Genomic DNA, 57,671 nt, shown 5'->3' with positions numbered 1-57,671 from the left:
GCCCTGCAAAACCTCGAAATAATTTGTGGTTTTACATGACGTTTTTTTCACAAAGGAATGACCTGTCGCTGACACGGCACTACCTATCGTGGGTGCCATCAGCAGCTCAGGAGACCTTGGTGATGGCTGGCCCGATCAAGCTTGATTTTTCCGAAAAATACGACGATCAACACGCTCAACGATACCTGCGCAAACACCAGGATGGCTTTGGCCGCCGCCTGTCCCACTGGCGTGACGAGCAACTGGCACGCAAGGCGCTGGCACTGGTCGGTGAGCCGGGGCTGATCCTCGATTTGCCCTGCGGTGCGGGGCGCTTTTGGCCATTGCTGGCGGAAAAAACCAATCGTGCGATCATTGGGGCCGACAACTCCGAATCCATGCTGAAGATTGCCATGCAGGCGCAACCTGCCGAGGTGGTGAAACGGGTACGGCCCTTGCACACTTCTGCATTTGACATCGCCTTGCCTGATAACGCCGTCGACAGCATTTTCTGCATGCGTTTGCTCCATCACATCGGTGAAGCCGAGCATCGACTGGCTATTTTGCGTGAATTCGAGCGCGTCACCCGCGACAGCGTGATCCTTTCTTTGTGGGTGGACGGCAATTTCAAAGCCTGGAAACGCAAGCGCGCCGAGAAAACCCGTGGGCAGGAAGGTTACCAAAATCGATTTGTGTTACCGGCGGCTACGGTTGAAAAGGAATTCGAGCAGGTGGGTTTCCGTATTCAGGAACAACTGGACTTTTTACCGCTCTATGCCATGTGGCGGGTCTACGTATTACGCAAGAGGTAACAGAATGGCAGTGCAATGTGCAGCAGAAACGGACGTCGCTCCTCAGGACCGCTTCGACTATTTCTGGAATCAGCGCGGTGAGTGGGTAGAAGAACCCAACGTCCGTCGCGGTGGAGAAAGTGGCGTGCAGCGCGTCGTGAGCAGCAATGGACAGTTGCTTTACGTTAAACGTCAGACCGGTCATATCCATCGCAGCTTGCTGCACCCGTTCGGTCGGCCGACGGTGTTGCGCGAGCGCGATGCGCTCATCGGCCTGAACCTGCTCGACGTTCGCGTTCCGGAAATCGTTTTTTGCGGTGCACAGCGCGATCCGGTGCATAAATGGCGCGCATTGCTGATCACCAAGGCGCTGGACGGCTTCGAGGAAATCGAACACTGGTACGCTGGCGGTGGTCGCGAACGTCACGGTGAGGCTGTGCATGATCGAGTGTTGAAGGAACTGGCCGAGAACCTGGCCCGGATGCACAAGGGTCGCTGGCAGCACAGCTGCCTCTACGTCAAGCACGTATTCGTGCGCGTCACAGGTGAAGACGAGGCTGCCAAGGTTGAAGTGGCCTTGATCGATCTGGAGAAATGTCGGCAGCGTTTGACCGCCCGGCAAGCGGCTACGCATGACATGAAACAACTGCGTCGCCACTCGTCGTTCAGCACGACGGACTGGCAGAAACTCGTCTATTTTTATAAGACGGCGTTTGGCAGCGCTATCAAGGGTTTATAGCAATGAAACTCGAAATTGCACGAGGTATATTTTTAATAGGAGCCTTGGCAGTTGCTTCACTGGCGGTGGCGGCATGGGAGCAGCCCCGCCCGCAGGTCCTCAGTTCAGTGAGCGGCGACGCGCATTGTCCAATGCCACGAGTTGCGAAGGCATCCGTGGCATCCCAACCCGATCATGATTTATTGCTGTTCATGTTCGGACTTTCTCAAGGATTGAGGCCACAGAGTTGAACAGATTGAAGCCCAAATAAAAGGCCTCGCTAATGCGAGGCCTTTTTTATTCCCGACGCTGATCGTTAGCGTCAGGGTTTATCGGGTTTAGCCAGTAACGTGTAGACACACGGCAGCACAAACAACGTAAACAACGTTCCGATCGACATCCCCGTGGCGATCACCATGCCGATGTCGAACCGGCTGACGGCGCCCGCCCCCGTGGCGATGATCAACGGCACCATACCGAACACCATCGCAGCAGTGGTCATCAACACCGGACGCAGACGAATGGCCGCCGCTTCCTCCACGGCCTCGCGCGGCGTCAGGCCTTTGTCCTTGCGCAACTGGTTGGCAAATTCGACGATCAGGATTCCGTGTTTGCTGATCAGCCCGATCAACGTCACCAGGCCGACCTGGGTGTAGATGTTCATGCTCGACCAGCCCAGGAACAGCGGAATCAGGGCACCACAGATCGACAAAGGTACGGTCACCAGAATCACCAGCGGATCGCGGAAGCTTTCGAACTGGGCGGCCAGGACCAGGAAAATGATCGCCAGTGCCAGAGCGAAGGTGACCCACAGCGCACTGCCTTCCTGGACGTATTGCCGTGATGCGCCGGCATAATCGAAGGCATAACCCACCGGCGCCTCTTCCCGAGCGATCTGGCGCACGGTGTCGATGGCTTCACCCATGCTGACCAGCGGAACCCCGGACAGGATGCCCGAGTTGAGTTGCTGGAACTGGTTCAACTGCCGTGGACGCGCCCGGTCGGTCACGGTGATTAGGGTCGACAGGGCCAGCAGTTGGCCTTGGGTGTTCTTGACGTAATAATTGTTCAGCCAGTCGGGGTTATCCCGGAAGGGCCGTTCGACCTGCGCGATGACTTTGTAGCTGCGACCTTCAATGGTGAAACGGTTGATCTCCGCCTCACCCAGCAACGTCGCGAGTGTCCCGCCAAGATCCTGCATGGAAACACCCATCTGTGCGGCCTTGGCGCGATCGATATCCACCACCACTTCGGGCTTGTCGAACGCCAGGTCGAGGTCGACGAAGGCGAACTTGCCGGATTCCATTGCCCGTTTTTTCACCCGGTCGGCCACTTGCAGCAGTGACTCGTAATCGTTGGCGGAACTGATGACGAACTGAAACGGCAGCCCCTCGCCGGTGCCGGGCAGGGAAGGCAGGTTGAAGCCGAAGATTTGCAGGCCGGAAATGCTCTCCAGTTTGGCCTGTACCTCGGGCAGGATCTGCATTTGCGTGCGGCTGCGTTCGTTCCACGGCTTGAGCAGGAAGCCGCCGATTCCCGATTGCACGCCGTTGAAGCCATTGATCTGGAACGACGAGTAGTACTCGGGAAACGTCTTGAAGATCGTGACGAACTCGTCGGTGTAGGTGCTCAGATAGTCGAGGTTGGCCGGTTGCGGGGCGTTGGCAATCATGAAAATGATGCCCTGGTCTTCGTCCGGCGCCAGTTCCGACTTGGTAAACGTGAGCAGCACCGGAATCAGGCACAGCACGATCACCGCGAACACCAGCACCACCGGCCGGGTGTTGAGGGTACCGTGGAGCATGCTTTGGTAACGGCGCTTGAGGCCTTCGAAAATCAGGTCCAGGCGATGGGCCAGACCGCTGGGATTTTCGTCGTGACGCAGCAGGAAGGCACACATCATCGGCGACAGGGTCAGGGCGACGATGCCGGAGATCACCACCGCGCCGGCCAGGGTCAAGGCGAACTCCTTGAACAGCGCCCCTGTGAGCCCCGTCAGGAAGCCGATCGGCGCATAGACCGCCGCCAGGGTGATGGTCATCGAGACCACCGGCATGGCGATTTCCCGGGCGCCTTCGATGGCCGCATCCAGCGGCGTCTTGCCTTCTTCGATGTGCCGGTGGATGTTTTCCACCACCACAATGGCGTCGTCCACCACCAGGCCGATGGCCAATACCATCGCCAGCAACGTCAGTAGGTTGATCGAGTAGCCCATCATCTGCATGAAGAACATCACGCCGATCATCGACAGCGGGATGGTGACCACCGGGATCACCACTGAACGCAGCGCGCCGAGAAACAGGAACACCACCACAATGACGATCAGAACCGCTTCGAACAGGGTTTTCACCACTTCGTCGATCGAGGCCTGGATAAACAGCGTGGCGTCGTAAGCGATTTCACCTTTGAGGTTCGGCGGCAGCTGGGCTTCCAGGTCCGGCATGATCTTGCGCACTTCCTTGATCACGTCCAGCGGGTTGGCGCCGGGCGTGGCCTTGATTCCGATGTACACCGAAGGGGTGCCGCCGAAGGAGCTGATCGAGTCGTAGTTTTCCGCACCCATTTCAACCCGCGCCACATCGCTGAGCAGCACGCGACTGTCGCCCTCGACCTTGAGCGGAATCGCGGCAAAGGCTTCGGCGGATTTGAGTTCGGTGTTGGCATTGATGCTGGTGACGACGTACTCGCCTTTCACTTCGCCGGCGGCGGAGAGGAAGTTGTACTTGCGCACGGCATCGGTCACGTCGCTGGCACTCAGGCCGAAACCGGCCAGCTTGACCGGGTCCAGCCACAGACGCATGGCAAACACCTGGTTGCCGAGAATTTCGGCTTCAGCCATGCCCGGCAGGGTCGCCAGTTTCGGCTGGATGACCCGCGACAGGTAGTCGGTAATCTGCGGGTTGCTCAGCTCCTTGCTGAAGAAGCTGATGTACATCAGTGCCGAGGCGTCGGCGGCTTCCTTGCTCAGTACCGGGTCTTCGGCGTCCTGAGGCAGCTGGTTCTTCACCTCGTTGGCCTTGGCCAGCAGTTCGGTGAACAAGCGGTCGCTGTTGGCGCCAATGCGCGCGTAGATCGAGATCACCGAGAAGTTCTGGCGACTGACCGACGTCATGTAATCGATGCCTTCGGCACTGGCCAGACTTTGCTGCATCGGTTGGGTGATGTAGCCCTGAATGGTTTCGGCGTTGGCCCCGGGATAAGCGGTGGTCACCGTGATCAGGGCGTTTTCCATTTGTGGATATTGGCGCAGCGGCAACTTGCTCCAGGCCTGGAAGCCCAGCAGCACAATCAACAGGCTGACCACGGTGGCGAGCACCGGGCGGCGGATGAATGGGTCGGTAAAAGCCATGGGGATTCCTTGATTAGTCAACGCGAGGCTGACTGCTCTTCTCGGCTAGTGTCTTGTCGTCGCTGATCGCGATATGTGCGCCGTTGTCTAGTTTGATCTGGCCGGCCGTGACCACTTTTTCGCCGTTCTGCACACCTTTGGTGATCATCACTTGCCCATCGCGGCGCTCGCCGGTTTCGATGAAACGCCGTTCGGCGATCAGGATCGGTTGGCCCTTGTCGTCTTTTTCCAGGCTGCCGTCTTCGGCTTTTTTCTGCGCGACGACATAGAGCGAGTTGCCGTACAGCGTGTAAGTGATCGCGCTTTCCGGCACGACGATGCGCGGCTGCGGGTCGGGCAACAACACTTGCAGGCTGGCGAACATCCCCGGCAGCAGTTTGCCGTCGGGGTTGGCCAGGGTCGCGCGGACCTGGACGTTGCGCGTGCTATTTTCGACTTTCGGGTTGATCGCGCTGATGGTGCCGGGGAAAGTTTGTGTCGGGTAGGCCGCGACAACGATCTGTACCCGTTGGCCGGGGGCGATCTTCGGTACCGACTGCTCGGGCACGAAGAAGTCTACATAGAGGCTGCTGAGGTCTTGCAGGGTGGCAATCATGGTGCCGCTGGCGAGATAGTCACCGATGTCCACCTGACGAATGCCAATGGTCCCGCTGAAGGGCGCGACGATGCTCTTTTTGCCGAGTGCAGCCTTGAGTTGATTGACCGTGGCCTTGCTCTTTTTCTGCACCGCCGAAAGTCGGTCGAATTCGCCTTTGGAAATGGCTTGGCTGCCTACCAGTTGGCTACCGCGACCGTAATCGAGTTGGGCTAGCCCGAGGTCGGCCAGAGCCGTTTCCAGCAAGGCACTTTCCACGGCGCTGTCGAGCCGCAGGAGTGGTTGACCGGCCTTGACCTTCTGACCTGACTCGAACTGCAAATCAATGACGGTGCCGTCGGTCTCCAGGCTCAGGTCCACGCCTTGCAACGCCTTGAGCGTGCCAACGGTGGGCAGGCGGGCTTGCCACGGCCGCTCGGTAGCCGTGGCCACGGCGACACTGATCGCCGGTTTCGGCGCAGCAAAGCCCTGAATCATCGTATAGATGGAGAAGGCTTTGTAACCGGCCAGGACCAGCACGATCAGCAAAACAACACCCAACATGATCAGCATGCGGCGACGCAGCATATTTCCACTTCCTTGGAGAAAATCAGGTGAGACAGTCGGGCACATTACTCCGAGTGGGAGGTTGATTCCAACTGGCAGAACTTACAGGCAAGCGTATCCCCGACCTGTAGCAGCTGGCGAAGCCTGCGTTCGGCTGCGGAGCAGTCGCAAATCCAGACACCTCGGTTTGCATGAAACATCGCGGCGCCTGATATCACGACTGCTCCGCAGCCGAACGCAGGCTGCGCCAGCTGCTACAAAGGGCTGTGTTTAGATGAGGTGAAGGTGGTTGTCCCAGAGCCCTGCGGGTAGATCGAGGGGTTTTGCAACAAGGCTTGTCTGGCGGCAGTCGTAGAACCGGCAGCGCCCCTGACCCGAGGTCACGACAAAGCCATCGGCTACCGCGCCGACCCCGGCGCAATCGGGAAGCGGCGCGTCCAGGCGCACTTCACCGCTATCCAGGTCCCAGATGAAAAAGCGGTTGCCCCGTGGCGCGGTCAACGCCACCAGGCGCAGTTCGCTGTGCACCGCGACGCTGGCGGTGTAATGCCCCATGACCTGCAACTGATGCTCAGGCACCGGGAAAGCCACGAACGGCTGGCCGGGCCGCTTGATCGCCAGCAGCTCCGAAGACTCGTGAGACGGCCCCATGAACTGCTGACCGGCGACGATGGTGCCGTCACTGGCGATCCCCAAATGACGCACGCTGTTCATCTGCTGGGCGAGGGTTTCCTTGCTCAGCAGGGTGCCGTCGCGTTGCATCAGGACCAGGCTCGGTTCCATGGCGTTGAGGTTCATTTCGACGCGGCTTTCGGCCTCGGTGCGAATGCCGCCGTTGGCGACCACCAGAGTTTCACCATCGGGCATCCACGACACCTGGTGCGGGCCGACGCCGTGGGTGGGGATCTCGCCGCTGTGGATAAGTCGCTCGCCTTCGAACTTATACACACCCAGCAAGCCACGACCCGGATCGGAGGTGTCGTTCTCGGTGGCGTACAGCCAGTCGCCGCTCTTGTGAATCACCGCGTGACCGTAGAAGTGCCGGTTCGGCCGCGAGGTCACGGTTTGCAGCAACGTGCCGTCGCGCAGGTCGATCAGGTAACTCTCGGTGCCAGGACGACGGGCGACGAACAGCGCAATCGGCAGCGTCGGGTGGTTGATGATGTCGTGGCAACGCTGGCCGACCTGGGTGGCAAACACCCGGGTACCGTCCAGCCGGTAACCGACGGCGTAGTGTTTGCCGTCGGTATCGTCCCGCGCCGAGAGCAGCAGCGGGCTTTTGCCCTTCTGCTTGAACAGCGTCCAGCCGCCCAGTGTCACCGCACCCAGCAGCAAACTACCTAACGTCAGAGCCTGGCGTCGCAGCATGGAACTTGCCCTCATCAGTCACCGTCGTTGGCGTTGAAGCCCAGTTGGATGCCCAGCGCCTTGGCCAGTTCGCCTTCGTGCAGGCGGTGGACGACGTTCAGGCTGTCGTAGATATCGTTTAGCTGTTGGCGACCGGCGTCATCGCCGAGCATTTCAGTCAGCGAACGCTGGTTGCTGGCGAACAGTTTCAGGGACGCGGCGTAAGCGGCGTCGATCTTGTCGGCCAAGGGTTTCTGCTCGTTCGGCAACAGGCCGCGCAGGCCTTTGTTGTCGACGCCTTCCCATACCGTTTTGGCGGCGGCGAGGCTGGCTTCGAGGCCGGTCAGGGACGACTGGCTGCGCCATGCATCGGCCTGGAACGGTTGCGGCACCCCCTTCGTTTGACGGCCCATCGGCGTGCCGAGTTTTTTCTTCAGGCTGTCGAGGGCGGTGACTTGCACGCGCAATAGATCGGCGATGGCTTCGTGGGAATCGGCGTAGCGTTGGTTCGGGAATTTGCTCATCTGCGCGAGCATGCCGTCGGTGTTGTTCCAGCTTTTCAGAATTTCTTCGGCCAGTTGTTTCTGACGCTCGCCAATCGCGATCAGCAGCGGGCAGTACTTGGTTTTCTGTTCAGCGTTGGCCACATCAGGCTTGCTGTCGAACAGGATGTATTCGTAGGCGGAGAGGCCTTGAACCACAACGCTGGACTTGGCCAATGCAGCGGCATCGATCTGCGGCTGTGCGGTGACCAGTTGCTCGACTTGACGGCCGACGAGGTTTTTCTTGTCCGGCCAGAACTGCACCTGCCAGGCGCGATTGCCCTCGGCCAGCGGCCCGATCAGCAGTGGCTGCAACTCGGCCCAGGCTTTCTGCGCGTGCAGGAAGTCGGCGCGGGCGGTGTCGAGGTTTTCCTTGCCTTCGCAGTAGGCGAGGGCGCTGACGGCCAGTTGGCGGTCGGCTTCAACCCAGCGCGTGTAGGTCGGCAGGATTACCGACTTGGCGATCGCCGCCGACGTGACGGCCTGCGGATCCTGAGGCGAACAGGCGCCCAGGGCGAGTGCGGCAAGGCTGGTGAACAACAATTTGGGACGGAACATGTCGGGCTCCCGCTATGGAATACGTATTAAAGGGAATTCAAGAACGCCAGCAACGCAGCGCGCTGCTCGGCATTGAAAGACAAAACCTGTTGCTGCGCCGCTGTGGCTTCGCCGCCATGCCAGAGCACGGCTTCAAGCAGATTGCGGGCGCGGCCATCGTGCAAAAACTGGGTGTGCCCACTGACCGCCTGCGTCAGGCCGATGCCCCACAACGGCGGGGTGCGCCAGTCGCGGCCGCTGGCCTGGAATTCGGTACGGTTGTCGGCCAGACCGTCGCCCATGTCATGCAGCAGCAGATCGCTGTAAGGGCGAATCACTTGATTGGCCAATTCAGGTTCTGCGGCGTTGGCGGCGGTGGTGTATTTCGGGGTGTGGCAGGACTGGCATCCGGCCTGGAAAAACAGATTCTTGCCGGCCAGCACCTCGGGGGCGCTGACATCGCGGCGGGCCGGTACGGCGAGGTTACGGCTGTAGAACAGCACCAGACGCAGGATGTTATCGCTGACTTCCGGCTCGCCATCCGGGCCATTACCGTTGGGCGCTTGCTTGCAAGCGGTTTGCGCGGCGGTGCAGTCATCAACGGGTCTCAGACTGGTGGTCAGGCCCATGTCCCCGGAAAACGCATGAACATTTTGCTGATTGAGGTTTGGTTGGCCGGCCTTCCAGCCAAATCGCCCGAGAACGGATTTTTGCTGCGCGTCATCCCAGACCCGGTTCGGACGCCCGGCGATACCGTTTTTGTCTTTTTCCTGAGCCTCGGCATTGGCCAGGATCGCCTCGTCGGGAATCGCTTCGAGCAGGCCCAGGCCAATCATTGGCGGTGCAACCCTGGCTGAGAAGCGCGTGTCAGGGTGCATCGGGCCATAGCCGAGCTGGGTGATTTGCAACGTCGGCTTGCGCAACTCGACTTCGGTGCCGTCCTTGAAGCGGATCGGAACGGGTGTGTAATCGACGCGCACTTTGCCTTCCGGCACGACACCCGGTACGGACATGTCCTGGAACTGGCCGCCGTAGACCGGCTCCGGGACGACACCGAGCTGCTCGATGACCTTGGCGTACGCTGGCGTATCGGGAATCGACAGACGTACCAGCATCGACACGGCGTTCTGCGCATCAGGCGTGGGCGGATGACCGCGTCCGTCCTTGATGTGGCAGTTCTGGCACGCGTTGGTGTTGAACAGCGGGCCGAGGCCATCCCGGGCGGTGGTGGTCGACGGGGCGATCACCCAGGGATTACGGAAAAAGCTGTTGCCGACACTGAAGTCCACGCGCCGTGACGGCGGCAGGTTGGCGGACGGCAGGGAAAATGCGTTCTGATCGGTCTTGCGCACGGTTGCGCTGCCACCGGACCGGGCTTCACCGGGTTCGGCTTGGGTAAAGCGCGGGGCGTCATCGCAGGCACTCAGGCCCAGGGCCAGAAACAGTGCGGACAAGCGAAGAGGCAGCGAGGGCATCAGACATCCTGCAAGACGAGCAAAACAAGGGCGCAAAGTCTAACAGGGCAGGGGGGATTGAATAAGAGGAATTATCGTTTGGTTGATGTGGGGCAACTGATCGGCGACCGGCAGCAAAAAGGCGACCCGAAGGTCGCCTTTTTATTCAGACAGCGTTGATCAGAACTCGTGATCAGCGTTGTCCGGGTTCAGGTCGCTGATGCCCAGTTTGCCAGCGGCTGCTTCGATCGAACCGGTCTGCTTGACCAGGGAAGCGATAGCGTCGCGCACGATCTGGTTGCCAGCAGTGTTGCCGGCAGCGATCAGCTGGTCGTAGTGCTCACCCTTGTTGGCGTGATCGACGATAACCTGCATCTTCGCTTCGGTCGCAGCCAGGTCGGCTTTCAGCGCGGTGTCGGCAGCCGGGTCAGCCTTGGCCACCAGGGATGACAGGCTGGCGCCGGTCATTTTGGTGCCGTCGACGCGGGTGTATTCACCCAGGTACACGTTACGAACGCCTTTGGCATCGTAGAACTGCGAATTGTGGGTGTTGTCGCTGAAGCAGTCGTGTTCGTCTTCCGGCGAGTTGGCTTCCAGGGAAACCTTCATGCGCTCGCCCGCCAGTTCGCCCAGGGACAGGCTGCCCATGCCGAACAGCATTTTGCGCAGGCCGGATTCAGCTGGCTCGGCTTCGAGGGTGGCGCGGTAGTTGTCGGCCACGTTCGGCTTCCAGTTACCGACCATTTCTTCCAGGTCGCTGACCAGCAGTTGGGTCACGGACTTCAGGTAAGCGCGACGACGATCGTTATGACCGCCGGTTGCACCTTTGCCTTCCAGGTAGTCGGAAGCTGGGCGTTTGCCAGCGCCAGGGCCGGTGCCGTTCAGGTCCTGGCCCCAGAGCAGGAATTCGATGGCGTGGTAGCCGGTGGCAACGTTGGCCTCGGAACCACCCAGCTCGTTCAGGCTGGCGAGTTTTGCCGGGGTGATGTCTTTCACGTCGATCTTGTCTTCGCCGACCTGAACCTGGGTGTTGGCGATGATGTTGGCCGTGGCGCCCGGGTTACCCAGTGCGTGCTCGTAGGATTTGTCGACGTAGTCGATCAGGCCTTCGTCCAGTGGCCAGGCGTTCACCTGACCTTCCCAATCGTCGATGATGGTGTTGCCGAAGCGGAACACTTCGCTCTGCAGGTAAGGAACGCGGGCAGCGATCCAGGCAGCCTTGGCAGCTTTCAGGGTGTCGGCGTTCGGCTTGGCGAGGAAGGCGTCGACGGCGGTTTGCAGGGTCTTCGCGGTGGATTCGGCATCGCTGTAAACGGCGAAGACGATGTCGGCGTAATGCGCGACAACGGCTTTGGCGGCGGCTTCGTCGATTTTACCAACAGCGGCAGGCGCAGCAGCCGGGGCCGTGGTGCTGGCGGCCGGATTCGGTGCTTGCGCAGCGACAGCTTTGTCTTTGCCTTCGCCACAACCGGCGAGGGAAATAGCGATGGCCAACAGACTGGCGGTAGCCAGAGGCATACGAATCATGGCGAACATCCTGCTTCGAGAGGGGGTGGAATGGCGCAGCAAGCGCGCAAAACTGCGACATAATGCAAATCTTTCGCATTATGTGTAAAGGGTTGTGCTTGTAAATATTTCTTATTCACGGAGACACGTGAGGTAGATCAAAAGATCGCAGCCTCGTTTCACTCGACAGCTGCTACAGAGTGAAACGAGGCTGCGATCCTTTGATCTTCTACAAAATAGCCGCGTTACTGCGCTGAGCCTGTTTCAGATACGCGCTCAATTCCCGCGCCGGCAGCGGCTTGCTGTAGAGATAGCCCTGACCTTCGTGACAGCCTTCAGAGATGATGTAGGCCTCTTGCTCGGCGGTTTCCACGCCTTCGGCAATCACCTGCATGCCCAGGCTCTTGCCCAACTGGATGATGGCCCGAACGATGGTCGCATCGTCGTCGTCATCGAGCAGGTCCTGAACGAAGCTCTTGTCGATCTTGATCTTGTCCAGCGGCAGGCTTTTCAGATAGCTCAATGATGAGTATCCGGTGCCGAAGTCGTCGATCGCGATCAGCGCGCCGGAGCGACGTAGGCTCAGCAGGTGCTGGGCAGCCGTGCTGATGTCTTCCATCAGGCCGGTTTCGGTGACTTCCAGCTCCAGGCTGCGGGGCGGCAGGCGGTACATCTGCAGCAGGTTGTTGACCACCCGTGGCAACTCGGCGTGGTGCAGCTGCACCGTGGACAGATTCACCGCCATGCGCAGGTCGACGAAACCCTGGTCATGCCAGTCGCGCAATTGTTTGCACGCCTGATCCAGCACCCATTCGCCGATGGCGATGATGGTGCCGTTCTGCTCGGCCAGGGGGATGAACAAGTCTGGCGGAACCAGCCCGTGCTCGGGATGCTGCCAGCGAATCAGTGCCTCGACACCCACCACCCGGTGATCGCGATAGCTGATCTGCGGCTGGTAGACGAGGTAGAACTGGTTACGGGCCAAGGCGTCGCGCAGGTCTTTTTCCAGCTCGCGACGGCGGCGCATTTCGGTGTCGACACTGGCGATATAGAACTGATAACGGTTGCGCGAGCGAGTCTTGGCCAGGGTCATGGTCTGCTCGGCTTTTTGCAGCAGTTTCTCGGTGCTGTCACCGTCTTCGGGGAACAGGGTGATGCCGATGGTCGCGCGCAGACGAATCTCTTGATGATCGAGGGCAAATGCCGCTTCCAGGTCATCGAGAATGCTTTGGGCCAGTTCGGCCGCTTCGTAGGGTTGTTCGATGTCGGCCTGAACCAGGGCGAACTGGTCGCCGCCGAGGCGGGCGAGGGCACCAAGGCGTCCGCTGTGAGCGCGCAGGCGATCGGCCAGGGCCAGCAGCAGTTGGTCGCCGGTCTGGTAGCTGAATTGTTCGTTGATGCCCTTGAAGTCGTCCAGGCCGACGACCAATACCGCGACCCGACGTTGCAACCTGCCGGCGTCTACCAGGATTTTGTCCAGTTGCTGCTGCAATTGCTGGCGGTTCGGCAGGCCGGTGAGGAAGTCGTACTGGGCCATGCGTAGCAGGCTGTTTTCCGCTTCGTGGCGCAAATGGGTGTTGCGCTCGATGGACTCGAGCAACTGGTTGGCGGTGTTGATCCAGATTCCCAGTTCGTTCTTTTCATGCCCCTTGAGCAGCGGGATTTTGTGTTCGCTGGGGCGATCCGGATTGATTTCCGTGAGGTGTTCGATGATCCGCGACAGCGGCTTGGTCAGCAGCCAGTGATAGACCAGGTACAGCACCAGCCCCATGGCCATCGCACGCAACACGCCGGAGATGAAGATGATCACCGAACTGACGATGAAACCCTGGCCGTAGGTGGCGGTGTCGAGGGTGATGCTCAAGTCGCCGTAATACTCGCTGTAAGGGCCGCGACCCACCAGCTCGGTGGTGAAGGTGCGTTCCTTGCCGAGGATCAGGTCGGTCAGCCAGCGACTGTCGGAATGCTGCAGCTCGCGAGACTTTTGCGCGAGCATGGCTTCGTTGGGATGGCCAATGGAGGCCTTGCGCACAGCGTCGTCCTGAAACAGGCCTTCGATAACCTGCATACCCATTTCCCGGTCCAGGCTGTAGACGGCCTGGGTCGAGGGGTCGCGGAACATGTCGAGGATGCGTTGGGCATCGCTGGCCACGGCCTGGCGTGTTTTATAGGCATCGAAAACGATCTGCGCGCAGCTCAAGACCACGCCGACGATCAATGCCGACAGGAGCACTACCCGAAGCAACTTCACCGACAAGCTGTTCTTGAGTTCCAGCTTCAAAGAGTCATTCCTTGTTCCGTGCGGGTAGCGTCAAGTTGCCATGAGTATTGGCAATCCGGTGATGGCAGTCAAAGGGACAATCAATCACATTGGTTTTTGCCTGTAGCTTGGCCGAAATGCTGTCGTTGGAGTGTTTGTCCTATTCGTACTGTGTCGGTTGTTGGGTCCTTCAACTTGAGGGGGATTGGGACATATTTTCCGTTTGGTTGATGTTAGACGGCTGTGGCGTTGGGGCAAGGGGCTGAATGCTGGTTTCATCGTGGGAAATTGCTCTGGTTTCTGCTGATGTACACGTTTTGAATGTGTGTGCGAGCTTGCTCGCGATAGCGGCCGCACAGGCAACGGATGCGTCCGTTTAAACAGGGGTAAAAAAACCAGACCTTTCCCACGAGGTTTTCAGGTTGCCCGTAGGAAGCGGGTTCAATAACCTTTTGGGTGTCGCTGAAAACTCAGCGATCGGGTGTGAGAACCCGGCAAGTCATAGTCATCCATCGCCAGTATCCGCATAATTGCCGCCAGCTTATCTGCTGCATATGCGTTATGGCGGCTGTGTGCGGGCAGACTTCGGTCTGGCCGGGTGTCTATGACCGGTTTCTCACCTCGCACATAGCTGCCACCTCTTCGTCGCGTGAGAAACGGCGAGGGAATGTCACCCAACGTCATAGGCATTCCCTTGGATAAATTAATCCCCGATCCCCCCTTCAACAGCTCCAAACCCTACAACCCCAGCCCCATGTTCCTGATCTCCCCGGACATGAACATCGAATCCCTCCTGGCCCACGCCTGTGAGTCATTGGCCTCGGCAAGTGTCATGGCCAGCGATTTCGCCACCTACCTGAGCGGCTCCCAGCGCAGTACGGCGTTGGCCATTGCGCAGATCGTCATGCTGGCGGACCTTGCTGTGAACAGGGCTTTGGATATCGTCGACACACAGGACTAGGCATTCCGTCAGGTTGACCGTGTCATCGTTCTTCGCGAGCAAGCCCGCTCCCACAGGGGAACGCATTCCAAATGTGGGAGCGAGTCTGCTCGCGAAGACGTCCGAACAGACAACACATTTCCAGCGCCCATAAAAAAACCCGGCAAAAGCCGGGTTTTTTTGACTGGCATCGATCTTAAGCGGTGAAGGTTTTGCCTTCGAACTGCTCAGCCACGAATTTCCAGTTGACCAGGTTCCAGAACGCTTCGACGTATTTTGGACGAAGGTTGCGGTAGTCGATGTAGTAAGCGTGTTCCCAGACGTCGCAGGTCAGCAGCGGGGTGTCGCCGTTGGTCAGCGGGTTGCCGGCGCCGATGGTGCTGGCCAGGGCCAGGGAACCGTCAGCCTTTTTCACCAGCCAGCCCCAACCGGAACCGAAGGTGCCGATGGAAGTCTTGCTGAATTCTTCCTTGAACTTGTCGAACGAACCGAAGGCTGCGTTGATCGCGTCAGCCAGTGCGCCGGTTGGTTGACCGCCGGCGTTTGGCGCCAGGCAGTTCCAGTAGAAAGTGTGGTTCCAGACCTGAGCGGCGTTGTTGAAGATACCGCCAGAGGAAGATTTGACGATCTCTTCCAGAGTCTTGCCTTCGAACTCGGTGCCTGGCACCAGGTTGTTCAGGTTCACGACATAGGTGTTGTGGTGCTTGTCGTGGTGGTATTCCAGAGTTTCCTTGGAAATGTGCGGCTGCAGGGCATCGTGTGCGTAAGGCAGCGGCGGCAATTCGAAAGCCATGATGATTCTCCTAATCAGGTCAGTTGCGGTGAGCGCAAGGCCGATCACGGGCGGCCAGACAAGCGCCGGGGAGTTTGTACTCTTTGCGGCGCATCGGATCGGATCATAGCACCGGGGGTGCGGCATAACCACGCAACAACTGTGTGGAATAGAGGTTCCAGAGCCTTTTGGAATAATCAGCTGGCGACGATTAATTGAAACGCCACTGTGAACATCATGACCGCCACCAACAGATCAAGGATTCGCCAGGTGCTTGGCCGCGCCAACCATGGCGCCAACCACGCCGCGCCGAGCGCCAGGGTGAAAAACCAAAGCAACGACGCACTGGCCGCGCCCACGACATAAGCGCCGGGCTCGGTTTGTTGGGCACCGAGAGAGCCAATCAGCAACACGGTATCCAGATAAACGTGCGGGTTAAGCAGCGTTACGGCCAAAGCACTGAGCATCACCGCGCGCAGTGAACGCACGGTCTGGTTTTCGCCCTGTTGCAGGCTCTGTTTCGAGCAGGCTCGACGCAACGCCAGGCTGCCATACCAAATCAAAAACGCCGCGCCACCCCAACGGGCGACTGCCAGCAACGTCGGGTTTTGCGCCAGCACCGTCGCCAGGCCGAATACCCCGGCGGCCACCAGCAAGGCATCGCAGGTCACGCACAGTGCCGCCACGGGCAGGTGATGTTCGCGCCGAAGGCTCTGAGCCAACACGAACGCATTTTGAGTACCGATCGCCATGATCAGCCCCGCGGCCACCAACAGGCCGTTCACATAGCTCTGCCACATAAGATGTTTACTCCGCGTTGGCCGCCAGATCCCGCAGCACGTGCAGGGCGCGTTCGGCATCGGCCTGGCCGACGAATAAATGGTCGTGGTAATAGCCGGCGATCACGTTGCAGCTGATGCCCGCCTGGCCTAGTGCCGTGGCGAACGCGGCGGTCAGGCCGACGGCTTCGAGGGCCGAATGCACGTTCAAGGTGATCCAGGCCGCGACGTAATCGAAACCGAAGCCGGCCTTTTCGGCGTGGGAACGTTCCAGAATCACCGTCAGACCTTCCTGCTCGCGAAAGCTGCCGACGATCTCAAGGCCTGCCGGCAACTTGCCGTCGCGCAGGGTGCAGAACACGTATTCGCCGACGTTGAGTTGCGGGCTCATGCTGCGCAGCAAGGTTGCCAATGAAGTTTCGCCAGCCATGTCGATGATCCTTGTTCAAGAGTTCTTGCTGGCTATTCTCCGGTGCAAAGCTGTATAAGAAAAACCAATCATGCTGATCGCTCATTAGGAAAACTGATGTTCGACTATAAATTGCTTTCTGCCTTGGCCGCGGTGGTTGAGCAGGCGGGGTTCGAACGTGCGGCTCAGGTGCTCGGTTTGTCGCAATCGGCGATCTCCCAGCGCATCAAGTTGCTGGAGTCGCGGGTCGGCCAACCGGTGCTGGTGCGGGTGACACCGCCGGCCCCGACCGAAATCGGCCGACGATTGCTCAACCATGTGCAGCAGGTGCGTTTGCTTGAACGGGACTTGCAAACCCTGGTGCCGGCACTCGACGAAGAAGGCCAGCCGGAACGTCTGCGCATCGCTTTGAATGCCGACAGCCTCGCCACCTGGTGGGCCGTGGCGGTCGGGGATTTTTGTGCGCAGCAGCATTTGCTGCTCGATCTGGTGGTCGAAGACCAGACGGTCGGCCTCAAACGCATGCGCGCCGGTGAAGTCGCGGCGTGCGTCTGCGCCAGCGAGCGACCGGTGGCCGGCGCGCGCAGCGTTTTGCTGGGGGCCATGCGCTACCGTGCGTTGGCCAGCCCAGCATTTATTGCCCGACATTTTCCTGAAGGTGTACGCGCCGATCTGTTGTCGAAAACGCCCGCGCTGGTGTTTGGCCCGGACGATTTCCTACAGCATCGCTACCTCGCGTCCCTCGGCGTCGATGGCGGATTCGAACACCATCTATGCCCTTCGTCCGAAGGCTTCATCCGCCTCACGGAAGCGGGACTCGGTTGGGGGCTGGTGCCTGAACTGCAGGTGCGCGAGCAACTGGAGCGCGGTGTATTGGTAGAGCTTTTGCCCGATAAGCCGATCGATGTGCCGCTGTACTGGCATCATTGGCGCAATGGCGGTCAGTTGCTGGGGTTACTCACCGATCAGTTGGTGCGTTCGTCGAAGCAATGGCTGGTGCCGTTGGACTGACGGGCAGCGTCAAGACCTGACGCAATACGCAAAACGAAACATTCGGAGCAATTCATGAAGATTCTGGTTACCGGCGCAAGCGGCTTCATTGGCGGGCGCTTTGCGCGTTTTGCCCTGGAGCAGGGCCTGGACGTGCGGGTCAATGGTCGCCGGGCCGAAAGTGTGGAGCATCTGGTGCGCCGTGGCGCCGAGTTCATCCAGGGTGACTTGAGCGACCCGGAACTGGCACGCGATCTGTGCTCAGACGTCGAAGCCGTGGTGCATTGCGCCGGTGCGGTCGGTTTGTGGGGGCGGTATCAGGACTTCCATCAAGGCAATGTCCAGGTCACTGAAAACGTGGTCGAGGCCTGCCTGAAACAGCGGGTTCGGCGTCTGGTGCACTTGTCGTCGCCGTCGATCTACTTTGATGGCCGCGATCATCTGGGGCTGACCGAAGAACAGGTGCCCAAGCGTTTCAAACATCCCTACGCCGCCACCAAATACCTGGCGGAGCAAAAGGTTTTCGGCGCTCAGGAGTTCGGCCTCGAAACCCTGGCCCTGCGCCCGCGTTTCGTGACGGGGGCTGGTGACATGAGCATCTTCCCGAGATTGCTGAAAATGCAGCGCAAGGGACGGCTCGCGATCATCGGCAACGGCCTGAACAAGGTTGATTTCACCAGCGTGCAAAACCTCAATGAAGCGTTGCTAAGCAGTCTGCTGGCCAGTGGTTCGGCGTTGGGCAAGGCCTACAACATCAGCAACGGCACGCCGGTGCCGTTGTGGGACGTGGTCAATTACGTGATGCGCAAGATGGATGTCCCACAGGTCACGCGCTACCGTTCCTACGGCTTGGCCTACAGCGTAGCGGCGCTCAACGAGGGGGTGTGCAAATTGTGGCCGGGTCGTCCCGAACCGACCCTGTCGCGCCTGGGCATGCAGGTGATGAACAAAAATTTCACCCTGGACATCAGCCGCGCCCGGCATTATCTGGACTACGATCCCAAAGTCAGTCTCTGGACCGCCCTCGATGAATTCTGCGGCTGGTGGAAGGCCCAGGACATTCGTTGACGCACGGGTTAGCGCCGCAACACTGAACCGAGTTCGGGGTTGAGGGTCAATCGATGCGGCAGTGGGGGTTATACTGCGCCGCATCAAGCCATCACCGCGTTCCACAAAGGTTGACTCAATGTCCATGCGTAACGATGCCAACGACGACTTCGACGATGTACCGAGCCTGCGTGCCGACAGCCTCGACGACGATGTTTTTCCGACCACGGCTCGCAACTCCGTACATTCGCGGACCGCGCCAGTCGTCAAAGTCAAAAGCCCGAGCACCGGCCCGCTATGGGCGCTGGTTGGCGCCTTGTTCTTTGCTTTTGCAGGCCTTGCCTGGTGGAGCTTCCAGCAGCTCTCGCTGATGGAACAGCAATTGGTGGCGACCCAGGAAAGTTTCGCGCGTATCAGTGAAGATGCGGCGGGGCGCTTGCAGGACATTTCCGGCAAGGTTGTGGCCAGTCAGACCAACGTCAGCAGCGACAGCGAAGCCTTGAAGCTGCAAATCAAACAGCTGGAAAGCAAACTCCAGGATCAAAGCAAACAACAGCAAGGTGTTGTCGGCCAGACCACCGATCTGGACAAGCGCCTGGCACTGATGAGCGCACAAACCACTGATCTGGATAAGCGCCTGGCGCAGATGACCGCTCAGACCACTGAGCAACAGACCGCCACCATTCAATTGCAGGCTCAGGTCAAAGTCTTGAACAGCGATGTAGCCGTGCTGAAAAGCACCCCGGTGGACTCAGACAAATTCGACGCACAGCTAAAAAGCCTTGGCGCCGACATCGTTGCACTGAAGAAACAAGGCAACCCGAGCGCCGCCATCGAGCGTCTGGAGCAGGAAGTCATTGTGCTCAAAAGCGAACAGGACAATCGCCCGGCCGCGACGCCAGGCGGGACCAATACCGCCGAATTCGACGCCTTCCGTAGCCAGGTCACCCGCAACATCAACACCCTTCAGGCGCAGATCCAGAATCTGCAACAGCAGCTGCGCGCAAGGCCTTGAGCCATGAATCATTCCCGGATTCCCCGGGAATGATCTCCTTACACACTGCCATTCGCTGAATATCCATACATACCCCATTGCCGTCTACGGCGGTGCCTGACACACCGTAATCGCGAGCAGGCTCGCTCCCACAGTAGATCTCCAGTGATCACAGCATTTGTGTACGACGGAGATCCAATGTGGGAGCGAGCCTGCTCGCGAATGCAGGCGCTTCGGTCTATCTACCGAACCTTATCCTCGCGCCCACGCAACACCATGTTCGGCATGGCAATCGCCGCCGCCAGCCCCAGCAGCGACACCGCCGCGCTGACCATCAACAAATTCTGGAAGGTCAGCAGCAGTTCGGCACGCAAGGCGTTCTGCGCATCCCCCGGCGCGGCGTTCAAACCATCGAGTAAGACATTTCCGGAACTGCCCTCGGCAATCATCGAAGAGCCGGCCAGGTGGGCAAAACTTGAGTCCTGTAACAACGCCAGCAGCAGGGCTGACATCAAGGCCACACCCACCGCACCGCCCAGTGAGCGGAACAGGTTGGTAGTGCTGGTGGCGACACCAATGTCCCGTTGAGCCACCGCGTTCTGCGTTCCGACCAGGGAAGTCGGGAACTGCATGCCGCTAGCGATCCCGCTGAGCAACATAAACAGACTACTGAGCACAAAGGCCTGGGGAGGACTGAACGCCATACCGAGTATCGAAATCGGCATGAGCAGGGCGCCGGTCAGGATCATGGGTTTGTAGCGCCCGGTCACTGAAGTCCGGCGGCCGGCGAAATACGCGCCGACCGGCAAGCCCATCGCTAGCGGCAACAGGTGCAGCGCGGCGCTGTCGGCCCCGGCGCCGGTAACGCTCTGGAAGCGCAGCGGCATCAACACAATCAGCGAGATCGCCTGGAAACTGGTGAAGAAGATCGTGCACCAGCACAGGATCGCATTGCGATTGGCGAACAAATGCATTGGCAGCAGCGGCTCCCGCGTCCGGCGTTCATGCCAGACCAACAGCGCCAGTACCAACACCGCACAACCGAGCAGGCCCAGCACGTCGGCGCTACGCCACGAATGGCCCTGGCCGACCTGGGTGATGCCCAGCAGCAAGGCGGTCAAGCCGATGATCATCAGCAACGTGCCGAGGTAATCGATGATCGGTTTGCGTTGCGGCACTGGCAGACCCACCAACGTTCGATTGGCCACCAGCCAGGCACCGAGGCCCAACGGCAGGTTGATCAAAAATACCCAGCGCCATGACAGGTACTCGGTCATGTAACCGCCGAGTACGGGGCCGGCCACGCTGGCCACTGCGTACATGCTGCTGAAATAGCCTTGATAGCGGCCGCGCTCCCGGGGCGGCACGATGTCGCCGATGATCGCCTGGCTGACCGAAATCATTCCGCCGGCGCCGATGCCCTGAAGAATTCGCGCCAGCACCAGTTGCTCCATGCTCTGGGCCATGCCGCAGAAAAACGAAGCAACCGTGAACAACCCCATGCCAAACAGCATCAACTTGCGTCGACCGTAGAGATCGCCCAGTTTGCCGTAGATCGGCACGGCCACCGTCATCGCCACCATGTAGCCGGAAATCACCCAGGCCAGCAGGCTGACGTCCTTGAATTGTGCGGAAATGGCCGGCATCGACACGGCGACGATGGTCTGGTCCAGCGCGCCAAGAAAAATCGCCAGCATCAGGGCGATCAACACGCTGCGAATGGCCGGTTTTGGCGTTTCGGGCTGGTTGAGATTGGTCACGGGTTAGAACCTGCGGACAGTGATTGACCCGCAAGGAGCAAGGCGAGCGGGGATGCTCGCCAGTGTAAGTCGATAGCAGGCTATTCGATAGCCTCGTATGGAAGGCCGACGTAATTTTCTGCAATGGTTTTTCGACCGGCCTCGGAGTCGACGAAGTACCCCAGTTCCGACTCGGCAATCCGCTGACTGAAGGCGTCGTTATCGTCAAAGCGGTGCAGCATCGAGGTCATCCACCAGGAAAACCGTTCGGCTTTCCACACCCGACGCAGGCAGACCTCGGAGTATTTCTCCAGCAAATCCACACGGCCTTCTCGATAAACCTTCAGCAGAATGTTGAACAGCGTACTGACGTCGCTGGCCGCCAGGTTCAGGCCCTTGGCGCCAGTAGGCGGGACGATGTGCGCGGCGTCGCCGACCAAAAACATCCGTCCGTACTGCATCGGTTCGACGACAAAGCTGCGTAACGGCGCGATGCTTTTTTCGATGGAAGGCCCGGTGATCAACGACGCTGCCAACGCGCAAGGCAGACGGGATTTGAGTTCATCCCAGAAGCGCTGATCAGACCAGTTCTCGACGTGCTCGTCGGCCGGCACCTGGAGGTAATAGCGAGTGCGGGTGGCCGAACGCATGCTGCACAGGGCAAAACCGCGCTCATGCCGGGCGTAAACCAGCTCTTCGTGCACTGGCGGGGTATCGGCAAGAATTCCCAGCCAGCCAAACGGATAGACTCGCTCGAACACGTTCAGGCACTCGGCAGGAATCGACTGCCGGGCCACGCCATGGAAACCGTCGCACCCGGCGATGTAGTCGCAATCGAGTCGATACAGTTCGCCGTCCTTCTCAAAAGTCACGAACGGCTCTTCGGTTTTCATCCCGTGAGGAACGACGTTGCCTGCCTCGTAAATCGTCTGTGTACCGGCCTCCCGACGAGCGGCCATCAGGTCGCGGGTGACCTCGGTCTGGCCATAAATCATCACCGTTTTGCCACCGGTCAGGGCTTGCAGATCGATGTGTACGCGGCGTGCGTCGAGGGCCAGTTCGAAGCCTGTGTGGACCAGCCCTTCGGCGTCCATGCGCTGACTCACCCCGGCCTGGCGCAACAGCTCTACCATGCCTTGTTCGAGGACGCCGGCACGGATTCGTCCGAGCACATAGTCCGGCGTCTGGCGTTCGAGAATGAGGGTGTCGATGCCGGCATTGTGCAGCAACTGGCCGAGCAATAAACCGGACGGACCGGCGCCGATGATGGCGATTTGCGTTTTCAGCGTTTTCATTGTTTTTATGACTCGCAAGCTTCACGCGACCAAGGCCGGTGAATAATTTTTATGGATCGAGTGCTTGCATTTTTCTCTCGCGAGTCTGTCAATTGAAGGGGAAAACTGAGCCGATACCTGTACATTCTGCCAATCGGTGCGATTATCGCCCGCCTACCCCCGAGGCCTGGATTGAAGTGATGAACAAGCCTGACCTACCTTCGATTCCAGTGTTCAAGCTCTACGGTGAAAGCCTGGATTGGCCGACCCCGGACTTGCTGCACTGTGAAACCATTTCCAAACGCAGCCGCGAACACCAATGGGAAATCAAACCCCACCGCCACGCCGATTTGTGTCAGCTGCTCTTCGTATTCAAAGGTCAGGCAGAGCTTGAAATCGAAGGCAAGCGTACGCAATTGACCGAGCCGGCGATCCAGATCCTGCCACCGCTGTCCGTTCACGGTTTCCGGTTTTCCGAGGACGTCCAAGGGTTTGTGGTTACTCTTGCCGCGCCGCTGGTCGCCCATCTTCAGGCGCAACTGGGCAATTCGGTGAACGCCCTGGCCCAGGCCGAAAGTTATCCGGCGGGCAAGGAAGGCGACTACCTCAATAGCCTGTTTTCAGCGCTGCAAGACGAATACACCGGCCACCAGCCGGCTCGCGAAATGCTCATGCATTCGCTGGTCAGCGTGATCATGGTGTGGGTCAGCCGCCAGGTGATTTCCCGCCGCAACGCCAGCCAGCGTCCGCAGCGTGCCCGGGAATATCTGAACGGTTTTATCCAACTGGTGGAAGAGACCTATCGCCAACACGTCAAGGTCGAAGACCTGGCCCATCGGCTGGGGATTTCCGTGTCCCACCTCAACGGCACCTGCCGTGAGCTGGCGGGACAACCGGCGTTGCAGATCATGCACGAACGTCAATTGCTGGAGGCCAAGCGCTTGCTGACCTACACCAGCATGACCATTTATGAGATGTCCGACGTGTTGGGGTTCTCTGATCCGACCAACTTCACGCGCCTGTTCCGGCGTCGAGTGGGGATCTCGCCCAAGGCATTTCGTGACCGTTTGAAGGCCGATCAGGACAACGAGGCCTGATCCCCTTCGTTACTTGAGGGCGTTGAGGGTCGCATTGTGGGGAATGCAGCGCTCGAAGTTGCAGCTCGCGTATTCACGGGGCATTTGTCGCAATTGCTCGACGCGCCAGGCCGCGGTGCCATACAGCGCGAGCGTGGCCGCGCAGGTGATGAAAATCGCGAGGTATCTTCTTGTTTTGATGTTCATGGCGTTGACCTCTGAACGAATACCCTTCGGTACTAGTTTCAGCATAGGTCAGCGCCAGTGAGTTGCCAGCAACGCGGCTTACGCATGTACCCCGACATTCAGAACACTGATGAACCCCTGTGGGAGCGAGCCTGCTCGCGAATGCGGTGGGTCAGTCGAAATCATTGTTGGATGATCGACCGCTTTCGCGAGCAGGCTCGCTCCCACATTTTTTTGATTCGGTTACAGGCCGATATCCCACTCCGGCTCTTCCGGAAATCTGAGCACCAGAAAATCCAGCATGCTGCGCAACGCCGCCGGCATGTGTTTGCGTGAGGCATACACCGCGTAAATGTTCATTTGTCGGGGTTCAGCGTGGGGCAGCAGGCGGATCAGTTCGCCGCTGTGGATATGCACGCCGGCCTGATAACTGGGGAGCATCGCCACCCCGGCGCCGGCCATCGCCGCGCGCAATAACGTGCTGGCTTCGTTGGCGCTGATGTTGCCCTGCACCGGCACTGACACCTGCTCGCCGTCCTCCTCGAAATGCCAGAGGCTTTTGCCGAAGTAGGAGTGGGTCAGGCAATTGTGCTGGCTCAGATCCTCGACCCGCAGCGGCGTCGGGTGTTCGAGCAGATAAGCGGGGGAGGCGCAGATCACCGAGCGGCAGACCGTCAGCCGTCGCGCGATCAGGTTCGGGTCCAGGTCGTTGCTGGTGCGGATCGCCAGATCGATGCGTTCATCCACCAGGTTCACCGTGCGGTCGAGCATCTGCAGGTCGATGCTGACGCCGGGATAACGTTTGACGTAAGCAGCCATGGCATCCGCCAGTTGTGCCTGACCAAACGAGGTGCTGACGCTGATGCGCAACACGCCGCGCGGTGCCTCGTCCGGTTCGCTGACGGCGGCTTGCATGTCCGTGGACAAGTCGAGCATCTGCCGACAACGAGGCAGGATTTCACTGCCGGCGGCGGTCAGGCTCAGCTTGCGCGTGGTGCGGTGCATCAGGCGTGCGCCGACCCAATCCTCCAGCTCCGCCAGATAGCGCGAAACCACTGGCCGTGAAAGGTCCAGGTGATCGGCGGCGGCCGACTGGCTGCCGAGGTCAACCACCGTGACGAACACCCGCATTGCTTGTAGACGATCCATCATTTGCCCGCTTTCAGAAACAAACTATGTTCCAGCATCGCATTTTTTGTACTGAGTCATGCAACTAAGCTCTGTCCCATCGCCAAGCACGGCATTCGGACAACGGAGCAACAGATGATCGGCTTCACCTCGCTTAAACGTATTTTGCTGGCCACCGCCACCCTCGGTTTCGCCGCCCATGCCGCGGCAGCATCGAGCCTGACCCTGGATGTCTACAACCCGGGCGACAAGGCGATCTTCCCGGTGACCTCGGTGTTGGTCAGCGGCGAGAAAGACGCGATTTTGGTGGATGCACAATTTGGCAAATCCCAGGCCGAGCAAGTGGTCGAAAAGATCCGCGCCAGCGGCAAGCAATTGACCACCATCTACATCAGCCACGGTGATCCGGATTACTACTTCGGCCTCGACGCCCTGACCGCCGCATTCCCCAATGCCAAAGTGCTCGCCTCGCAGCCGACCGTGGATCACATCCAGAAAACCGTCGACGGCAAACTGGCGTTCTGGGGGCCGAAAATGGGCACCGACGTACCGGGCAAAACCATCGTGCCGGATGTCCTCAAGGTCGACAGCTTGATGCTCGAAGGGCAGAAATTGCAGGTGGTGGGGCTGGACGGCAAGCAACCGGATCGCACCTTTGTCTGGATTCCGTCGATCAAGGCTGTGGTCGGTGGCGTCGTCGTCGCAGAAAACATCCACGTGTGGATGGCCGACACCCAGACGCCGCAGTCCCACGCCGATTGGCTGACCACGCTGCACGCCATCGAAACCCTGAAACCGAAAACCATCGTGCCGGGTCATTACCTTGGTGAGAGCGCCCGTTCGCTGGCCGCCGTGCAGTTCACCGCCGATTACATCAAAGTCTTCGACGAAGAAACCGCCAAGGCAAAGGACGCTGCCGCACTGATCGCCGCGATGAAAGAACGCTACCCGAAGCTGGGTGAAGAAAGCTCCCTGGAACTGAGCGCCAAAGTCGCCAAGGGCGAGATGAAGTGGTAACCCGATTCGCCCACTCACACTGATCCACACTGGAGAACGTCATGAGCAAGATCGCAATCATTGGTGCCACCGGTCGTGCCGGTAGCCAACTGTTGGAAGAAGCCCTGCGCCGTGGTCACAGCGTCACTGCCATCGCCCGCGACACCTCGAAGATCGGCCAGCGTGCCGGTGTGGTCAGCAAAAATGTTGATGCCCTCGACGCCGAGGCCTTGCAAGCGGCAGTCGCGGGTCATGACGTGGTGATCAGTGCTGCGCACTTCGCGACCCTTCCTGCCAGCGCCGTCATCGAGCCGGTTCAGAAGGCCGGCGTAAAACGTCTGTTGGTGGTGGGCGGTGCGGGTTCGTTGTTGTTGCCGGACGGCACTCAGGTGATCGACAGCAAGGGCTTCCCGGAGGAATACAAAGCCGAGGCGGGTGCCGGCGCTTTGTTTCTTGGGAACCTGCGTGAGGAAAGCGATCTGGACTGGACCTTTCTTTCGCCGTCGGCAGAGTTTGTCGAAGGTGAGCGCACGGGGACGTTTCGGATCGGCAAAGATGATTTGCTGGTGAGTAGCGAAGGGCGTAGCTGGATCACTTTTGCCGATTATGCGATTGCGATGCTGGATGAAGTGGAAGTGCCGAAGCATTCTCGGCAGCGGTTTACTGTCGGCTACTGATCCTCGTAACACCACAAACCTGTAGCAGCTCGCGCAGCCTGCGTTCGGCTGCGCAGCAGTCGTAAACCGATATCCACAGTTTTTCTGACACACCGCGGTGGATGGTTTTACGACTGCTGCGCAGCCGAACGCAGGCTGCGCCAGCTGCTACAGGGTGCAATTCAGCGCAAGGGTACGATCAGTTAGCGCGCCTGAGCCTGCTCCACCAACCACCCCATCAACTCACGCAACTTCGGCGAAGGGCCGGGTTTTTCCGGGAAAACCAGGTAATACGCCAACCCCGTCTTCACCTTCAATTCAAACGGCATGACCAGCCGCCCGGCACTCAAATCATCGCCAATCAACGACCAATCCCCGATCGCCACGCCTGTCCCTTGGGACGCCATCGACATCGCCAGGTCCAGCGTTTCGAAATGCTGACCCTTGCCAACATTGCTCAAGCGAATATCCGCGGTGGCCAGCCAGGCCTTCCAGTCCCGTTCATCCCGGGTCGGGTGCAGCAACATGTGCTGCTCCAGATCCTCCGGCGTCAGCAGCGGCACCGGACCTTCGAGCAACGGCTTGGAACAGACCGGCGTCAGTTGTTCATCAAACAGATGTTGAGACACCAATGAACTGTCCGGCGGTGCGCCGTACATCACCGCTGCATCGAACTGCTCGCGATGAAAATCCACACCGTGCTTGACCGTGGTGGTCAATTCCACCGGCACATCCGGGCGCTCCCGTTGCCAGTGCAACAGCCGTGGCAACAGCCAGCGCATGACACACGTCGGGGCCTTGAGTTGCAGGGTTTCGCGCTTCTCGCCGATCTGTTCCACGGCTTCGTCGATCAAGCCGAAAATCTGCTGGACCCGTGGCAGCCATTCCCGTCCTTCGGCCGTCAAACCAAGGCCTCGGGCCTGGCGAATGAACAGTTCATAACCCAGATGTTCTTCCAGCCCGGCAATCTGCCGACTCACCGCACCTTGGGTGATGTACAGCTGTTCGGCAGCACGGGTGAAGTTGCAGCACTGCGCGGTAATCAGAAAAGTGTGCAGCGCCGGCAGGGGAGGCAATCGTTTCATTGGGATCCAAGGTATGACGTGAGGACATGGCTAGTATGACTTTTTATCCATTGTTGCGGCTACGTGTCGCCCGTTCCAATGAGGCCATCCCTGGACCTGCCAACGCATCATAAACACTGCGCAGGTCCGGCGTCTCAAACGAACAAAAAGGGCAAAGACATGGCGACGTGCGGCGAAGTATTGGTCAAGTTACTCGAAGATTACGGGGTCGAGCAGGTGTTCGGCATTCCCGGGGTTCACACCGTGGAGCTGTACCGCGGGCTGGCCCGTTCGAGCATCAACCACGTCACCCCGCGTCACGAACAGGGCGCCGGTTTCATGGCTGACGGTTACGCTCGCACCAGCGGCAAGCCGGGTGTGTGCTTCATCATCACCGGCCCTGGCATGACCAACATCACCACCGCCATGGGCCAGGCCTACGCCGACTCGATCCCGATGCTGGTGATCTCCAGCGTGCAATCGCGCAGCCAGTTGGGCGGCGGTCGCGGCAAGCTCCACGAGCTGCCGAACCAGAGCGCATTGGTCGGTGGCGTTGCGGCGTTCTCCCACACCTTGATGTCGGCGGCTGAATTGCCGGGCGTCCTGGCGCGTGCCTTTGCGCTGTTCCAGGCCGGCCGTCCGCGTCCGGTTCACATCGAAATTCCGTTGGACGTATTGGTCGAAGAGGCCGATGACCTGCTCGCCAGCGTACCCGTGAACATCGACCGCGCCGGTGCCTCGCCGAGCGCAATCAGCCGCATGACCGCGCTGCTGGCCGGTGCCAAGCGCCCACTGATTCTCGCCGGTGGCGGCGCCATTGATGCCGCGGCCGAGTTGACTGAACTGGCCGAACTGCTGGACGCCCCGGTGGCCCTGACCATCAATGCCAAAGGCATGCTCGAATCCAACCATCCTTTGTTGATCGGCTCGACCCAAAGCCTGGTCGCGACTCGTGCTTTGGTGGCTGAAGCTGACGTGGTGTTGGCGATCGGCACCGAACTGGCCGAGACCGATTACGACGTCACCTTCGCTGGCGGCTTCGAGATACCTGGCGTGCTGCTACGTGTGGACATCGACCCCGACCAGACCGTGCGCAACTACCCGCCGAAGGTCGCGTTGGTGGCCGACTCGCGCAACGCCGCCCAGGCCTTGCTGAGTGCGCTGTCGTACAAGTCGCTCGCCGAGCGCCATAATGATTGGGGCCAAGTGCGTGCCGCACGCTTGCGCGACGAACTGGCCGCCACCTGGGACGCTCCGACCTTGGCCCAGACCCGTTTCCTGGAAACCGTCTTGCACGAACTGCCAAACGCAGTCTTCGTCGGCGATTCGACCCAACCGGTGTACACCGGCAACCTGACGTTCAACCCGGAACGCCCGCGTCGCTGGTTCAACTCGTCCACCGGTTACGGCACCCTCGGTTATGCCTTGCCGGCAGCGATCGGCGCCTGGCTCGGCGGCACCGTTGAAAATGGTGCCCGGCCGCCAGTGGTGTGCCTGATCGGCGACGGCGGCCTGCAATTTACCCTGCCGGAACTGGCCAGCGCCGTTGAAGCGCGCACGCCGGTGATCGTCCTGCTGTGGAATAACCAGGGCTACGAAGAGATCAAGAAATACATGGTCAACCGCGCCATCGAGCCGGTTGGCGTGGACATCTACACCCCGGACTTCATCGGTGTCGCCAAGGCGCTGGGCTGTGCAGCCGAAGCCATCAACGGTGTCGAGCAACTGCGCAACGCACTGCGCGCCGCCGCCGATCGCCAGGGCCCGACCCTGATTGAAATCGATCAGACGCAGTGGATGAAGGCGGTGTCGAAATGACTTTCCGCATGACTTTCCCAACGACACTGGACGGCCTGTTCATTGATGGCCAATGGTCGGCCGGCACCGAACATTTACGCGTGATCAACCCGGCGACCGAAGCCCTGTTGACCACCGTGAATGGCGGCGATGAACGTGCTGTCGATCAAGCCGTCACTGCGGCGACCGACGCCTTCAAGGATTGGTCGAAAACCACCGGCGCCGAGCGCGGCGCGATCCTGCGCAGAATCGCTGCGGGCGTGCAGGCCGGCCGCGAACAGTTGATGCATTTGCAGTCGAGCAACAACGGCAAACCGCTGTTTGAAGCCGCCATCGATGTCGATGACGTGATCGCCACCTTCGAGTACTACGCAGGTCTGGCCGAAGGGCTCGATGCCAAGCAAGACAGCAAGGTGGAGCTGCCAACCGACGACTTCAGCGCTCGTGTGCGCCGCGAGCCGTGTGGTGTGGTTGGCCTGATCGTGCCGTGGAACTTCCCGATGGTCACCACCGCCTGGAAACTCGCCCCGGCTTTGGCCGCGGGTTGCTGCGTGGTGCTCAAGCCTTCCGAAGTGACACCGCTGCCGGAACTGGAACTGGCAGCGATCATCGCCGAGGCCGGCCTGCCCAAGGGCGTGTTCAACCTGGTCTGCGGCACTGGCCTGGCCGTCGGCGCGCCGTTGTCCGCTGATCCGCGCATCGCCAAAATTTCATTCACCGGCAGCAACGCCGTCGGTGTTCAAGTCATGCAACGTGCCGCAGAAACCGTGAAGGGCGTGAGCCTGGAACTGGGCGGTAAATCCTCGCTGTTGGTGCTCAAAGACGCCGACATTGAACTGGCCGTGGAAGTGGCCTGTGGCGGTGGTTTCTTCAATGCCGGGCAGATGTGTTCCGCCACCAGCCGTGTGCTGGTCGCTGATGAACTGGCCGATGAATTCCTCATCCGTTTGAAGGCCCGCGCCGAAGCCATTCGTGTAGCCGACCCGTTCGACCCGAACGTGGAAATGGGCGCACTGGTCAATCAGGCGCAGTACCAGCGCGTGCTCGGTCACATCGATCGTGGTTTGAGTGCTGGCGCCAAGCTGGTTTGCGGCGGCAATCGTCCAGCAGACCTGTCGCGCGGCTATTTTTTGCAGCCGACGATTTTCACTGAAGTGCCCCTCGACAGTGCGCTGTGGTGTGAAGAGATCTTCGGACCAGTGATCTGCGTGCGCAGTTTTGCCTGCGAAGCCGAGGCGATTGCCCTGGCCAACGACACCCAGTTCGGTCTGGTGGCCAGCGTCGTCACTCGCGACGCTGAAGTTGCAGATCGGGTCGCCAACGCCTTGCAGGCGGGGCTTGTGTGGATCAACGCGCCGCAAGTGATCTTCCCGCAGGCCGCTTGGGGTGGCTACAAACAGAGCAGCATCGGCCGCGAATTGGGGCCGTGGGGCTTGCAGGCTTTCCAGGAAATAAAACACGTGATTCGAGCGGTCTGACGGCTCGAAAAGGGTCAGCGCATGCCTCGCGATGAGGCATGCGCTGGCGTCATGGCTTTAATGAGTTTTTATCGATAGTCAGGTGTTTTGCACGACCTCAGGATGAAGCGGTCGGCTCAACTCAAACCCTTTGAAACCGGGGGTTTGGTGCTGATCTGGGCGCGCGGATGCAACGGTTGCGACCAACCTCATACTTACAAAAACAAAGGGAGTCCTTCATGGGCGAGCATGATTTAAACAGACGTCAATTCATTAAAACCGTGGGCGTGGCGTCCGTAGCCGCGGCGGCCATGAGTTTGCCCTTCGTCAAGGCCAATGCCAGCGACACACGCTTCCAGGGCAAGACCCTGCGTTTGCTGACCTGGTCGGATGACACCGGTCTCGCCGCACTGCGCAACATCGCGGCAACCTTCGAAGACAAGTACGGCTGCAAGGTCATCGCTGACCGCACTGGCAGCACCTCGGAAATGGTCGCCAAACTCAAGGCCGCTGGTGATCGTCCGCAGTACGACATCATCACCCTGGCCGGCGTCGGCGCCGAAGGTCTGGCCGCGGCCAACCTGCTGGAAAAACCCGACCTCAACCGCATTCCCAACCTGGTCGATGTACCGGAGAAATACCGCACCGGCGCCAACGGTCACGGCATCGGTTACCTGCTGTGGTGCAACAGCCTCGTCTACAGCACCCGCACCATCAAGGAAGCGCCGGACAGTTACGCGGCCCTGTGGGACGCCGAGCTGTCGCCGAACATCTTCCTGCCGCCGCCGAACTGGACCGAAGCGATGGACCTGATCATCATCGCCGCCAAACTGGCCGGTGGTGACGAACACAACATCGAACCGGGCTTCAAGAAGCTCGCCGAGCTGAAAGATCGCGTAGTGACCCTGGGCGAAAACCCGAACCAGATCGCCGAACTGTTCCGTACCGGCTCGCTGGACATGGGTGGCTTGTACGCACCGGCATTCTTCCCGAAACAGATCCGCGATCCGGCTTACGGTCTGGGCGCCACCTTCGGCATGAAGGAAGGTTTCTACACCGACCTGATGCTCTCGGTGATGCCGAAGAATCGTCCGGGCGACACCGACCTGGTCTACGCCTTCATCAACCACTCTCTGGACCCACTGGTGCAGGGCAAGATGGCTGAGGACATCTACAACGGTCCGGTCAACGCCAAGGCGATCATCTCCGCCGAAGCGCGCAAGAGCCCGTACATCCTCACGCCTGAGCAGATTGCCGAGAAGGCGATCATGCACGACAACGCCTTCCTGGCCTCCGTGCATGACCAATGGATTCGTCGTTACACGGAAATCTTTTCTTCCTGATCGAGTGACGAACACAGGTCCTGAAAACTCTATAGATCCCCTGTGGGAGCGAGCCTGCTCGCGATTGCGGACTGACATTCAGCATTGATGTCGACTGACAAATCGCTATCGCGAGCAGGCTCGCTCCCACAAGGGCCAATGTGATTTCGAGGCCTGTGCTCGCTCAGCTGCTTTCCATTGACGAGACCCTTGCTATGGAACACCAACCTCTGACTCATCCGGTCGCCGCCGCTTCAGTGCGCACCAATCGGGGTGTTTCGCCGACGACGCGTGCCTGGATTTTCCTCTCGCCGTCGATGCTGTTTCTGGGCGTATTGATCGCCGCCAGCCTGCTGGTACTGCGCATGAGCGTGGGCACCAAAGGCGCGGAATGGACCGGGTTCAGCCTGGCCAGTTACGCCCAATTGCTGGAACCGTATTACCTCAAATCCTTGCTGCTGACCCTGCGTCTGGCGCTGATCAGCGCGGTGATCGCGGTCGTGCTGGCGATTCCGGTGGCTTACACCATGTCGCGGCTGACCTCACCGTTTGTGCGACGGATCTTCCTCGCCGCGGTGCTGCTGCCATTGCTGGTCAACCTGCTGCTGCAAAGCTACGGCTGGCTGGTGATTCTGGGACCTGGCGGGATGCTCAACCAGGCACTGATGGGCCTGGGCCTGATCAAGCGCCCGATCATGTTGCTCTACAACCAGAACGGCGTACTGATGGGCCTGGTGCAAACCGCGTTCCCGTTGGCCGTGCTGCCGATTGCCAGCGCCATGCGCGGCGTCGCCCGTACTTATGAAGAAGCCGCTGCAACGCTGGGTGCCAGCCGTTTGCAGGTGTTCCGTCAGGTGGTGCTGCCGATGAGCATGCCGGGGATCATCACCGGCGCGACGTTGGTATTCGCCTACAACGCCAGCAGCTTCGTGGTGCCTTTGCTGCTCGGTGGTCGACGCGTGCCGATGCTGGCCGTGATGGTCCATGACCAGATCGCCCCGCTGATGAACTGGCCCGCAGCGTCTGCTGCCGGTGTGGTGTTGATTGTCACCACGCTCGCGATCATGACCTTGTCCGAATACATCACTGGCCGTCGTCGGCGCATGCTGGAGGCTTCGCAATGAGCTCTGTGATCAAGAAACGTTATGGGCTGCTGCCCGGCGAGACCGGCAAGTTTGCCGGCATCCTGTCGGGCTTCATCCTGCTGCTGGCGGTGTTGCCGATCCTGACCATGATTGTGATGTCGTTCAGCGGTGCGTCGAACCTCGACTTCCCGCCGAGCAGCTACAGCCTGCAATGGTACAAGGCTGCCTGGAACACCTTCGTGTCGCCGGATTCCAGCGATGTGCTGAGCCTCGGCAAAGCCATGACCACCAGCTTGATGGTGGCGTGCCTGACCATGGTGTTTGCGACGATTGTCGCGGTGCCGGCAGCCTATGCCCTGACCCGTTGCGAGTTCCGCGGTAAAGCCGTGGCGCTGCAACTGATGTCGCTGCCGCTGGTGTTTCCGATGGTGGTGTTGGGGCTGGCGTTGCTGCTGGTGTTTGACAGCCTGCCCTTTCAAATCACTACGTCGCGACTGGTGATTGCCCACGTGATCCTGGCGCTACCGTTCGTGGTGAAAAACTGCACCGCCGCGATGCTCTCCATCGGCAGCGAAGTCGAAGAGGCCGCGCAGATGCTCGGTGCTTCGCCGACCCGGGCGATTATCGATGTGGTGGTGCCGCTGATGAAGTCGGGGATTCTGGCGGGGATGCTGCTGGCGTTCATCGTCTCGTTCAACGAATTCACCGTGACCTACTTCCTCTACACCATCGACGTCATGACCGTGCCGATCTGGATGTACAGCCGCACCGTGTCATCGCTCGACCCAACCGTTTTCTCGTTTGCCGTGCTGATCGTGCTGATCGACTTCGTCCTGATCTGGGCGTTGGAGAAGTTAGTCGGTGAAGGTGGCGTTTCGTTCTGATTCTTGAGGTGCAACATGACTGGTCTGATTCTGGAAAACGTCGAGAAACATTACGGCTCGGCCTGCGCGGTAAAAGATGTAAACCTGCATTTGCCTGAGGGCAAACTGGTGTGTTTTCTTGGCCCTTCGGGCTGCGGCAAAACCACGTTGCTGCGAATGATCGCTGGGCTTGAAACCCTGAGCGGCGGAGAGATTCGCCTGGACGGTGAAGACATCGGCCATACGCCTGCGCATTTGCGTAACTTCGGCATGGTGTTTCAGTCGCTGGCGCTGTTTCCGCACATGACGGTGGGGGAGAACATCGCCTATCCGCTGAAACTGCGTGGGGTCAGCAAGGCTGATCAGCAGGCGCGGGTGGTGGAGTTGTTGCAACTGATTCAGTTGCAGGAAATGATCGACCGTCCGGTGTCGAAACTCTCTGGTGGCCAACGTCAGCGCGTGGCGATTGCCCGGGCGATTGCCAATCACCCGAAAATTCTGCTGCTCGACGAACCGCTGTCGGCGCTGGACGCCAAGCTGCGCGAGTCGATGCAAGTGGAAATCCGTCAGCTGCAACAACGCTTGAACATCACCACCATCATGGTGACCCACGACCAGCGTGAAGCCATGACCATGGCGGATATCGTCGTGGTATTGGGTGAGCATCGCGTGCAGCAGGTGGGCACGCCGATTGAGATTTATCGTCACCCGGCCAATGAATTTGTCGCGGACTTTATCGGCTCGGGCAACATCTTCCCGGCCACGGCACTGGGCAACGGCAAGATCGGGCTGCCGGGTGGCGATGCGCTGGAAGTGCCGATCTGCAGCAGCATCGTGGTGGGTGAGAAAGTGAAGATGCTGATTCGCCCTGAGGACCTGCAACTGTCGCATCCACAGGCGACGGCGGGGAATCGGTTGCTCGGTAAGGTGACGTTTGTGCGTGATATTGGCGCGACGATTGAGACGACTGTGGAGTGTTCCGGGGTGTCGTTTACAGCGTTGAGTACGCCGTGTCAGGGGTTTGGGTTGAGCATTGGCAATCCGGTGTCGGTGACCCTTCCGGCTGAGGCGTGCCGCGTACTCGGCGCCTGACTGACTGGCCCCATCGCGAGCAGGCTCGCTCCCACAGTGGATCTCCTGTGAACACAGAATTTGTGAACACCTCAGATCAAATGTGGGAGCGAGCCTGCTCGCGATGAGGCCGGCAAAACCAGCACAAAAATCAGATCAGACGGTCAACCGCAACCGCGCCAAATCCCGCAACGGCGGCGCCCCGAACAACCGGCTGTACTCTCGGCTGAATTGCGAAGGGCTTTCATACCCCACTCGATACCCCGCTGCCGAAGCTTCCAGCCCTTCCGCCAGCATCAACCGCCGCGCTTCTTGCAGGCGCAGTTGTTTCTGATACTGCAACGGACTCATCGCCGTCATCGCCTTGAACCGGTGATGCAACGTCGACACGCTCAGGTTCACTTCCTTCGCCAGATCATCGATGCGCAACGGCTGTTCATAGTTGCCGTTGAGCCATTTGATCGCCTGGCTGATGCGATGGCTCTGGCTGTTGGCGATAGCGATTTCGTACAGCCGATGCCCCTGCTGGCTGCGCAACAACCGATAAAGAATCTCCCGGCGAATCAGCGGTGCGAGCATGGCGATGTCTTTCGGCGCATCCAGCAAACGTGCCAGACGCAACACCGCGTCAAGCATCGCGGTGTCGATCCGTTCAACATACAAGCCGCGTCCCGTCGGCCGGGTGGGCACACCGAGAGGGCCAGCGTCGGCAATCAGCGCAGTGATTTCTGCCGGATCAATGTCCAGCCGCACCGCGAGGATCGGTTCTTCAGACGTGACGTTCACCACGCGTCCGCTCAATGGCATCGAGACGGAGACCACCAGGTAATTCAGCGGATCGTAGTTGAAGTATTCATCGGCCAGCCTGACCTCTTTACGGCCCTGCGCCATGATGCACAGCGCGGGTTGCGCCAGTACCGGGGCAAACTCATGGGACTTGCTATGGCGAGACATGAAGAGCGAGCCGACGGCAGTCGCATAAGTGCCATCCTCCGCCGTGTTATGGCGAATGATAGCGGCCAGTTCCGCGCGCTGTTTCTCCATGTCGGCGTCCAGCGGGGCTTCAAAGTGATCGAGCGACGACATGCAAGGCATCCTCGGTGGGGCGTCAATAATGAGGTGAGCTTAAGTTTGTGCAAGACGAGGCGGTAGACACATCCTGCCTCAACCTTGCCTGATTCTGCACGGAGTGAATTAACGGCACCTCTATGTCATGGCAACCCAAGGAAAACTTGCTTGAAAGCCCTGTTTCATTGGCACGAAAGCTTTAACAGGTTGTTATAGGTTTTTCGAGAAGCCGCGCAGGATTGTGCAACAAGCCGGCAGGAATCGACTAGCCGCGCTTCTACTTGCGCGCTTAACCTTTGATCCTGTCGCAGCCCGTCCCACGGCTGCCACTCGAGTACCTGGGAGGGTTAACCATGTCTACGCAGATCCCCGTCAGTCATATGGCCTTTGTCCGCGCCCGCGCCGGGCGTTCGGCGGAACTCGGTGCGCGCCTCAGCGCTTTGATCGAACCGTCTCGTAGCGCACCGGGTTGCTTGAGCTTTGCGCTGCAGCATTCGCAATGCGATCCCGAGTTGTGGCTGGTGTCCGGTTTCTGGATGAACCAGCAGGCCATGACCGCTTATTTCAGCACCCCGGCCATGCAGATTTTTGCCGAGTTGGTGCAAGACCTGGTGGTCAACAGCCTGGATTTTCATACCTTCAAGGACGTGTCGGCTGCCCAGGCGCTGGGGCAGTCCCAGTCGTGGGTACACAAAATGGCGGGTTGAGGGTTTAATGGCTCAACTCTCAATCAGCCAGGATCCGCGACATGGCACGCAAAGCCTTTGAAACCTTCGAAGCCGTATCTGCCGTAGTACCCCGTGAAGGCGGCTATCACGCCGCAATCGCCACCAAGGCCATCGGTGGTTCGGGTGCACCGCGCTTTCACAAGCTGCTCGAAGAACAGACCTTCAAAACTGCCCATGAGGCCGATGAAGCCGCCGCGCTGCAGTTGACACACCTCAAAGGCGTCAGCGAAGACGGCGACCTGATCTGGTAATTACTTGACCGCCCCCGGGCGATACATCTTGAACAACGCCTCAGGCCCCAGCTGGAAATAATCCGCTGGCCCGCCGCCGCGCAGGATCGGTTCTGCCGCGGCGGTGTCGTACACCCCATCCTTCAACAGCCACTTGGCGATATGCACGGCGACCACTTCGCCGAGTATCAGCCAGCTCGGCACCACTTCGCCGTCCGCCCGCTGCAACTGAATGATCTGCGTGACCTTGCACTCGAAGGACACCGGACTTTCGGCGACGCGCGGCACCTGAATGATTTTCGACGCTGCCGGGGTTAGCCCGGACAGCTCGAACTCGTTGACCTCAGGCGGGACCATGGCAGAGCACCGGTTCATCTGCTCGGCCAGCGGACGGGTCGCCAGGTTCCAGGCGAACTCGCCGGTTCGCTCGATGTTATTCAGGCTGTCTTTGCGCCCGACACTGGAAAACCCAATGATCGGCGGAATGTAGTTGAACGCGTTGAAGAAACTGTAAGGCGCCAGGTTCAGGCGGCCATCGGCATCCTGAGAGGAAATCCAGCCAATGGGGCGCGGGCCGACGATGGCATTGAACGGGTCATGCGGCAGGCCGTGGCCGTTGGCGGGTTCGTAGAAATGGATGTCGTCAGCCATGGCGTAAATTCCTGGGGGGCTCGGGAGGCGGTCATGGTGCAAGGGCGAGCCGATTATTTCCAGCAATGAGATTCCAATGTGGGCTTGCTCGCGAAGACGGCGTCACATCCAACAAATAAGTTGCCTGTTAAACCGCTTTCGCGAGCAAGCCCGCTCCCACAGGGTTCTGTGTCGATTCTGGATTTGTGTTCTTCCAGAAACGAGTAAGCCCGGCCGAAGCCGGGCTGTGAACCTTCCTCCAACTATTAGCCGATGGATTCTGCGGTACCGGTTTTATCGAAACCGTCAGCGGCATAGGTATCAGAATGAGCTCGTTCGACGGAGGCGCTGGCTTCGGACGCGAAGGAGGCCGAGCCGGTTTTGTCGTAACCATCAGCGGCAAAGGTGTTGGCAGCCAATACGGAAAGGGTCAGGGCGAGGATCAGTTGGATTTTCATGATGTGTACTCCAGGTTCGTTCGCAATGAATACGTTCAGGCGCTGATTCAGGGCCTGCAACTGATATACGTGCGTCACGTTGATGTGGATGCAGTCGGCTGCAGAATGCGGCTGGAGCATTAACCGATCGTTATCTCGCTGGAGGGATGTACCAAGGGTATTAGCGGGGGGCTTTGTAGGTGCAGGAGGTGCGGCGCAGTTGTCTTGTTACCGAGTTGTCCCCATCGCGAGCCTGCTCGCGATGGGGACAATACAGCCACCATCAATGTGACTGTCAGTCCGTCTCGATCCGCGAATGCTTGCGGGTGTCTTTCATGGTGATGTACACCAGCAACGACACGGCAATACACGCGGTGACATACCAGTAGTAACCAGTTTCCATGCCGATGCTCTTGAACCACAGTGCGATGTATTCAGCGGTGCCGCCGAAGATCGACACGGTCAGCGCGTACGGCAGGCCAACGCCCAGGGCGCGGATTTCGGTCGGGAACAATTCGGCTTTGACCACCGCGTTGATCGAGGTGTAGCCGCTGACGATGATCAACGCCGCCATGATCAGGAAGAACGCGCCCCACCACGTCTGGATGGTGTGCAGGGTGGTCAGGATCGGCACGGTGAACAGCGTTCCGAGAACACCGAAGGCAATCAGGATTGGCCGGCGACCGACTTTATCCGAGAGCCCGCCAATGATCGGTTGCAGGCACATGAACAGGAACAGCGTGGCGGCCGAAATAGTGGTGGAGTCGGAGATGCTCATGCCGACGGTGTTCACCAGGTATTTCTGCATGTACGTGGTGTAGGTGTAGAACGCCAGCGTACCGCCCATGGTCAGGCCGACCACGGTCATCAGTTCCTTCGGATGGCGCATCAAGGTGCGCATCGCGCTTTCCTTGGCCTTCTCTTTCTTGGTGAAAGACTCGGTTTCTTCCATGCCACGACGCAGGTAGAGCGCGACCACGGCACACAGCGCGCCGATGGCGAACGGAATGCGCCAGCCCCAGGCGTACAGCTCTTCAGTGGTCAGGGTCTGTTGCAGCACGATCAACACCGCCAGGGCGATGAGCTGGCCGGAGATCAGGGTCACGTACTGGAAGCTGGAGTAAAAGCCGCGACGTTCCTTGGTCGCCATCTCGCTGAGGTACGTCGCCGAGGTCCCGTACTCGCCACCGACCGACAGACCTTGCAGCAAACGGGCGAAAATCAGCAGGATCGGTGCGCCGATGCCAATGGTTTCATAACCCGGGCTCAGGGCGATCAGCAGCGAGCCGAAACACATCAGGTACACCGAAGCCATCAGCGCTTTCTTGCGACCGGCCTTGTCGGCGTAGAGGCCCATCAACCAGCCACCGATCGGGCGCATCAGGAAGCCCACGGCGAAGATCGCGGCGGTGTTCAGCAGTTGTGCGGTGGTGTCGCCTTTGGGGAAAAAGGCTTTGGCAAAGTACAGGGAGAAGGCGGCGTAGACGTACCAGTCGTACCACTCGACCATGTTGCCGACAGAGCCGCTGAAGATCGATTTGATGCGACTGGCAGTGGTTCTTTCTTTGGCAGGCGAAGCTGCCGACCCAAGAGGCAGGGTTTGTGAGTTATCCATGACGGATCCTTCATTTAATTGTTTTTGTGGAGCGCGTTGAAACGCAGCCTGCTTGGGCTATAGCAGGAGGTGTGCCAACGGGAGGAGGGCCGGTTTAGAGGGGGTGACGGGGTTTTATGAGCGGATGTTTGCTTATGAGTGATGGGGGCGTGAGCGGAAATCCGCTTGTTCAGGGAGAAACACCCCTCACCCTAACCCTCTCCCCAAAGGGGCGAGGGGACTGACCGAGGTGTTCTTGGAGCTACATCGACCTGAAAGACCGAGCCGAACGCAGCTTTGAAAACAACACAAATCTGCTCCCTTTCCCCCTCTCCCCGTTGGGGAGAGGGTTGGGGTGAGGGGATGGATTTCAGCATCACTGAAAATCCCGCGTGAAAACTCACTCCCCCAAAAACATCTCCCGACTCAACCCATGTCGCTGCATTTTTTCATTGAAGGTCCGGCGCGGCAGCTGCAGCTCTTCCAATACTGCTTTCACATCACCCTTATGCCGGGTCAACGCCGCGCGCAGACAATGCGCTTCAAACGCTTCCTGCTGCGCCGCCAGCGATTGCCCAGGATCAATCCCCACCGGTTCCGGCTCACCCAGTCCCAACACTTGCCGCTCGGCGACGTTCGCCAATTCGCGCACATTTCCCGGCCAGTCGTGGCTCAGCAGGTGGCTCAACTGCGGGCCGCTCAGCGGTGGAAACGTACGCCCCAAACGCTCGGCGGCATTGTGCGCAAACGTCTCGAACAACAACGGAATGTCTTCACGCCGCTCGCGCAACGGTGGCAGCCGCAACTCGGCCACGTTCAACCGATAGGCCAGGTCCTCGCGAAAACGTCCGGCCCGGGCTTCGTCGAGCAAGTCGGGTTTGGTCGCGGCGATGATTCGCAAATCCACGCGGATGCTCTGATTGGAGCCCAACCGCTCCAGCTTCTGCTCCTGCAACACCCGCAGCAATTTCACCTGCTGAGCCAGCGGCATGCTTTCGATTTCATCGAGAAACAGCGTGCCGCCATCGGCGTATTCGAGCTTGCCGATGCGTTTGCCCGAGGCGCCGGTGAACGCGCCGCTCTCGTGGCCGAACAGCTCGGCCTCGAACAACTGCTCGGGGATCGCCGCACAGTTCAATGCCACAAACGGTTTGTCGGCCCGCGGGCCGAAGTCGTGCAGGCAACGGGCAACCAACTCCTTGCCGCTGCCGGTTTCACCACGTATCAACACATTGACCGGCAGCGTCGCCAGGTCCAGCACTTGCCGACGCAGCGTCTGCAAACCACGGGACACGCCCAGCAACGTCGCATCGAGTTTGGCGCGGTTGTCCGCCTGCTCATGCAGGGCGCGGTTTTCCAGCACCAGCCGCCGCTTGTCCAGCGCACGGCGCAGGCTGCCGAGCAGGGTTTCGGGGCTGAAGGGTTTTTCAAGGAAGTCGTAGGCGCCATCGCGCATCGCTTCGACCGCCATCGGCACATCGCCGTGACCGGTCAGCAGAATCACCGGCAAGTCGGCATCGCGCCGCTGAACTTCGGCCAGCAGTTCCAGGCCGGTCATGCCCGGCATGCGCACGTCGCTGAGGATCACCCCGGGGAAATGCTTCGGCAGCTGCGCCAGGCACTCATCGGCGCGGCTGAACAACTGCACCTCGAACCCCGACAGGCTCAGCCATTGTTCGACGGCACTGCGAATACTGCTTTCGTCGTCGACCACCATCACTGAGTTCAGCATGAGCCAGGTGCCTCCAGGTCGATGGGCAAGGTCACGGTAAACACCGCGCCGTTTGCATGATTGTCGGCGCTCAGGCGTCCACCCGATTCATGAACGATGGCAAAGGATACGGCCAGCCCGAGGCCCAGGCCATCACCCACCGGTTTGGTGGTGAAGAACGGATCAAACACGTTGGCCAAGTGCTCTTCGGCAATGCCGCCACCGTTGTCAGTAACGGTCAGGCGCCAGAGTTGTTCGTCGGCTTCGAGACGGATTTCCAGGCGTTTGCAGGGCTTGTCCTGCATGGCGTCCAGGGCATTGCGCAGCAAATTGATAAGCACCTGTTCCAGACGAATCGCATCGCCACGCACCCAGGCCGGGCGCGTCAGGTGCAGCACCGTGCTGACCTGTTCATCGCGCAACCGTGTGTCGAGCAGAAGCAACGATTGGTCGACCACCGCCGCCAGGTCCAGGCGTTCGCGTAAACCGCTGGGGCTTTTACGGGCGAAGGTTTTCAGGTGGCCGGTGAGGGCGGCCATGCGCGTCAGCATGTCATCCACCGGTTTGAGCGCCTTGTAAGCGTCGTCAACCCTGCCGTGATCGAGCAGCAGCCTCAGAGTAGCAAGCTGCATGCGCTGGGCGGTCAATGGCTGATTGATTTCATGGGCCAGCGCGGCAGACATCTGGCCGAGAGCGGCGAGTTTGGCCGATTGCACCAGACCGTCCTGAGCGGTGCGCAGGTCGCGGGTGCGTTCTTCCACCAGTTGTTCGAGCTCTTCGCGACTGCGCTGGCGCAGCTTGGCCAGACGCCAGCGCTGATTGAGGAACAGCAACAGAAACACCACCGCCAGCCACAACCCGGCGGCGGCGAGCCCGGCGTTGCGGCTGTCTTCGAACGCGATTTGCGGGCGGCGCAGCAGGTGCAACGTCCAGCCTTCAGTGCTCAGTGGCAGCGATTCCCACAGGTAACTCGCCGTCCCGTCAGGACCCACGACCCGCGTCAGGTCACTGTTGTCGTCGAAGCGCCGCACCGATTGATACTCGAGCGGTGTCAGCGGTTGTTTATCGTATTGACGGGTGACCTTGAGTTCGGCGTGATCGCTGTCACTCAGCGGTTTCAACAGGCGATAGCGCCAGCCCGGCTGGTTGGCGATGAAGATAATCCCGCGTGCATCGCTGACCAGCAGCGTGTCGCTGCCCTGGCGCCACTCGCGCTCCAGTTCCGGGAATTCGAGTTTCACCACCATGGCGCCGAGGAACTGGCCGTCGTCACCGGTGACCGCGCTGGACAGGAAGTAACCGGGAATGCCGCTGGTCACGCCCACCGCGTAAAAACGCCCGGTGCCTTGGGTGCGCGTCTGGCTGAAATAGGGGCGAAAACCGTAGTTGTGGCCGACGTAACTACTGGGCAAACGCCAATTGCTGGCGGCCACGGCGAGGCCGGTGTGGTCGAGCAGTTCCAGGGTCGATGAGTGGGCTGCGCCGTTGATTTTTTCCAGTTTGCGGTTCAACGCAAGCTGCTGTTCGGGGCTCACTTCACCGCTTAGCGCGGTGCGCAGTTCCGGGTCCAGCGCCAATACGGCGGGCAGGGCGCGGTAGCGATCAATCAGGGTATGCAGGGAATTGGCGTAGAGCGCCAATTGCTGATTGGCGCGGGCGGCGTCTTCGACCAGGGCCTGGCGCTCGGTATGGCGCATGGCCAAACCGGCCGCCAGCGCTGCGCCGGCAACGATCAGCAAGGTGTACAGCATCAGACGTAACGTCCGGGAGGTCGCAAGCATGGCGTAGTAAACAGTCAGCAATACGGGCGCGCACCATAACATGTCGCCGCGTTTGGACAGAGTTGCCAGTGTAAAGCTCATACGTTTATGCAGCGACTTTACCGCTGTTTCTGTGAACTCGAATAGTCTTCACGAAACTGTACAGCGTGCCGGTGATTTTACCCGTTTCCTTATCCAGACTTCGAATATCGATCCCATTGATACTGGTGACGGAAAGGGCGTCGGCATACTCGTGAATGCTATCCATGCTCGACTCAATAGCGTCTGCGAGCCCGAGAATACCTTTTTCGAACTCATCCATTTTTTCGCTTGATTTCTCGTTGCTGGCCCCAATTGCTTCATTAAATATTTCGGGTAACCCCAGTATGACGCCTACGCCACTGCTGATTGCGCTCACTGCTTCCGAAGGAAGTCCTGTCAGCGTTGCCTTCAATATTTCACTGGAGGCAAGAGCAGTGGCTTCTTTTGTAAGTTTCAACCCCGACTTCTGAGAGCCGAAGTTCATGTTCTGATATTTTGCTTTTAAATATTCACCCGGATTCATCTGCTTATATTCAGCTTTCTGTATTATTTTTTTCGGCGTCAGTCTTGTGGTTTTCAAGTTTACTGACGCGCTCAAGCCTGTTCTTTCAGCAACGTAGTCCACGAGGCCGCTGACTGCAATTTTGGCACCGAACCCTAACCCTGCACCCACCAGGTTACCGACACCAGGGGCCACTATGCCCAAGGCCTGGGCCCCGATGCCGACGGCAAGCCCCACGCCATAACTGATGGCTTTACCTGCCACCAGCACCATCGCTCTGCGCGTCGCCGCAAGCGCGATGTCTGAACCTGAGCCCATCGTGCTGAGCTGCTGGCCGGCATCTCGCGTTCGGCGTTTGGTAATCCCGAGTATTTCTATATGACGAGTCACTTGCTTGTTCATTTGGTGTTTTAAACGGCGTGTCGCTAACTCTTGGCCGTTTTTGGCGTAGCTGGCGTTTTCCGAGACAATCATCCGGTCTACCCCCGCGTTGAAGTCAGCCATACTCGGCCATTTGACTTCGCCATTGATGTCGACGTAACAGATTGGATTGTTCCCCACAAACCCATACAGATTCAGCCCATCCACATCCCCCGCGGGGTCGGCACTGACCCAGCGCTGCAACCACGGCGCGTAATAGCGCGCGCCGTAGTAATACAGCCCGCTGTCATCCATTTCCTTGCCCGAATAGCGGACGGTTTTGTAGTCGACGTCCACCTCGATACCTCGTGCGAACCACGCAGTGGCGCCGAACGGGTAATAACCTTCCTCGCTGATCACCTGCGCCTGTTGATCGAGCTCCAGCGTGCAGGAACCCAAATGATCGTCGAGGCTGTAGCGCAATTGATCGGCGGCGATTTTTGCGGGTTTGCCAGTGAGCCAGTGCAGGCAACGCACGCTGCCGTGCCCGCCGGGTAGGGTGATCACGTGCAATTCTTCGCCGCTGTCGCGGGTGCGGATTTCCAGCCCCGGCAGGTAGATCACCTCCTGGAAGTGGCTGAGCGAGGACGTGTGGGTTTCATGGCGTTTGTACACACGCACGCCTTGGCTGTAGCGGTAAAACTCCTGGTCATCGGGTCCATTGTCGCGTTGGACCAGCGTGACCGAATCCAGCTGATCCAGACCGGTCCACTGCAAGGCTTTGCCCGGCTGCAAGTCCTGGAGATTGCCGTGGAGGTCGAACAAATCGGAAAAAACCGGAGCAGGATCTCCTTCTTTCCAGCGCACGCCGCGGTTGCTGCCGGGGTCGATGAACATCTGGCGAGTCTGCGAAGCGCCCGCACGCACGTGACGCAGTTCGATCAGGTTGCCGCCGTGATCGTGTTCATAGTGTTGCGTGTAGTTGAGCCGATTGTTCGGATCCCCGGGCAGGGGCCGCCCCGGAACATCCGACGGCGGCGCATCGTCGTAACCGCTGGCGCTGATCAGTCGGTACAGCGAGTCATAGGTAAAGTCGCGATGGCCGTCCATCAGCTGGTTGGCGAAAAAAGTCGGTTGGAAGGCGTGGTCTTCGAGGCGGATGATGTTGCCAACGCGGTCGTAGAAATATTCGAAATCTTGCAGCGCTGGCTCGGCGTTTTTTTGCGCTCGCTGCATGGACAGGCGCCCATCGGCCGGGTCGTAGGTCCAGGTGCTGAGCACGTCATTGCCGGCCCGTTGTTCGGTGATCTGGCCAGCGGCGTTGTACTGTGCGTCTTTGAGAACCGTCTGCACGTTCGGGTTGCCTTTTATCCGCAGCTCAACCTGCTTGAGCTGACCGGCAAGGTCGTAACGCAACTGTTGCTGGTGATCACCGGCATCGGTCTGGCTCAACACCGTGCCAAGCGGGCTGTACATTCGGCTGCTGCGGTAGGGCTGACCCTCGGCCAGGGTTCGGGTTTCGCGCAGGGGCTGCCCCAGCAGGCCATAGCTGTCGAGACTCAAGGTGCCAGAGCGGTCGAGCTGCTGGCTCAGCTGACCGCGCAGGTTGAAAGCAGGATCGGCGGAGGCATCGGCATAGGTAAAGGTTTCGACGTTGGGCTCGCCGTTTTCCTCGATGCTGAGCGGGCGCAACAGAGCGTCGTAGGTGGTGCGCCAATGACTGCCACGTTGGTCCCAGCGCTGAAGCGTTTCCCCGGCCAGTCCGGCCAGGCTCAAGCGCCAGCCGGCGTCGACAGAATCTACCTTCAACCGCTCGCCGGATAAGCGGTATACCGTGATCAGGTTGGGGACGACACCGAACAGTCGCGGGTCCGATTGCTCAAGCAATCTCCCGGCGGCGTCGTAGTGCTGGCGGGTGATCAGTGTTTCCACGGGGCCGGCAGCGACCTTGCGCAAGTACTTGATCTGGCGAATCGGTAAACCTCTGCCGTCATGGGTGGTGATGTCAGGCGTGCGTCGATGCACAGACTCGCTAATAGTCATCGATCAACCTCCGGCCGCTTTTTTCGCTGCTTTTTGTGTGAGGTGATTGCCGTATCTTTTTAACGTGACTTTCGTATTGTTAATGTCACTCAGTGCTCGTTCCTTAAAGGGTTGTAGCTTCGCCTGCCTGACCATTCTTGAGTTTTCGGTGCCCACTCGTCCGAGTCCAAGGTCAATCAGGAAGTCCAGACCGTGATGGCTTTCGTCATAGAATTCTCTAATACCCAGCTCTGCAAAGTTCGCATTGATCATGGCGGCAACGGTGAGGGTCGCTTCGCTTAACTGCTCCAGCGTCGACTCGATCTCATTAAGTTCCTGTGTGAACAGGCCTTCTTCGGCCCTGCTTCCATCCTCGGCCACTTTTGCCATTGCAATGGCTTCTCCCACCCCCGGTATATAAGCACCGGCCGTTCTGGACACCAACGCGATAGAGTTTTCCATCAGTTCATCGCCTGTCGGTTCATGAAAAAACGGGGTGCTCGTCTGTGTTAAACCGGCTTTTTCTTTGAGGGCGTCAGCGCTGAAAGCAGAAGAATCCGGTACCACCGGCGTATTGAGATTCAAGGGGCTCATCAGGGTTGCATACAACCCGGTGCTTGCATCGGCGACCTGGTTGCCTAACAACATTCCGGACAGGGCGCCAGACATATGCGGATTGGCGTTGCTGAAGTTGGGAAACGCACCAGATGCTTCGCCGGCAGCATTGAATGACGTGAACCAGCCGACAGGAATACTGCCGACTTGATAGATAAAATTCTTCAGAATGTTCAATCGGAATGCAGCCGGATGGGAAAGATTACCGAGCTGCTTGTCCAGGGTGTTCATTTCATGGTGAACACTGGATAGAAATTTGAAGCCACTGATGATTTCACTCTTCAACTCGCTGGGTTTTTTGCTTTCACCACTGTCATCGAAGTAATTCAGGGGATTGTTCCCGACAAACCCATACAAATTCAGCCCGTCCACATCCCCCGCCGGGTCGGCACTGACCCAGCGCTGCAACCACGGCGCGTAATAGCGCGCACCGTAGTAATACAGCCCGCTGTCATCCATTTCCTTGCCCGAATAGCGGATGGTTTTGTAGTCGACGCCCACCTCACTGCCGCGCGCGAACCAGGCCGTGGCGCCGAACGGGTAATAACCTTCCTGGCTGATCACTTGCGCATCATGATCGAGTTCCAGCGCGCAGGACCCCAAGTGGTCATCGAGGCTGTAGCGCAATTGATCGGCGGCGATGTTGGCGGGTTTGCCGCTGACCCAGTGCAGGCAACGCACGCTGCCGCGTCCGCGGGGTAGGGTGATCACATGCAATTTTTCGCCGCTGTCGCGGGTGCGGATTTCCAGCCCCGGCAGGTAGATCACGTCCTGGAAGTGGCTGAGCGATGACGTGTGGGTTTCATGGCGTTTGTACACACGCACGCCTTGGCTGTAGCGGTAAAACTCCTGGTCATCGGGGCCATTGTCGCGTTGGACCAGCGTGACCGCTTCCAACTGGTCCAGGCTGTTCCACTGCAAGGCTTTGCCCGGTTGCAAGTCCTTGAGGTTGCCGTGAAGGTCGAACAACTCGGAAAAAACCGGAGCAGGATCTCCCTCTGTCCAACGCACGCCACGATTGCTGGCAGGGTCGATGAACATCTCGCGAGTCTGCGAAGCACCCGCACGCACGTGACGCAGTTCGATCAGGTTGCCGCCGGGGTCGTACTTGTAGTGTTGCGTGTAATTGAGTCGATTGTTCGGGTCGCCGGGCTGGGGCCGGCCCGGAATGTCCGACGGCGGGGCATCGTCGTAACCGGTGGCACTGGTCAGCCGGTACAGCGAGTCATAGGTGAAGTCGCGGTGGCCGTCGATCAGTTGGTTAGCGAAGTAAATGGGTTTGAAGGTGTGGTCTTCGATGCGAATGATGTTGCCGATGCGGTCGTAAAAATACTCCAGGTTTTGCAGCGCCTGTTCGGCGTTTTTTTGCGCACGTTGCGTGGACAGGCGTCCATCGGCCGGGTCATAGGTCCAGGTGCTGAGCACGTCATTGCCGGCGCGTTGTTCGATGATCTGGCTGGCGGCGTTGTACTGCGCGTCTTTGAGAACCGTCTGCATGTTCGGGTTGCCTTTTATCCGCAGCTCAACCTGCTTGAGCTGACCGGCAAGGTCGTAACGCAACTGTTGCTGGTGATCACCGGCATCGGTCTGGCTCAGCACGGTGCCGAGCGGGCTATAAATTCGGCTGCTGCGGTAAGGCTTGCCCTCGACCATTCGGGTGTCGCGCAGGGGTTGTCCGAGCAAACCGTAGCTGTCGAAGCTCAAGGTGCCGGAGCGGTCGACCTGCTCGGTCAATTGGCCGCGCAGGTTACGGGCGGGATCGGCAGAGGCGTCAGCGTAGGTAACGGTTTCGACGTTCGGCTGGCCGTTTTCCTCGATGGCGAGCGGGCGCAACTGAGGGTCGTAGGTGGTGCGCCAATGACTGCCACGTTGATCCCAACGCTGAAGCTCTTCCCCGGCCAGCCCGGCCAGGCTCAAGCGCCAGCCGGCATCTACAGAGGAGACCTTCAGCGGCTCGCCGGAAAGTCGGTAGGTCGTGCTCAGGTTGGGCACGATACCGAACAGGCGCGGGTCCCATTGCTCGAGCAGTCGTCCGGCGGCGTCATGCCGTTGTCGGGTAATCAGGGTTTCCAGTGGCTCGCCGATGACCTTGCGCAAGTAGGCGATCTGGCGAATCGGTAAGCCCCGGCTATCAATGGCCGTCACATTCGGGGTCCGCCAATGGACGGTGGTTGTCATGGCTTGCCTGCCTTCAGCTCACTTTCAGGCGGCGCAACGTAGGTGTCATTAAAGTCCAGGCTGGTGGAGTACCAGGGATGGATGATCTCGAGCGCGACATCTCCTTTGGCGTTGATGACTTTGTTCAGGCGACCCAGCACGTCGTAAAAGTTCTGATCGTGATGGCCGAACTCACGAAAAGAGTGGTCATTGATATAGCGGTGCCCATTGGCGAAGTAAGGGCGAAACGCCCGAACGGCCAACCCCTTGTTGTTGTATTCCACACGTTCGCTGACGCGCCAGCGCGGATCGGCGTGCGCAATTTTTGGCTTGCCGTCTTCAATCACCAGCTCACCGTTTTCCACCACAAAAGCCTGTCCCGGCTCGACCAACTGTTTGGTCTGCAGTGGCCGGCCGAAACCATCCACGAAAGCTTTGACGATCTGGATTTGTTGCAGCTCATCATCCCAATAGCGGTCAGCGGTGAGAACGACGCTGTGCACCGGTTCGCGAGGAACCGTGTGGATCAGGTCGAGCAGCGCTTGTTCAGGCCCGGTCAGGGACTTGAGCCGGGACAGGCGACGGCGGGCGCTGGCGCAAATGTGCAGACTTGGCAGCACGTAGCCTTGTGCGACCCAGGTGGTCAGCCAGTCAGGTGTCTGCCTGACGGAATGGGGAAGTTCGCCCATCCAGCTGAACAGGTCCTTGCGCAATACGCTGGCCGCTTTTTTCAGGGCGCCTTTCGGATCTTCGATGGCAGGGTCCGGACGATGGTCCACGGGACGTACGTGTTCATCGAGGGGGCGAAAACCAACTTCTTTGTCGTCTTCAGTTCCATAAAAACTGATGGCAAGGGGTTGTCCGGACGGCTCGTAAAGGGCTTCCTCGACATTGTCATTGGCATCGATGCTGCGCATGAGTTGCAGCGCGTGATAGTCATATTCGAAACGGGCTTCGCACCCGTCCGGCTGCGTGATGCTTTTCGGCAGCAGACAGTAGGCGTCGTAGCGGGCTGTCGTGATGCCGTAACTGGGCGTTTCGTTGTACGCCATCACTTTGTAAAAACTATCGAACTCGCCGTACTTGGCAAAACCATACCGGGACGACCATAGATTTCTCTCCTTGTCCTCTTCCTTGTCTGCCTCCTCGTCTATCCCCAGCACCAGAGGCATGGCCGAATAGCCGATATTTTCCAGTTCGTCCCGAATAACGAGCGACGGCACTGTGTCGTAGGCTTGCAGTGCTGTCTTGTCCAGTTGGGCGAGTTCCAACGGTGCCCTCAGAGCTTCGAAATCGGCTTTGCCATCGGCAAGTACGGTTCGATCGTCAGTCTTGAGGTAGCGATGTACCGACTGCGTGGTCAGTAGCCGCTGAGCGGCCCATTCGGGCGAGGCGTACAGCTCGATAAACCTTTCATGGGAGATATCTGCCGGGGTAAGTCCTGCGGGTGCCGTTCCCTTGGGCAAGACCATTGCGTTGCCCCGTTGCAGATAGGGCAGACCCAGTCGCCAGCCTTGCAGGTCCTCCTTCAAGTGAACGAACTCGGCGCGGGTTTCGCTCAGGTAATAAGACTGCTGTGCCGGATCGTGGGCATCAAGCCACCATTTCTGTTCATCGACATCGTCAAAGGGCGGTTCATCGCTGGCGGTTCTACGCCGTGCATAACTGACCGTGATGGCATGCACAGGCAGACCGAACTCGTCATGGCCCAAGGTGAGTTCATGTCGGCACAGAGGGTCGTTCATGAAGCGCTCGTACTGGTAGCTGATCTTCTCCAGTTGCAAGGGCAGCATAATCGGGTAAGCGTCATGGTCTCCTTTTTTGCGCAGTTCGCGGACCTTGTAACGACTTTCCTCCACCGCGAACGGCACCGCCGTGGACAGGTCATCGTCGCCAGCGTAGGTCTCCACGCGCAACACTGAACCTGCAAGGGCGCGGGCGATTTCGTGGGCGGTGGCTTCATCGGGCGGCGGGATCGGGTCATCGAAAGCGTCGTTGCGGTGATACTGGCAGAACAGCGTGGGTTTCAAATCACACGCTTCGGAGTCACGGTTGAAGTAGCCATCGCGTGGCAGGTCGATCTTCCGTCCGGTGTGAAACCAGGTGCAGACCAGCGCCGGGGCGGTAAAGCCGATGTCGTCTTCACGGGCGCTTGTTTCGCTGTCGGTCTGGCGTAGCAGGCCAAAGCCGCGAAACTCGCGGTTCCGGCCATCGTAGTAACCGTGCAAATACTGGAAAAACTGGTTCAGGCGATTGCCGGTGATTTCATCGAGCTGGCTTTGTTGCTTGACCACGGGCACCGGGAACGGCAAGTAGGAAATCGGGAAACGTTTGAGCTTGAGTATCCGATGCTTTTCATCCAGCCATTCCTGCGCCGAACTGCGATACACCACCTGGGTACTGCAACCCATGTTGTTGTTACTGGCGACCAGCATGTAAGGCTTGGTGCTGACGAAATCGTAGCGCCAGTGCCGTGGTTTCATGTGCGGCACGGTCAAAATCAGGCTCGCGCAACCCAGGCCTTGCAGGTCGGCGAGGGTGACCTGGCACAGGTTGTCGTAACGGATGCCGTCGGGCCAACGGACCGTGACGGGGATCTGCTCCAGACCATTGCCACCGTGATTCAAATAGATCTCGAAACAGTCGGACTTCAGATAAATCAGTGCCGGTGCGCCGGAGCCGTCGAGGTCGGCAATCCGCACCCGCGCCGCGTCGAATGTCGCGTAATCGAAGGGCAGGGCACTCATGACAAAACCTTTGCCGAACAGACCGTGACCGAGGTTCGGCCAGCATCTGATTTCGTCGTGCCGGATGCGGCACAGCTCGGTCATGTCACTGCCCAGCAAGTTACCCAGCATCACCAGTTCGCTGCGTGAATTGCTGAACAGCGGCAGGCGATCGGTCTCCGGTTTGTGCTCGACGTCCTGGCCCGGCGCGAAACCTTCCTCACGCCGATTGGCGTACAGGCGCACGCTCCGGGGACCGATCAGCGCCATCGAGCTGAGCCCGTCGCCCATCAAGTCGCCAGACTGTGAAAGCGTGTGGAAGAACTCCACCGGGAACGCTGTAAAGGGAATGAACCCTGACCAGCTGCGATCGGGGTTGAGCGTATGGAAACCGCTCATGCCGGGTGAGGCGAGGATCCAGTCGAGCCGACCGTCGCCGGTCAGATCGGTCAACGCCTGATAGCTCGGTTGATTGCGATTGGCCACGGGAATTCGGGACAGTTCTGTCCATGGGCCGTAGTGGATGTCATCCGCCCCCGTCAGCGCGCGCAAGGGTTCGCGGTAATACCAGCTCTGGTCGTAACGACAGATAAACCCCGGCACGCCTTCACCGAACAGATCGACGCATTGGTGGTGCGCGCCGTCCTCGATGCCGGGCATGTTTTCGAAGGGGAAGAACGGGCTCGACTGCTGATTGAGTTCGAAGCCTGAATAGTCGAATTCCACCGGTGGCATATTTTCCACGGCGCCGCTGGCGTCGTACGCCTGATAGTGCGCCGCCACCAGTTGGGTGTACGCCAAGGGAGTCGTTTGGTACTGCAGCAGCAATCGTCGAATCAGCGCCGGCTTTTGATCCGGTTTTGCTGGGAAATGGTGAAACATCAAAACCTGATGGCACAGGCGTCGGGTGCCCAGTTCGAAACCATAGGTGTAGCTATGGAAGGGATCGTCGCGCAACTGCCACTCACCATAACCCTCGCCGGGAGTATCGAACGGAGGGCCGTAGAGCGGTTTCTTTTCCAGATCTCGGGTCCGTTCGCCGTAGTCGAACACCAGGTGGAAATGCCAGCCCAGGTTTGCCGGGTTTTCTACCGTCCAGGCGTACAAGTCTTTGCTGGCCAGGGCATTGCCGTAATACACCCGGTGCAGAAAACGCTGGGCACGATAGTCGTGCGGGTCATCCGGGGAGTGAGTCTGATCTTCGGGCTTGTAGTCGAAACAGATGTGTTCGCCATGGGGGGTCATGCTTTCGAGCAGCAACCACACACCGATACGCGGTGGCGCGTCAGGGGTGGCCGGGTCGACAGGCTCGGCACGGCGCGAAGCGTCGGTTTTACCGTACACATGCAGGCTGCCATTGGCTCCGTGTACCAGCCAGAAGGGCGGTTTTTCATCCGGTTGCCAGAGCTCGATCAGGTCGAACGAACTCTCGATCCGCGGCCAGTAGCGCACCACGCTGTGCTCGCCAATGGGGAGCTCGCGGTATCGAGTCTCGATTCTGGACTTGGGCTTGCCCTTGTCATCCAGTTCGGGCATCAACTCCTCGCCACCGGGGCCGACCATGATGTCGGTGGCGAGGTAATCGGGCACACCCTTGCTGGTCCGGCGAGTGATGGCACTGACACCCAAACGCCAGCCAATGCCGAACGGACCGTTACCGCCCTGGCTGTCATAGCTCAGCGCCATGGCGGGATCGAAACCGCGCCCTGCTGAAAGGGGCAGCGGCAACTCGAACGAGGCACTGCCCGTCACGCCGACCGATCCCCAGCTTTTGCCAATCGTGGCAATGGAAGCACTCTTGGCGATGGAGGGCTCGGTGATGCTCAGGGAGGCTTGCTCTTCCATGGGGCTGATCCTGTGTCGACTTTGCGCTCTCCCGTGGTATCGGAATTGCGTGATGAAGCAACGCTAACAAGATCAAGGTGCTGCGTGACCTGTCAGATGTGACAGGTAAGGCCTGTATTTTTAGACCGAATAAGATGGACGACACGACGCTTTATCGCGAATGGTAAAAGCGGTGCCAAAAAAAACGGCCGGATCATCTAAAAGATGACCCGGCCGTATTGGCAAGCTGAAGCGTTTACTGCACTTCTACCGCCAGGCTTTCACTGATCTTTTTCTGCCAGATGGCAGGACCGGTGATGTGTACCGACTCACCCTTGCTGTCGACCGCAACAGTCACTGGCATGTCTTTGACGTCGAACTCGTAGATCGCTTCCATGCCCAGTTCGGCGAAAGCCACCACGCGGGATTTCTTGATGGCTTGTGCCACCAGGTAAGCCGCGCCGCCCACTGCCATCAGGTAAACGGCTTTGTGGTCCTTGATCGCTTCGATCGCGGTCGGGCCGCGCTCGGATTTGCCGATCATGCCCAACAGGCCGGTTTGCTCGAGGATCTGACGGGTGAACTTGTCCATCCGCGTCGCGGTGGTCGGGCCGGCAGGGCCCACCACTTCTTCGCGCACCGGATCAACCGGGCCGACGTAGTAGATGAAGCGACCCTTGAGGTCCACCGGCAGGGTTTCACCCTTGTTCAGCATCTCGACCATGCGCTTGTGCGCGGCGTCGCGACCGGTGAGCATTTTGCCGTTGAGCAGAACGGTTTCGCCCGGCTTCCAGCTCTGCACGTCTTCCGGGGTCAGGGTGTCGAGGTTGACGCGACGGGCCGACGGGCCGGCTTCCCAGACGATTTCCGGGTAGGCGTCCAGCGGTGGCGCTTCCAGCGAGGCCGGGCCGGAACCGTCGAGCACAAAGTGCGCGTGACGGGTGGCGGCGCAGTTCGGAATCATGCACACCGGCAACGAAGCGGCGTGGGTCGGGTAATCCATGATCTTCACGTCGAGCACGGTGGTCAGGCCACCCAGGCCCTGGGCGCCGATGCCCAGTTGGTTGACCTTCTCGAACAGCTCCAGGCGCATCTCTTCGATACGGTTGGACGGGCCGCGCTTTTTCAGCTCGTGGATGTCGATGGATTCCATCAACACTTCCTTGGCCATCACGGCGGCTTTCTCGGCGGTGCCGCCGATGCCGATGCCGAGCATGCCCGGTGGGCACCAGCCAGCGCCCATTTCCGGAACGGTTTTCAACACCCAGTCGACGATCGAGTCGGACGGGTTGAGCATGGCCATTTTCGACTTGTTCTCGGAACCGCCGCCCTTGGCCGCCACGTCCACTTCCACGGTGTTACCCGGAACGATGGAGTAGTGGATAACGGCCGGGGTGTTGTCCTTGGTGTTTTTACGAGCGCCCGCCGGGTCGGCGAGGATCGAGGCACGCAGGACGTTTTCCGGCAGGTTGTAAGCCCGGCGCACGCCTTCGTTGATCATGTCGTCCAGGCCCATGGTGGCGCCATCCCAACGTACGTCCATGCCCACGCGAACGAAGACGGTAACGATGCCGGTGTCCTGGCAAATCGGGCGGTGGCCGGTGGCGCACATCCGCGAGTTGATCAGGATTTGCGCCATGGAGTCACGGGCCGCTGGGGATTCTTCGCGCAGGTAGGCTTCGTGCATCGCCTGGATGAAGTCAACGGGGTGGTAATAGGAAATGAACTGCAGGGCGTCGGCAACGCTCTGAATCAGGTCGTCTTGCTTGATCACGGTCATGAGTCGCGCTCCTCTAAAAGACGGGAACATTCAATAAGGTGCTTGCAGCTTGGGTGCATCGGTCGGTTGCAAGCACCTTTACAAGGCACGCCGGGGCTGCTGGCGCGACGCTAAAAAGGCGCGGCAGTATACCGCGCCTCGGTTCCGGGCACACCCGCCGGTAGTCAATCGTTGGTCGCATATCGAACACGATCCCTGTAGCAAGGATCAGGAAATCAGTCAGCGTTCTGACGCCAGTTTTCCGCCCTTAAAATTGAATGGTCATTTATCAGGCACGCTACTAAAGTGGCATTCGGTCTGTAGAGTAGGACACTCAAGCAGCCTCCCTTCGCACGGTGAGTCAACGATTGACCCATAACGCCATCCAGCGCTTGTTGCTCAAACGCTTTGCCCTCGCAGCCGGCACCTACGCCCTGGCTTTGCTGCTGTTGTGGCTGGCGTTTTTCACCGGTCATTACGATGAATCCCTGCCCAGCGTTGCCATCGGCAGTGCGCTGGTGGTCATCAGTCAGGCGGCGTTGTTTGCGGTGTTTTACAGCGGCTGCAACCTGCGTTATTCCGACCCCAGCCTGACCGAAGCGCAAGTGTTGCTGGGGCTGGGTTGGCAAACCTGGCTGATCGCCCATCTGGACGAGGCACGCGGCGCGTTCCTGGTGTTCTACGTGCTGATTCTGCTGTTCGGGTTGTTTCATCTTTCGCGCCTTGCCTTCTTGCGGTGCGCGCTGTTGGTGTTCGTCAGTTTCAGCGCGATCACGCTGTGGGAGGGTTACCACTTCCAGTTACCCGACCCGGCGCTGGCCGCATTGCAGGTGTGCGTGCTGCTCATCGTGTTGGTCTGGCTGGAACTTTATGCCCGTCACGTCCAGGCCTCCCGTCTACGCATGCGTCAGCGCCGATTTGCCTTGCAGGCGCATCAGGACACCCTGCGCGGGATGATGCGCCAGCTCGAAGACCTGGTGGCCACCGACGAACTGACCGGGCTGTTCAATCGCCGGCATTTCCTGCGCCTGGCCTCCCGTGAGCTGAAGGCCATGGACGCCGGTGTCATGCATGGCCTGGCGCTGATCGACCTCGACCATTTCAAACGGATCAACGACGTGCACGGCCATGCCGCCGGTGATCAGGTGCTGCAAGCCTTTGCCGCCGTGGCCACCGCCTGCTTGCGCGATGGCGATGTTCTGGCCCGTTACGGTGGCGAAGAATTCGTCGTGCTGTTGCCCGATTGCAACGCCGAGCGCTTGACCTCCTGTTGCGAGCGGCTGCGCATTGCGTTCACCGATGTAGAACTGATCGGACTCAACGTCGCCCATCTCAGCTTGTCGGCGGGCATGACGTTGCTCGAACTGGGCGACGATCTCGATGAAGCCTTGCAGCGCGCCGATCAGGCGCTCTATCGCGCCAAGCGTGACGGCCGCAATCGTTGCGCGGCGGCGTGGGAGAACGTCGATGCCTGAGTTACGGGTCGGCGAACGCCAATGGTCGGTGGCGGCGGGCAGCAACCTGCTCGATGCGTTGAATCAGAACGGCGTGTCTGTGCCCTACAGCTGTCGCGCCGGCAGTTGCCACGCCTGTCTGGTGCAATGTGTCCAAGGGCTGCCGAGTGACAGCCGCCCCGACGCCCTGAGCGCAGACCAGCGTCAGCAAGGCTGGCGCCTTGCGTGCCAGTGTCAGGTGGTCGAGGACTTGCAGGTGCACACCTTCGATCCTCAGCAGGATGGCCGCCCGGCCGAGGTGGCGGCTGTCGATTGGTTAAGCGCCAGCGTGTTGCGTTTGCGCCTGACCCCCGAGCGTCCGTTGCGCTATAGCGCCGGGCAGCATCTGGTGTTGTGGGCGGGCAACGTGGCGCGGCCGTATTCATTGGCCAGCCTGCCGGAAGAAGACCGCTTTCTGGAGTTCCATCTCGATTGTCGCCAGCCGGGGGAATTCAGCGACGCGGCCAGTCAGTTGAAAATCGGCGATTCGATCCACCTCGGCGAGTTGCGCGGCGGGGCCTTGCATTACGACCCTGACTGGAACACCCGAGCGCTTTGGCTGTTGGCCGCCGGAACGGGTTTGGGGCCGTTGTTCGGTATCTTGCGTGAAGCGCTACGGCAAGATCACCAAGGTGCCATTCGTGTCATTCATCTGGCCCATGATGCCGAGGAGCATTACCTGGCCAAACCCCTGCAGGCCATGGCCGCCAGCCACCCGAACCTGAGCATTGAGCTGTGGACCGC

45 protein-coding genes (1 of these 45 only partly in view) are annotated in these 57,671 nt (G+C 59.5%); 20 read left to right on the top strand and 25 right to left on the bottom strand.

The window, feature by feature from the left end; genetic code table 11:
* Positions 1-122 precede the first annotated feature (122 nt).
* Genes QFX16_RS23285 through QFX16_RS23275 form a run of 3 tightly spaced genes read left to right on the top strand, consistent with a single transcriptional unit; the run spans position 123 to position 1,739 of the window.
* On the top strand, positions 123-791 hold the full coding sequence (locus QFX16_RS23285; RefSeq protein WP_283181515.1) for a class I SAM-dependent methyltransferase: 669 nt from the start codon (positions 123-125) through the stop codon (positions 789-791).
* 4 nt (positions 792-795) lie between these two features.
* The gene (locus QFX16_RS23280) at positions 796-1,509 is read left to right on the top strand and encodes a lipopolysaccharide kinase InaA family protein (RefSeq protein WP_283181514.1); all 714 of its coding nucleotides are present in this window, start codon (positions 796-798) and stop codon (positions 1,507-1,509) included.
* 2 nt (positions 1,510-1,511) lie between these two features.
* Positions 1,512-1,739, top strand: coding sequence for a hypothetical protein (locus QFX16_RS23275; RefSeq protein WP_283181513.1), 228 nt, complete (start codon positions 1,512-1,514; stop codon positions 1,737-1,739).
* Between the two features lie 71 nt (positions 1,740-1,810).
* Here the strand turns inward: QFX16_RS23275 and QFX16_RS23270 are convergent, their stop codons facing one another.
* The 7 genes from QFX16_RS23270 to QFX16_RS23240 all read right to left on the bottom strand — a co-directional run bounded on the left by QFX16_RS23270 (position 1,811) and on the right by QFX16_RS23240 (position 13,645).
* A complete protein-coding gene (locus QFX16_RS23270; RefSeq protein WP_283181512.1) occupies positions 1,811-4,837 on the bottom strand; it encodes a multidrug efflux RND transporter permease subunit in 3,027 nt (1,008 codons plus the stop codon).
* Between the two features lie 13 nt (positions 4,838-4,850).
* Positions 4,851-5,999 (bottom strand): efflux RND transporter periplasmic adaptor subunit, encoded by a 1,149-nt coding sequence (locus tag QFX16_RS23265; RefSeq protein ID WP_283181511.1) that lies wholly within the window; start codon positions 5,997-5,999, stop codon positions 4,851-4,853.
* 249 nt (positions 6,000-6,248) lie between these two features.
* The gene (locus QFX16_RS23260; protein ID WP_283181510.1) at positions 6,249-7,346 is read right to left on the bottom strand and encodes a DUF1513 domain-containing protein; all 1,098 of its coding nucleotides are present in this window, start codon (positions 7,344-7,346) and stop codon (positions 6,249-6,251) included.
* A gap of 14 nt (positions 7,347-7,360) precedes the next feature.
* The gene (locus tag QFX16_RS23255) at positions 7,361-8,425 is read right to left on the bottom strand and encodes an imelysin family protein (RefSeq protein ID WP_283181509.1); all 1,065 of its coding nucleotides are present in this window, start codon (positions 8,423-8,425) and stop codon (positions 7,361-7,363) included.
* 26 nt (positions 8,426-8,451) lie between these two features.
* Positions 8,452-9,879 carry a di-heme oxidoreductase family protein gene (locus QFX16_RS23250; protein WP_283181508.1) on the bottom strand — a complete coding sequence of 476 codons (1,428 nt, stop codon included), beginning with the start codon at positions 9,877-9,879 and terminating at the stop codon, positions 8,452-8,454.
* 159 nt (positions 9,880-10,038) lie between these two features.
* A complete protein-coding gene (locus QFX16_RS23245) occupies positions 10,039-11,385 on the bottom strand; it encodes an imelysin family protein (RefSeq protein ID WP_283181507.1) in 1,347 nt (448 codons plus the stop codon).
* Between the two features lie 208 nt (positions 11,386-11,593).
* Positions 11,594-13,645: a putative bifunctional diguanylate cyclase/phosphodiesterase gene (locus tag QFX16_RS23240; protein ID WP_283181506.1), complete on the bottom strand. Its 2,052-nt coding sequence runs from the start codon at positions 13,643-13,645 to the stop codon at positions 11,594-11,596.
* A 673-nt stretch (positions 13,646-14,318) separates the two neighbouring features.
* Here QFX16_RS23240 and QFX16_RS23235 point away from each other — a divergent pair.
* On the top strand, positions 14,319-14,585 hold the full coding sequence (locus QFX16_RS23235) for a DUF6124 family protein (RefSeq protein ID WP_283181505.1): 267 nt from the start codon (positions 14,319-14,321) through the stop codon (positions 14,583-14,585).
* Positions 14,586-14,760: 175 nt separating this feature from the next.
* Here the strand turns inward: QFX16_RS23235 and QFX16_RS23230 are convergent, their stop codons facing one another.
* The 3 genes from QFX16_RS23230 to QFX16_RS23220 all read right to left on the bottom strand — a co-directional run bounded on the left by QFX16_RS23230 (position 14,761) and on the right by QFX16_RS23220 (position 16,545).
* Positions 14,761-15,357, bottom strand: coding sequence for a superoxide dismutase (locus tag QFX16_RS23230; protein WP_095133215.1), 597 nt, complete (start codon positions 15,355-15,357; stop codon positions 14,761-14,763).
* 176 nt (positions 15,358-15,533) lie between these two features.
* Entirely contained in the window at positions 15,534-16,136 is a 603-nt protein-coding gene (locus tag QFX16_RS23225) for a LysE/ArgO family amino acid transporter (protein ID WP_223430266.1), read from the bottom strand.
* A 7-nt stretch (positions 16,137-16,143) separates the two neighbouring features.
* Positions 16,144-16,545 (bottom strand): ACT domain-containing protein, encoded by a 402-nt coding sequence (locus tag QFX16_RS23220; protein ID WP_283181504.1) that lies wholly within the window; start codon positions 16,543-16,545, stop codon positions 16,144-16,146.
* Between the two features lie 96 nt (positions 16,546-16,641).
* On the opposite strand from QFX16_RS23220, the gene QFX16_RS23215 reads away from it, so the two are divergent.
* From QFX16_RS23215 to QFX16_RS23205, 3 genes are all read left to right on the top strand, one after another.
* The gene (locus QFX16_RS23215; RefSeq protein WP_283181503.1) at positions 16,642-17,535 is read left to right on the top strand and encodes a LysR family transcriptional regulator ArgP; all 894 of its coding nucleotides are present in this window, start codon (positions 16,642-16,644) and stop codon (positions 17,533-17,535) included.
* Positions 17,536-17,589: 54 nt separating this feature from the next.
* Positions 17,590-18,582, top strand: a complete 993-nt coding sequence (locus QFX16_RS23210; protein WP_283181502.1) for an NAD-dependent epimerase/dehydratase family protein — start codon at positions 17,590-17,592, stop codon at positions 18,580-18,582.
* A 118-nt stretch (positions 18,583-18,700) separates the two neighbouring features.
* A complete protein-coding gene (locus QFX16_RS23205; protein WP_283181501.1) occupies positions 18,701-19,576 on the top strand; it encodes an ATPase in 876 nt (291 codons plus the stop codon).
* A gap of 221 nt (positions 19,577-19,797) precedes the next feature.
* Here the strand turns inward: QFX16_RS23205 and QFX16_RS23200 are convergent, their stop codons facing one another.
* Both QFX16_RS23200 and pobA read right to left on the bottom strand, forming a co-directional pair.
* Positions 19,798-21,315: an MDR family MFS transporter gene (locus tag QFX16_RS23200; RefSeq protein ID WP_283181500.1), complete on the bottom strand. Its 1,518-nt coding sequence runs from the start codon at positions 21,313-21,315 to the stop codon at positions 19,798-19,800.
* Positions 21,316-21,395: 80 nt separating this feature from the next.
* Positions 21,396-22,589, bottom strand: a complete 1,194-nt coding sequence (gene pobA, locus QFX16_RS23195) for a 4-hydroxybenzoate 3-monooxygenase (protein ID WP_283181499.1) — start codon at positions 22,587-22,589, stop codon at positions 21,396-21,398.
* 179 nt (positions 22,590-22,768) lie between these two features.
* Between pobA and QFX16_RS23190 the strand changes: the two genes are divergently transcribed.
* Complete coding sequence (locus QFX16_RS23190) at positions 22,769-23,665, top strand: helix-turn-helix domain-containing protein (RefSeq protein ID WP_283181498.1); 897 nt, start codon at positions 22,769-22,771, stop codon at positions 23,663-23,665.
* Positions 23,666-23,674: 9 nt separating this feature from the next.
* Here the strand turns inward: QFX16_RS23190 and QFX16_RS23185 are convergent, their stop codons facing one another.
* Positions 23,675-23,896: a hypothetical protein gene (locus QFX16_RS23185; RefSeq protein ID WP_283184665.1), complete on the bottom strand. Its 222-nt coding sequence runs from the start codon at positions 23,894-23,896 to the stop codon at positions 23,675-23,677.
* Positions 23,897-24,073: 177 nt separating this feature from the next.
* The gene (locus QFX16_RS23180; protein WP_283184621.1) at positions 24,074-24,979 is read right to left on the bottom strand and encodes a LysR family transcriptional regulator; all 906 of its coding nucleotides are present in this window, start codon (positions 24,977-24,979) and stop codon (positions 24,074-24,076) included.
* A 114-nt stretch (positions 24,980-25,093) separates the two neighbouring features.
* Between QFX16_RS23180 and QFX16_RS23175 the strand changes: the two genes are divergently transcribed.
* Together QFX16_RS23175 and QFX16_RS23170 are read left to right on the top strand one after the other, a co-directional pair.
* Complete coding sequence (locus QFX16_RS23175; RefSeq protein WP_283181497.1) at positions 25,094-25,975, top strand: MBL fold metallo-hydrolase; 882 nt, start codon at positions 25,094-25,096, stop codon at positions 25,973-25,975.
* A gap of 41 nt (positions 25,976-26,016) precedes the next feature.
* Positions 26,017-26,631: an NAD(P)-dependent oxidoreductase gene (locus QFX16_RS23170; protein ID WP_283181496.1), complete on the top strand. Its 615-nt coding sequence runs from the start codon at positions 26,017-26,019 to the stop codon at positions 26,629-26,631.
* A gap of 182 nt (positions 26,632-26,813) precedes the next feature.
* Here the strand turns inward: QFX16_RS23170 and QFX16_RS23165 are convergent, their stop codons facing one another.
* Positions 26,814-27,695, bottom strand: a complete 882-nt coding sequence (locus tag QFX16_RS23165; RefSeq protein WP_283181495.1) for a LysR substrate-binding domain-containing protein — start codon at positions 27,693-27,695, stop codon at positions 26,814-26,816.
* Between the two features lie 159 nt (positions 27,696-27,854).
* Here QFX16_RS23165 and QFX16_RS23160 point away from each other — a divergent pair, with 159 nt between their 5' ends.
* The 6 genes from QFX16_RS23160 (at position 27,855) to QFX16_RS23135 (ending at position 35,290) form a co-directional block, all read left to right on the top strand.
* Positions 27,855-29,492 (top strand): 5-guanidino-2-oxopentanoate decarboxylase, encoded by a 1,638-nt coding sequence (locus QFX16_RS23160; RefSeq protein WP_283181494.1) that lies wholly within the window; start codon positions 27,855-27,857, stop codon positions 29,490-29,492.
* Positions 29,493-29,500: 8 nt separating this feature from the next.
* Entirely contained in the window at positions 29,501-30,949 is a 1,449-nt protein-coding gene (locus QFX16_RS23155; RefSeq protein ID WP_283181493.1) for an aldehyde dehydrogenase family protein, read from the top strand.
* Between the two features lie 218 nt (positions 30,950-31,167).
* Positions 31,168-32,271 carry an extracellular solute-binding protein gene (locus tag QFX16_RS23150; protein WP_131063254.1) on the top strand — a complete coding sequence of 368 codons (1,104 nt, stop codon included), beginning with the start codon at positions 31,168-31,170 and terminating at the stop codon, positions 32,269-32,271.
* Positions 32,272-32,465: 194 nt separating this feature from the next.
* Complete coding sequence (locus QFX16_RS23145; RefSeq protein ID WP_283181492.1) at positions 32,466-33,374, top strand: ABC transporter permease; 909 nt, start codon at positions 32,466-32,468, stop codon at positions 33,372-33,374.
* Positions 33,371-34,219 carry an ABC transporter permease gene (locus QFX16_RS23140; RefSeq protein ID WP_283181491.1) on the top strand — a complete coding sequence of 283 codons (849 nt, stop codon included), beginning with the start codon at positions 33,371-33,373 and terminating at the stop codon, positions 34,217-34,219. Before QFX16_RS23145 ends, QFX16_RS23140 begins: the two co-directional genes overlap by 4 nt.
* A gap of 15 nt (positions 34,220-34,234) precedes the next feature.
* A complete protein-coding gene (locus tag QFX16_RS23135) occupies positions 34,235-35,290 on the top strand; it encodes an ABC transporter ATP-binding protein (protein WP_283181490.1) in 1,056 nt (351 codons plus the stop codon).
* Between the two features lie 135 nt (positions 35,291-35,425).
* On the opposite strand, the gene QFX16_RS23130 is transcribed toward QFX16_RS23135, so the two are convergent.
* Positions 35,426-36,355, bottom strand: coding sequence for an AraC family transcriptional regulator (locus QFX16_RS23130; RefSeq protein ID WP_149628398.1), 930 nt, complete (start codon positions 36,353-36,355; stop codon positions 35,426-35,428).
* Positions 36,356-36,690: 335 nt separating this feature from the next.
* Here QFX16_RS23130 and QFX16_RS23125 point away from each other — a divergent pair, with 335 nt between their 5' ends.
* Together QFX16_RS23125 and QFX16_RS23120 are read left to right on the top strand one after the other, a co-directional pair.
* The gene (locus tag QFX16_RS23125; protein WP_283181489.1) at positions 36,691-37,044 is read left to right on the top strand and encodes a putative quinol monooxygenase; all 354 of its coding nucleotides are present in this window, start codon (positions 36,691-36,693) and stop codon (positions 37,042-37,044) included.
* A gap of 41 nt (positions 37,045-37,085) precedes the next feature.
* Positions 37,086-37,316: a hypothetical protein gene (locus tag QFX16_RS23120; protein ID WP_134417485.1), complete on the top strand. Its 231-nt coding sequence runs from the start codon at positions 37,086-37,088 to the stop codon at positions 37,314-37,316.
* On the opposite strand, the gene QFX16_RS23115 is transcribed toward QFX16_RS23120, so the two are convergent.
* The 9 genes from QFX16_RS23115 to QFX16_RS23075 form a co-directional block, all read right to left on the bottom strand.
* Positions 37,317-37,946 (bottom strand): flavin reductase family protein, encoded by a 630-nt coding sequence (locus QFX16_RS23115; RefSeq protein ID WP_283181488.1) that lies wholly within the window; start codon positions 37,944-37,946, stop codon positions 37,317-37,319.
* Positions 37,947-38,191: 245 nt separating this feature from the next.
* The gene (locus tag QFX16_RS23110; RefSeq protein ID WP_283181487.1) at positions 38,192-38,383 is read right to left on the bottom strand and encodes a hypothetical protein; all 192 of its coding nucleotides are present in this window, start codon (positions 38,381-38,383) and stop codon (positions 38,192-38,194) included.
* Positions 38,384-38,657: 274 nt separating this feature from the next.
* Positions 38,658-39,977 carry an MFS transporter gene (locus QFX16_RS23105; protein ID WP_283181486.1) on the bottom strand — a complete coding sequence of 440 codons (1,320 nt, stop codon included), beginning with the start codon at positions 39,975-39,977 and terminating at the stop codon, positions 38,658-38,660.
* A gap of 379 nt (positions 39,978-40,356) precedes the next feature.
* Positions 40,357-41,688, bottom strand: a complete 1,332-nt coding sequence (gene mifR, locus QFX16_RS23100; protein ID WP_283181485.1) for a sigma-54-dependent transcriptional regulator — start codon at positions 41,686-41,688, stop codon at positions 40,357-40,359.
* Positions 41,682-43,448 (bottom strand): sensor histidine kinase, encoded by a 1,767-nt coding sequence (locus tag QFX16_RS23095; protein WP_283184620.1) that lies wholly within the window; start codon positions 43,446-43,448, stop codon positions 41,682-41,684. The genes mifR and QFX16_RS23095 overlap by 7 nt, the downstream gene beginning before the upstream one ends.
* Before the next feature lie 85 nt (positions 43,449-43,533).
* Positions 43,534-46,374: an RHS repeat domain-containing protein gene (locus QFX16_RS23090; RefSeq protein ID WP_283181484.1), complete on the bottom strand. Its 2,841-nt coding sequence runs from the start codon at positions 46,372-46,374 to the stop codon at positions 43,534-43,536.
* A gap of 3 nt (positions 46,375-46,377) precedes the next feature.
* Positions 46,378-49,146 carry an RHS repeat domain-containing protein gene (locus QFX16_RS23085; protein WP_283181483.1) on the bottom strand — a complete coding sequence of 923 codons (2,769 nt, stop codon included), beginning with the start codon at positions 49,144-49,146 and terminating at the stop codon, positions 46,378-46,380.
* Positions 49,143-53,696: a SpvB/TcaC N-terminal domain-containing protein gene (locus tag QFX16_RS23080; protein WP_283181482.1), complete on the bottom strand. Its 4,554-nt coding sequence runs from the start codon at positions 53,694-53,696 to the stop codon at positions 49,143-49,145. Before QFX16_RS23080 ends, QFX16_RS23085 begins: the two co-directional genes overlap by 4 nt.
* 235 nt (positions 53,697-53,931) lie before the next feature.
* Positions 53,932-55,455 (bottom strand): fumarate hydratase, encoded by a 1,524-nt coding sequence (locus QFX16_RS23075; protein ID WP_008156025.1) that lies wholly within the window; start codon positions 55,453-55,455, stop codon positions 53,932-53,934.
* Positions 55,456-55,802: 347 nt separating this feature from the next.
* Here QFX16_RS23075 and QFX16_RS23070 point away from each other — a divergent pair, with 347 nt between their 5' ends.
* Positions 55,803-56,909, top strand: coding sequence for a GGDEF domain-containing protein (locus tag QFX16_RS23070; RefSeq protein ID WP_283181481.1), 1,107 nt, complete (start codon positions 55,803-55,805; stop codon positions 56,907-56,909).
* Positions 56,902-57,671, top strand: partial view of an iron-sulfur-binding ferredoxin reductase gene (locus QFX16_RS23065; protein WP_283181480.1) — the 5' portion only. 166 nt of this gene lie beyond the right edge of the window; 770 of the gene's 936 nt are visible here — the first part of the coding sequence; it begins with the start codon at positions 56,902-56,904; the stop codon falls past the right edge of the window. Before QFX16_RS23070 ends, QFX16_RS23065 begins: the two co-directional genes overlap by 8 nt.

Origin of the sequence: Pseudomonas svalbardensis (genome assembly GCF_030053115.1) — a bacterium.
Lineage (GTDB): Bacteria > Pseudomonadota > Gammaproteobacteria > Pseudomonadales > Pseudomonadaceae > Aquipseudomonas > Aquipseudomonas svalbardensis.
The sequence above is the reverse complement of the archived record's forward strand: the minus strand, read 5'-3'. Positions and strand labels throughout refer to the sequence as shown.

Excerpts from the sequence above, each read along its gene's own strand:
- QFX16_RS23285 (WP_283181515.1), top strand. The coding sequence starts at position 123 with ATGGCTGGCCCGATCAAGCTTGATTTTTCCGAAAAATACGACGATCAA.
- QFX16_RS23280 (WP_283181514.1), top strand. The coding sequence starts at position 796 with ATGGCAGTGCAATGTGCAGCAGAAACGGACGTCGCTCCTCAGGACCGC.
- QFX16_RS23275 (WP_283181513.1), top strand. The coding sequence starts at position 1,512 with ATGAAACTCGAAATTGCACGAGGTATATTTTTAATAGGAGCCTTGGCA.
- QFX16_RS23270 (WP_283181512.1), bottom strand. The coding sequence starts at position 4,837 with ATGGCTTTTACCGACCCATTCATCCGCCGCCCGGTGCTCGCCACCGTG.
- QFX16_RS23265 (WP_283181511.1), bottom strand. The coding sequence starts at position 5,999 with ATGCTGCGTCGCCGCATGCTGATCATGTTGGGTGTTGTTTTGCTGATC.
- QFX16_RS23260 (WP_283181510.1), bottom strand. The coding sequence starts at position 7,346 with ATGCTGCGACGCCAGGCTCTGACGTTAGGTAGTTTGCTGCTGGGTGCG.
- QFX16_RS23255 (WP_283181509.1), bottom strand. The coding sequence starts at position 8,425 with ATGTTCCGTCCCAAATTGTTGTTCACCAGCCTTGCCGCACTCGCCCTG.
- QFX16_RS23250 (WP_283181508.1), bottom strand. The coding sequence starts at position 9,879 with ATGCCCTCGCTGCCTCTTCGCTTGTCCGCACTGTTTCTGGCCCTGGGC.
- QFX16_RS23245 (WP_283181507.1), bottom strand. The coding sequence starts at position 11,385 with ATGATTCGTATGCCTCTGGCTACCGCCAGTCTGTTGGCCATCGCTATT.
- QFX16_RS23230 (WP_095133215.1), bottom strand. The coding sequence starts at position 15,357 with ATGGCTTTCGAATTGCCGCCGCTGCCTTACGCACACGATGCCCTGCAG.
- QFX16_RS23225 (WP_223430266.1), bottom strand. The coding sequence starts at position 16,136 with ATGTGGCAGAGCTATGTGAACGGCCTGTTGGTGGCCGCGGGGCTGATC.
- QFX16_RS23220 (WP_283181504.1), bottom strand. The coding sequence starts at position 16,545 with ATGGCTGGCGAAACTTCATTGGCAACCTTGCTGCGCAGCATGAGCCCG.
- QFX16_RS23215 (WP_283181503.1), top strand. The coding sequence starts at position 16,642 with ATGTTCGACTATAAATTGCTTTCTGCCTTGGCCGCGGTGGTTGAGCAG.
- QFX16_RS23210 (WP_283181502.1), top strand. The coding sequence starts at position 17,590 with ATGAAGATTCTGGTTACCGGCGCAAGCGGCTTCATTGGCGGGCGCTTT.
- QFX16_RS23205 (WP_283181501.1), top strand. The coding sequence starts at position 18,701 with ATGTCCATGCGTAACGATGCCAACGACGACTTCGACGATGTACCGAGC.
- pobA (WP_283181499.1), bottom strand. The coding sequence starts at position 22,589 with ATGAAAACGCTGAAAACGCAAATCGCCATCATCGGCGCCGGTCCGTCC.
- QFX16_RS23190 (WP_283181498.1), top strand. The coding sequence starts at position 22,769 with ATGAACAAGCCTGACCTACCTTCGATTCCAGTGTTCAAGCTCTACGGT.
- QFX16_RS23185 (WP_283184665.1), bottom strand. The coding sequence starts at position 23,896 with ATGCTGAAACTAGTACCGAAGGGTATTCGTTCAGAGGTCAACGCCATG.
- QFX16_RS23180 (WP_283184621.1), bottom strand. The coding sequence starts at position 24,979 with ATGGATCGTCTACAAGCAATGCGGGTGTTCGTCACGGTGGTTGACCTC.
- QFX16_RS23175 (WP_283181497.1), top strand. The coding sequence starts at position 25,094 with ATGATCGGCTTCACCTCGCTTAAACGTATTTTGCTGGCCACCGCCACC.
- QFX16_RS23170 (WP_283181496.1), top strand. The coding sequence starts at position 26,017 with ATGAGCAAGATCGCAATCATTGGTGCCACCGGTCGTGCCGGTAGCCAA.
- QFX16_RS23165 (WP_283181495.1), bottom strand. The coding sequence starts at position 27,695 with ATGAAACGATTGCCTCCCCTGCCGGCGCTGCACACTTTTCTGATTACC.
- QFX16_RS23160 (WP_283181494.1), top strand. The coding sequence starts at position 27,855 with ATGGCGACGTGCGGCGAAGTATTGGTCAAGTTACTCGAAGATTACGGG.
- QFX16_RS23155 (WP_283181493.1), top strand. The coding sequence starts at position 29,501 with ATGACTTTCCCAACGACACTGGACGGCCTGTTCATTGATGGCCAATGG.
- QFX16_RS23150 (WP_131063254.1), top strand. The coding sequence starts at position 31,168 with ATGGGCGAGCATGATTTAAACAGACGTCAATTCATTAAAACCGTGGGC.
- QFX16_RS23145 (WP_283181492.1), top strand. The coding sequence starts at position 32,466 with ATGGAACACCAACCTCTGACTCATCCGGTCGCCGCCGCTTCAGTGCGC.
- QFX16_RS23140 (WP_283181491.1), top strand. The coding sequence starts at position 33,371 with ATGAGCTCTGTGATCAAGAAACGTTATGGGCTGCTGCCCGGCGAGACC.
- QFX16_RS23135 (WP_283181490.1), top strand. The coding sequence starts at position 34,235 with ATGACTGGTCTGATTCTGGAAAACGTCGAGAAACATTACGGCTCGGCC.
- QFX16_RS23130 (WP_149628398.1), bottom strand. The coding sequence starts at position 36,355 with ATGTCGTCGCTCGATCACTTTGAAGCCCCGCTGGACGCCGACATGGAG.
- QFX16_RS23125 (WP_283181489.1), top strand. The coding sequence starts at position 36,691 with ATGTCTACGCAGATCCCCGTCAGTCATATGGCCTTTGTCCGCGCCCGC.
- QFX16_RS23120 (WP_134417485.1), top strand. The coding sequence starts at position 37,086 with ATGGCACGCAAAGCCTTTGAAACCTTCGAAGCCGTATCTGCCGTAGTA.
- QFX16_RS23115 (WP_283181488.1), bottom strand. The coding sequence starts at position 37,946 with ATGGCTGACGACATCCATTTCTACGAACCCGCCAACGGCCACGGCCTG.
- QFX16_RS23110 (WP_283181487.1), bottom strand. The coding sequence starts at position 38,383 with ATGAAAATCCAACTGATCCTCGCCCTGACCCTTTCCGTATTGGCTGCC.
- QFX16_RS23105 (WP_283181486.1), bottom strand. The coding sequence starts at position 39,977 with ATGGATAACTCACAAACCCTGCCTCTTGGGTCGGCAGCTTCGCCTGCC.
- mifR (WP_283181485.1), bottom strand. The coding sequence starts at position 41,688 with ATGCTGAACTCAGTGATGGTGGTCGACGACGAAAGCAGTATTCGCAGT.
- QFX16_RS23095 (WP_283184620.1), bottom strand. The coding sequence starts at position 43,448 with ATGCTTGCGACCTCCCGGACGTTACGTCTGATGCTGTACACCTTGCTG.
- QFX16_RS23090 (WP_283181484.1), bottom strand. The coding sequence starts at position 46,374 with ATGACTATTAGCGAGTCTGTGCATCGACGCACGCCTGACATCACCACC.
- QFX16_RS23085 (WP_283181483.1), bottom strand. The coding sequence starts at position 49,146 with ATGACAACCACCGTCCATTGGCGGACCCCGAATGTGACGGCCATTGAT.
- QFX16_RS23080 (WP_283181482.1), bottom strand. The coding sequence starts at position 53,696 with ATGGAAGAGCAAGCCTCCCTGAGCATCACCGAGCCCTCCATCGCCAAG.
- QFX16_RS23075 (WP_008156025.1), bottom strand. The coding sequence starts at position 55,455 with ATGACCGTGATCAAGCAAGACGACCTGATTCAGAGCGTTGCCGACGCC.